Annotated in this window: 53 protein-coding genes (1 of these 53 only partly in view); 26 read left to right on the top strand and 27 right to left on the bottom strand. The window is 60.1% G+C overall.

Annotation, left to right across the window (positions count from 1 at the left end):
- The first annotated feature begins 34 nt into the window (after positions 1 to 34).
- From AO388_RS04920 to AO388_RS04900, 5 genes are all read left to right on the top strand, one after another.
- Positions 35 to 697 (top strand): DedA family protein, encoded by a 663-nt coding sequence (locus AO388_RS04920; RefSeq protein WP_003367362.1) that lies wholly within the window; start codon positions 35 to 37, stop codon positions 695 to 697.
- Between the two features lie 208 nt (positions 698 to 905).
- Complete coding sequence (gene elbB / locus AO388_RS04915; RefSeq protein ID WP_003432245.1) at positions 906 to 1,574, top strand: isoprenoid biosynthesis glyoxalase ElbB; 669 nt, start codon at positions 906 to 908, stop codon at positions 1,572 to 1,574.
- A 120-nt stretch (positions 1,575 to 1,694) separates the two neighbouring features.
- On the top strand, positions 1,695 to 2,753 hold the full coding sequence (locus AO388_RS04910; protein WP_058416128.1) for a PA0069 family radical SAM protein: 1,059 nt from the start codon (positions 1,695 to 1,697) through the stop codon (positions 2,751 to 2,753).
- Positions 2,754 to 2,960: 207 nt separating this feature from the next.
- A complete protein-coding gene (locus AO388_RS04905) occupies positions 2,961 to 3,701 on the top strand; it encodes a carbonic anhydrase (RefSeq protein ID WP_003432243.1) in 741 nt (246 codons plus the stop codon).
- A gap of 104 nt (positions 3,702 to 3,805) precedes the next feature.
- Positions 3,806 to 5,338 carry a SulP family inorganic anion transporter gene (locus AO388_RS04900; protein WP_054081230.1) on the top strand — a complete coding sequence of 511 codons (1,533 nt, stop codon included), beginning with the start codon at positions 3,806 to 3,808 and terminating at the stop codon, positions 5,336 to 5,338.
- Positions 5,339 to 5,457: 119 nt separating this feature from the next.
- Here the strand turns inward: AO388_RS04900 and AO388_RS04895 are convergent, their stop codons facing one another.
- Entirely contained in the window at positions 5,458 to 6,108 is a 651-nt protein-coding gene (locus AO388_RS04895; protein ID WP_003367366.1) for a hypothetical protein, read from the bottom strand.
- A gap of 280 nt (positions 6,109 to 6,388) precedes the next feature.
- On the opposite strand from AO388_RS04895, the gene AO388_RS04890 reads away from it, so the two are divergent.
- A complete protein-coding gene (locus AO388_RS04890) occupies positions 6,389 to 6,883 on the top strand; it encodes a cytochrome c oxidase assembly protein (protein WP_054081229.1) in 495 nt (164 codons plus the stop codon).
- Between the two features lie 69 nt (positions 6,884 to 6,952).
- Entirely contained in the window at positions 6,953 to 7,585 is a 633-nt protein-coding gene (locus AO388_RS04885; RefSeq protein ID WP_058416132.1) for an SCO family protein, read from the top strand.
- Positions 7,586 to 7,819: 234 nt separating this feature from the next.
- On the opposite strand, the gene AO388_RS04880 is transcribed toward AO388_RS04885, so the two are convergent.
- The 3 genes from AO388_RS04880 to AO388_RS04870 are packed head-to-tail and all read right to left on the bottom strand — an operon-like array spanning position 7,820 to position 10,325.
- On the bottom strand, positions 7,820 to 8,593 hold the full coding sequence (locus AO388_RS04880; protein ID WP_003432230.1) for a MetQ/NlpA family ABC transporter substrate-binding protein: 774 nt from the start codon (positions 8,591 to 8,593) through the stop codon (positions 7,820 to 7,822).
- 50 nt (positions 8,594 to 8,643) lie between these two features.
- Positions 8,644 to 9,318: a methionine ABC transporter permease gene (locus tag AO388_RS04875; RefSeq protein WP_003317371.1), complete on the bottom strand. Its 675-nt coding sequence runs from the start codon at positions 9,316 to 9,318 to the stop codon at positions 8,644 to 8,646.
- Positions 9,318 to 10,325, bottom strand: coding sequence for a methionine ABC transporter ATP-binding protein (locus AO388_RS04870; RefSeq protein WP_003317372.1), 1,008 nt, complete (start codon positions 10,323 to 10,325; stop codon positions 9,318 to 9,320). Before AO388_RS04870 ends, AO388_RS04875 begins: the two co-directional genes overlap by 1 nt.
- A 307-nt stretch (positions 10,326 to 10,632) precedes the next feature.
- Between AO388_RS04870 and katE the strand changes: the two genes are divergently transcribed.
- The gene (gene katE / locus AO388_RS04865; RefSeq protein ID WP_003367375.1) at positions 10,633 to 12,783 is read left to right on the top strand and encodes a catalase HPII; all 2,151 of its coding nucleotides are present in this window, start codon (positions 10,633 to 10,635) and stop codon (positions 12,781 to 12,783) included.
- Positions 12,784 to 12,934: 151 nt separating this feature from the next.
- On the opposite strand, the gene AO388_RS04860 is transcribed toward katE, so the two are convergent.
- The 4 genes from AO388_RS04860 to AO388_RS04845 are packed head-to-tail and all read right to left on the bottom strand — an operon-like array spanning position 12,935 to position 15,741.
- The gene (locus tag AO388_RS04860) at positions 12,935 to 13,651 is read right to left on the bottom strand and encodes a PA5502 family lipoprotein (RefSeq protein ID WP_003367377.1); all 717 of its coding nucleotides are present in this window, start codon (positions 13,649 to 13,651) and stop codon (positions 12,935 to 12,937) included.
- A gap of 38 nt (positions 13,652 to 13,689) precedes the next feature.
- Complete coding sequence (gene znuB, locus AO388_RS04855; protein WP_003432227.1) at positions 13,690 to 14,478, bottom strand: zinc ABC transporter permease subunit ZnuB; 789 nt, start codon at positions 14,476 to 14,478, stop codon at positions 13,690 to 13,692.
- Complete coding sequence (gene znuC, locus AO388_RS04850) at positions 14,471 to 15,259, bottom strand: zinc ABC transporter ATP-binding protein ZnuC (RefSeq protein WP_003367380.1); 789 nt, start codon at positions 15,257 to 15,259, stop codon at positions 14,471 to 14,473. Before znuC ends, znuB begins: the two co-directional genes overlap by 8 nt.
- Complete coding sequence (locus tag AO388_RS04845; RefSeq protein WP_003425978.1) at positions 15,259 to 15,741, bottom strand: Fur family transcriptional regulator; 483 nt, start codon at positions 15,739 to 15,741, stop codon at positions 15,259 to 15,261. Before AO388_RS04845 ends, znuC begins: the two co-directional genes overlap by 1 nt.
- Before the next feature lie 67 nt (positions 15,742 to 15,808).
- Between AO388_RS04845 and znuA the strand changes: the two genes are divergently transcribed.
- Positions 15,809 to 16,750, top strand: a complete 942-nt coding sequence (gene znuA / locus AO388_RS04840) for a zinc ABC transporter substrate-binding protein ZnuA (protein ID WP_083515768.1) — start codon at positions 15,809 to 15,811, stop codon at positions 16,748 to 16,750.
- A 249-nt stretch (positions 16,751 to 16,999) separates the two neighbouring features.
- Here znuA and AO388_RS04835 read toward each other — a convergent pair whose 3' ends face one another.
- Entirely contained in the window at positions 17,000 to 17,950 is a 951-nt protein-coding gene (locus AO388_RS04835; protein WP_058416126.1) for a homoserine kinase, read from the bottom strand.
- 36 nt (positions 17,951 to 17,986) lie between these two features.
- Positions 17,987 to 18,274, bottom strand: a complete 288-nt coding sequence (locus AO388_RS04830; RefSeq protein WP_003367388.1) for a DUF2782 domain-containing protein — start codon at positions 18,272 to 18,274, stop codon at positions 17,987 to 17,989.
- Positions 18,275 to 18,348: 74 nt separating this feature from the next.
- On the opposite strand from AO388_RS04830, the gene polA reads away from it, so the two are divergent.
- Positions 18,349 to 21,114 (top strand): DNA polymerase I, encoded by a 2,766-nt coding sequence (polA, locus tag AO388_RS04825; RefSeq protein ID WP_058416125.1) that lies wholly within the window; start codon positions 18,349 to 18,351, stop codon positions 21,112 to 21,114.
- Between the two features lie 241 nt (positions 21,115 to 21,355).
- Here the strand turns inward: polA and yihA are convergent, their stop codons facing one another.
- Complete coding sequence (gene yihA, locus AO388_RS04820) at positions 21,356 to 21,991, bottom strand: ribosome biogenesis GTP-binding protein YihA/YsxC (RefSeq protein ID WP_003341625.1); 636 nt, start codon at positions 21,989 to 21,991, stop codon at positions 21,356 to 21,358.
- A gap of 294 nt (positions 21,992 to 22,285) precedes the next feature.
- Here yihA and AO388_RS04815 point away from each other — a divergent pair, with 294 nt between their 5' ends.
- The 4 genes from AO388_RS04815 to AO388_RS04800 all read left to right on the top strand — a co-directional run bounded on the left by AO388_RS04815 (position 22,286) and on the right by AO388_RS04800 (position 26,759).
- Complete coding sequence (locus AO388_RS04815) at positions 22,286 to 22,930, top strand: thiol:disulfide interchange protein DsbA/DsbL (RefSeq protein WP_003432225.1); 645 nt, start codon at positions 22,286 to 22,288, stop codon at positions 22,928 to 22,930.
- Positions 22,931 to 22,939: 9 nt separating this feature from the next.
- On the top strand, positions 22,940 to 23,815 hold the full coding sequence (locus tag AO388_RS04810) for an endonuclease/exonuclease/phosphatase family protein (protein WP_003367393.1): 876 nt from the start codon (positions 22,940 to 22,942) through the stop codon (positions 23,813 to 23,815).
- Entirely contained in the window at positions 23,812 to 25,884 is a 2,073-nt protein-coding gene (locus AO388_RS04805; protein WP_058416124.1) for a GGDEF domain-containing protein, read from the top strand. Before AO388_RS04810 ends, AO388_RS04805 begins: the two co-directional genes overlap by 4 nt.
- Before the next feature lie 95 nt (positions 25,885 to 25,979).
- Positions 25,980 to 26,759, top strand: a complete 780-nt coding sequence (locus AO388_RS04800) for an N-acetylmuramoyl-L-alanine amidase (protein WP_003367397.1) — start codon at positions 25,980 to 25,982, stop codon at positions 26,757 to 26,759.
- Positions 26,760 to 26,812: 53 nt separating this feature from the next.
- Here AO388_RS04800 and AO388_RS04795 read toward each other — a convergent pair whose 3' ends face one another.
- Both AO388_RS04795 and algB read right to left on the bottom strand, forming a co-directional pair.
- Positions 26,813 to 28,600 carry a KinB sensor domain-containing domain gene (locus tag AO388_RS04795; RefSeq protein WP_058416123.1) on the bottom strand — a complete coding sequence of 596 codons (1,788 nt, stop codon included), beginning with the start codon at positions 28,598 to 28,600 and terminating at the stop codon, positions 26,813 to 26,815.
- Positions 28,601 to 28,610: 10 nt separating this feature from the next.
- The gene (gene algB, locus AO388_RS04790) at positions 28,611 to 29,957 is read right to left on the bottom strand and encodes a sigma-54-dependent response regulator transcription factor AlgB (protein ID WP_003367401.1); all 1,347 of its coding nucleotides are present in this window, start codon (positions 29,955 to 29,957) and stop codon (positions 28,611 to 28,613) included.
- A gap of 197 nt (positions 29,958 to 30,154) precedes the next feature.
- On the opposite strand from algB, the gene AO388_RS04785 reads away from it, so the two are divergent.
- From AO388_RS04785 to AO388_RS04775, 4 genes are all read left to right on the top strand, one after another.
- Positions 30,155 to 30,994 carry a BON domain-containing protein gene (locus tag AO388_RS04785; protein WP_003367404.1) on the top strand — a complete coding sequence of 280 codons (840 nt, stop codon included), beginning with the start codon at positions 30,155 to 30,157 and terminating at the stop codon, positions 30,992 to 30,994.
- A 228-nt stretch (positions 30,995 to 31,222) separates the two neighbouring features.
- Positions 31,223 to 31,510 carry a hypothetical protein gene (locus AO388_RS04780; protein ID WP_003432215.1) on the top strand — a complete coding sequence of 96 codons (288 nt, stop codon included), beginning with the start codon at positions 31,223 to 31,225 and terminating at the stop codon, positions 31,508 to 31,510.
- 55 nt (positions 31,511 to 31,565) lie between these two features.
- Positions 31,566 to 31,730 (top strand): DUF1328 domain-containing protein, encoded by a 165-nt coding sequence (locus AO388_RS26760; RefSeq protein WP_002555679.1) that lies wholly within the window; start codon positions 31,566 to 31,568, stop codon positions 31,728 to 31,730.
- A gap of 2 nt (positions 31,731 to 31,732) precedes the next feature.
- The gene (locus tag AO388_RS04775) at positions 31,733 to 32,200 is read left to right on the top strand and encodes an inhibitor of vertebrate lysozyme family protein (protein WP_003367410.1); all 468 of its coding nucleotides are present in this window, start codon (positions 31,733 to 31,735) and stop codon (positions 32,198 to 32,200) included.
- 238 nt (positions 32,201 to 32,438) lie between these two features.
- Here the strand turns inward: AO388_RS04775 and AO388_RS04770 are convergent, their stop codons facing one another.
- Both AO388_RS04770 and ompR read right to left on the bottom strand, forming a co-directional pair.
- A complete protein-coding gene (locus tag AO388_RS04770; protein WP_003432212.1) occupies positions 32,439 to 33,749 on the bottom strand; it encodes an ATP-binding protein in 1,311 nt (436 codons plus the stop codon).
- Between the two features lie 163 nt (positions 33,750 to 33,912).
- Entirely contained in the window at positions 33,913 to 34,653 is a 741-nt protein-coding gene (gene ompR, locus AO388_RS04765) for an osmolarity response regulator transcription factor OmpR (protein ID WP_003318889.1), read from the bottom strand.
- Positions 34,654 to 34,952: 299 nt separating this feature from the next.
- Between ompR and AO388_RS04760 the strand changes: the two genes are divergently transcribed.
- From AO388_RS04760 to gshA, 3 genes are all read left to right on the top strand, one after another.
- Positions 34,953 to 37,271, top strand: coding sequence for a Tex family protein (locus AO388_RS04760; RefSeq protein WP_058416122.1), 2,319 nt, complete (start codon positions 34,953 to 34,955; stop codon positions 37,269 to 37,271).
- On the top strand, positions 37,271 to 37,654 hold the full coding sequence (locus AO388_RS04755; protein ID WP_003367417.1) for a PaaI family thioesterase: 384 nt from the start codon (positions 37,271 to 37,273) through the stop codon (positions 37,652 to 37,654). Before AO388_RS04760 ends, AO388_RS04755 begins: the two co-directional genes overlap by 1 nt.
- A 242-nt stretch (positions 37,655 to 37,896) precedes the next feature.
- Entirely contained in the window at positions 37,897 to 39,489 is a 1,593-nt protein-coding gene (gshA, locus tag AO388_RS04750; RefSeq protein WP_003432210.1) for a glutamate--cysteine ligase, read from the top strand.
- Positions 39,490 to 39,819: 330 nt separating this feature from the next.
- Here the strand turns inward: gshA and argA are convergent, their stop codons facing one another.
- Positions 39,820 to 41,118, bottom strand: coding sequence for an amino-acid N-acetyltransferase (argA, locus tag AO388_RS04745; RefSeq protein WP_003367421.1), 1,299 nt, complete (start codon positions 41,116 to 41,118; stop codon positions 39,820 to 39,822).
- Positions 41,119 to 41,258: 140 nt separating this feature from the next.
- Positions 41,259 to 42,407 carry an acetylornithine deacetylase gene (gene argE, locus AO388_RS04740; RefSeq protein ID WP_003367423.1) on the bottom strand — a complete coding sequence of 383 codons (1,149 nt, stop codon included), beginning with the start codon at positions 42,405 to 42,407 and terminating at the stop codon, positions 41,259 to 41,261.
- Positions 42,408 to 42,570: 163 nt separating this feature from the next.
- Between argE and AO388_RS04735 the strand changes: the two genes are divergently transcribed.
- A complete protein-coding gene (locus AO388_RS04735; RefSeq protein WP_058416121.1) occupies positions 42,571 to 43,938 on the top strand; it encodes a CYTH domain-containing protein in 1,368 nt (455 codons plus the stop codon).
- A 312-nt stretch (positions 43,939 to 44,250) separates the two neighbouring features.
- Here the strand turns inward: AO388_RS04735 and AO388_RS04730 are convergent, their stop codons facing one another.
- Positions 44,251 to 44,730, bottom strand: a complete 480-nt coding sequence (locus AO388_RS04730) for an Lrp/AsnC family transcriptional regulator (protein ID WP_003432206.1) — start codon at positions 44,728 to 44,730, stop codon at positions 44,251 to 44,253.
- Positions 44,731 to 44,855: 125 nt separating this feature from the next.
- Here AO388_RS04730 and AO388_RS04725 point away from each other — a divergent pair, with 125 nt between their 5' ends.
- From AO388_RS04725 to AO388_RS04715, 3 genes are all read left to right on the top strand, one after another.
- Complete coding sequence (locus AO388_RS04725; RefSeq protein ID WP_003367427.1) at positions 44,856 to 45,203, top strand: hypothetical protein; 348 nt, start codon at positions 44,856 to 44,858, stop codon at positions 45,201 to 45,203.
- A 110-nt stretch (positions 45,204 to 45,313) separates the two neighbouring features.
- Positions 45,314 to 47,098, top strand: a complete 1,785-nt coding sequence (locus tag AO388_RS04720; protein ID WP_003432204.1) for a GspE/PulE family protein — start codon at positions 45,314 to 45,316, stop codon at positions 47,096 to 47,098.
- Positions 47,099 to 47,238: 140 nt separating this feature from the next.
- The gene (locus tag AO388_RS04715) at positions 47,239 to 47,559 is read left to right on the top strand and encodes a DUF2388 domain-containing protein (protein ID WP_002551535.1); all 321 of its coding nucleotides are present in this window, start codon (positions 47,239 to 47,241) and stop codon (positions 47,557 to 47,559) included.
- Positions 47,560 to 47,629: 70 nt separating this feature from the next.
- On the opposite strand, the gene gcvH is transcribed toward AO388_RS04715, so the two are convergent.
- From gcvH to AO388_RS04690, 5 genes are all read right to left on the bottom strand, one after another.
- Positions 47,630 to 48,016 (bottom strand): glycine cleavage system protein GcvH, encoded by a 387-nt coding sequence (gene gcvH, locus AO388_RS04710; protein WP_003367432.1) that lies wholly within the window; start codon positions 48,014 to 48,016, stop codon positions 47,630 to 47,632.
- 44 nt (positions 48,017 to 48,060) lie between these two features.
- Positions 48,061 to 49,143, bottom strand: a complete 1,083-nt coding sequence (gcvT, locus tag AO388_RS04705) for a glycine cleavage system aminomethyltransferase GcvT (RefSeq protein ID WP_003367434.1) — start codon at positions 49,141 to 49,143, stop codon at positions 48,061 to 48,063.
- Positions 49,144 to 49,297: 154 nt separating this feature from the next.
- Entirely contained in the window at positions 49,298 to 50,914 is a 1,617-nt protein-coding gene (locus AO388_RS04700; protein WP_003432199.1) for an ABC transporter permease, read from the bottom strand.
- A 261-nt stretch (positions 50,915 to 51,175) separates the two neighbouring features.
- Positions 51,176 to 52,177, bottom strand: coding sequence for an extracellular solute-binding protein (locus tag AO388_RS04695; RefSeq protein ID WP_003432198.1), 1,002 nt, complete (start codon positions 52,175 to 52,177; stop codon positions 51,176 to 51,178).
- 116 nt (positions 52,178 to 52,293) lie between these two features.
- Entirely contained in the window at positions 52,294 to 53,004 is a 711-nt protein-coding gene (locus tag AO388_RS04690; protein WP_032609276.1) for a Crp/Fnr family transcriptional regulator, read from the bottom strand.
- An 81-nt stretch (positions 53,005 to 53,085) separates the two neighbouring features.
- Between AO388_RS04690 and AO388_RS04685 the strand changes: the two genes are divergently transcribed.
- The gene (locus tag AO388_RS04685) at positions 53,086 to 53,610 is read left to right on the top strand and encodes an Mpo1 family 2-hydroxy fatty acid dioxygenase (protein WP_003432196.1); all 525 of its coding nucleotides are present in this window, start codon (positions 53,086 to 53,088) and stop codon (positions 53,608 to 53,610) included.
- A gap of 54 nt (positions 53,611 to 53,664) precedes the next feature.
- Here the strand turns inward: AO388_RS04685 and AO388_RS04680 are convergent, their stop codons facing one another.
- The 4 genes from AO388_RS04680 to alr all read right to left on the bottom strand — a co-directional run.
- Positions 53,665 to 55,596: an acetyl-CoA hydrolase/transferase C-terminal domain-containing protein gene (locus tag AO388_RS04680; protein WP_003432195.1), complete on the bottom strand. Its 1,932-nt coding sequence runs from the start codon at positions 55,594 to 55,596 to the stop codon at positions 53,665 to 53,667.
- 301 nt (positions 55,597 to 55,897) lie between these two features.
- Positions 55,898 to 56,221 (bottom strand): c-type cytochrome, encoded by a 324-nt coding sequence (locus tag AO388_RS04675; protein ID WP_003367446.1) that lies wholly within the window; start codon positions 56,219 to 56,221, stop codon positions 55,898 to 55,900.
- 24 nt (positions 56,222 to 56,245) lie between these two features.
- Positions 56,246 to 56,794, bottom strand: coding sequence for a cupin domain-containing protein (locus AO388_RS04670; RefSeq protein WP_003314015.1), 549 nt, complete (start codon positions 56,792 to 56,794; stop codon positions 56,246 to 56,248).
- Positions 56,795 to 56,919: 125 nt separating this feature from the next.
- Positions 56,920 to 56,976, bottom strand: the 3' end of a protein-coding gene (gene alr / locus AO388_RS04665) for an alanine racemase (RefSeq protein ID WP_046718808.1). 1,017 nt of this gene lie beyond the right edge of the window; only the last 57 of its 1,074 coding nucleotides appear in the window; its start codon lies beyond the right edge, outside the window — the gene reads right to left on this strand; the stop codon is at positions 56,920 to 56,922.

The raw sequence follows: 56,976 nt of genomic DNA, 5'->3' as shown, positions 1-56,976 counted from the left end.
TAGGCTGCGCGTTCATTTCGCCAGCATCCAGACAATGCTCCAGAATTTCTTGAACGAATTCGGCTACTTTGCCCTGTTCCTCGGCACCTTTTTTGAAGGCGAGACCATTCTGGTTCTTGCCGGATTCCTGGCGTTTCGCGGATACATGGACCTCAACATCGTCATCCTCGTGGCCTTTTGTGGCAGTTATGCGGGTGACCAGTTGTGGTATTTCATGGGGCGCAAGCACGGCCGCAAGCTCCTGGCGCGCAAGCCTCGCTGGCAACTCATGGGCGACAAGGCCCTGCGGCTGGTCCGCAAGCACCCGGATATCTGGGTATTGAGCTTCCGCTTCGTGTACGGGCTGCGAACGGTCATGCCCGTGGCCATCGGCCTGTCAGGTTATCCACCCGGGCGTTATCTTCTGCTGAACGGTATCGGCGCAGCTGTCTGGGCTGCGGCGCTGGGTTCGGCTGCTTACCACTTCGGCGCGGTTCTCGAAGGCTTGCTGGGCAACGTCAAGAAATATGAACTCTGGGTGCTGGGCGCGCTGGTACTGCTGGGGCTGGCCCTGTGGATACGCAGACGCATCAAGAACGCCCGCATCGCCCGTGAAGAGCGTGCAGAAAAGAGCCGCTTCTGCGCATCGGCAGCGGCCTCCGACCTGGAAACGCCGGTCACCGTGCCCGTCGATCTGACGAAAAAGTCCGACGAATAAACTCCCCCGTACCTCTCCCGAGCGCAGGCTGACAGGCCTCGCTCGGCGACAGCGCACAGACGCTGCCGACCTTGCGACCACCACCCTCCCCATGCACCTTGTGCGCAGCCAGCAATCCCTCAACTGAACACTCGGCCCGCAAAGCGATCAACTGAACAGACAAATTAAAAGAAGCCTTAGGTTGCTCAAGCACAAGGAGCCGAAATCGATGCAGAAAAAAGTGGCTGTAATCCTCTCCGGCTGTGGCGTCTACGACGGTGCCGAGATTCACGAAAGCGTTCTCACCCTGTTGCGCCTGGATCAGCGCGGTGCGCAGGTTCAGTGCTTCGCGCCTGACATCACTCAGCATCACGTCATCAATCACCTGAGCGGTGAGGAAATGCCCGAGTCGCGCAATGTACTGGTCGAGTCTGCGCGCATTGCACGGGGCGAAGTGAAGGACATCCGCGAGGCGAATGCCGAAGACTTTGACGCCCTGATCATCCCGGGCGGTTTCGGCTCGGCAAAGAATCTTTCCGACCTTGCCCTGCAAGGCCATGCCTGCCAGGTCGAAGCCGGGTTGCTGGAGCTCGCCGAGGCGTTTGCCGAAGCCGGCAAACCGGTCGGGCTGATCTGCATCACCCCGGCACTCGCGGCCAAGATCTATGGTCCCGGCGTGACCTGCACCATCGGTAACGACCCTGAAACCGCCGCGGCCATCACCAAAATGGGTGGCAGTCATTCAGAATGCGCCGTCGATGACATCGTCGAGGACGAAGCGCGAAAACTGGTCAGCACGCCTGCCTATATGGTCGCCAAAAGCATCAGCGAGGCGGCCTCGGGCATCAATAAGCTGGTTGACCGTGTGCTGGAGCTGACTCACGAGGGCGATGCCTGACCGTCGCCCTGCCTGCAAAACACCGCCCGTCAGGCGAGCGGTGTTTTGCAGGCCGACCTTAGTGATCCATCCGGGCTTTATGCTGTACTGTACGCATGAACAGTATACGAGTAATGCCAGATGTCCAGCCTCTATCCGGTTCGTGGCCGAGGTACTGCCAGCAATCCGCATAACCGTTTCGCACCCAGTCAATCAGTGGCTGAAGACGATGGCTGGTATCAGGAAGTGCCACTCACGAAAGGCACCCAGGTTACCAGCGAAACAGCCAAAAGCATCATCACCCGCAACAGCTCGCCGGATATCCCCTTTGACAGGTCGATCAACCCTTACCGGGGCTGCGAGCACGGCTGCATCTATTGTTTCGCCAGACCCAGCCACGCCTATTGGGACATGTCTCCCGGCCTGGACTTCGAGACCAAGCTGATCGCCAAGACCAACGCGGCGGCGTTGCTCGAGCAACAGCTCTCCAAACCCGGCTACCGCTGCGCGCCCATCACCCTCGGGGCCAACACCGACCCCTACCAGCCGATCGAACGGGAGTACCGCATCACTCGGGCGACGCTTGAGGTGTTGCTGCGCTATCGGCATCCGGTCAGCATCATTACCAAAGGCTCGCTGATCCTGCGCGACCTGGATCTGCTGGCAGAAATGGCCAGGCTGCGGCTGGTGTCGGTCTTCATCAGCCTGACGACGCTGGATGACGAGCTCAAATGCATCCTCGAACCCAGGGCAGCGGCGCCCAAGGCTCGCCTGCGGGCCATTCGGGTATTGCGCCAGGCAGGTGTCCCGGTCGGCGTGCTGTGTGCGCCGATGATCCCGATGATCAACGACAGCGAGCTGGAGGCACTGCTGAGCGAAGCGAAGGCTGCGGGCGCCCTGAGCGCCAGCTACGTCATGCTGCGCCTGCCGCTGGAAGTCGCGCCGCTGTTCGACGAGTGGCTGAAGACACATTACCCGCAACGCGCCGATCATGTGATGAGTCTGATTCGTCAAAGTCGCGGCGGAGCCGTGTACGACAGCACATTTGGGTCTCGAATGCGTGGCGAAGGACCGTTTGCCGACCTGCTGGCTCAACGCTATGCCTTGGCAATCAAACGACTCGGATTGAACAAACGTGGTGAATTTGCACTCGATTGCGATGCGTTTTGTCCGCCGGGAGGACAAATGTCGCTGCTGTGATGAACTTGGTACTATCGTGCAAACCCGCGTCCCAGAGCCATCGCATTCAGTTTCGTTTAAGCTTCGGCGATTAGTCTGTTACTCGGAGTGTCATCAGCGATAGCGCTCAAGGGATTTGTTCGTGATGCCCTTCAGAGAGGGATCACATCCGGCTCTGGTCAAACAGGCATGAAGAATCCACATCAATTCGTCAGAGAGGATGAAGACATGACAGACATCGGTAAACAGCATTCGGCTACGTCGTCCAGCACATCAAGCCATTCAGACAGCGCCGACGTAGCGTTGAAACATATCGTCGATGGCTTTGTACATTTCCGTAACGAGGTCTTCCCCCAGCAGGAAGAGCTGTTCAAGAAGCTGGCGACTGCCCAATCGCCACGGGCCATGTTCATCACCTGCGCCGACTCGCGCATCGTGCCCGAATTGATCACCCAAAGTTCGCCTGGCGACCTGTTCGTCACGCGTAACGTCGGCAACGTCGTCCCGCCGTATGGCCAGATGAACGGCGGCGTGTCCACCGCTCTGGAATACGCAGTAGTTGCACTGGGCGTGCAGCACATCATCGTTTGCGGACACTCTGACTGCGGCGCCATGCGCGCAGTGCTCAACCCTGACAGCCTGGACAAGATGCCTACGGTAAAAGCCTGGTTGCGTCATGCCGAGGTTGCCCGCACGGTAGTCGAGCAGAACTGCAGCTGCAGCGGCGAACTGGAAACCATGCAGGTCCTGACTCAGGAAAACGTGATTTCCCAGTTGCAACACCTGCGCACCCACCCTTCGGTCGCAGCAAAAATGGCCAGCGGCCAATTGTTCATTCACGGCTGGGTCTACAGCATCGAAACCAGCGAAATCCTGGCTTATGACGCCGAGCTCGATCGTTTCATACCGCTCGACGGTTCGGGACCGACGCCGATGGCTTCACCGAAAGCACGCTTTTCAGCCGACTGATCACCAGTCCGACTGACGGCAAGCCCTTCTTTATCAGCTGATGGCGGCTGCGCAGGATGCGCGTCGCCCGTCTTGCCTCGTCTGAAGAATTCCGGAGAAGCGTCATGGGTATTACAGCATTGAAAACCGCTTTACCACGTGAGCTGCTCGCTTCCGTGGTCGTGTTCCTGGTCGCCCTGCCGCTGTGCATGGGGATCGCCATCGCATCCGGCATGCCTCCGGCCAAAGGTCTGATCACCGGCATCGTAGGCGGGCTTATAGTCGGCTGGATAGCCGGTTCTCCGTTGCAGGTCAGCGGACCCGCAGCCGGTCTGGCAGTACTGGTTTTTGAAGTGGTACGCGAGCACGGCATGGCCATGCTGGGTCCTATTCTGGTACTCGCCGGGTTACTTCAGCTGCTGGCAGGTCGATTCAAGCTTGGCTGCTGGTTCCGGGTCACGGCGCCTGCGGTGGTCTATGGCATGCTCGCCGGTATCGGCGTGTTGATCGTACTGTCACAGGCACACGTGATGTTCGACAGCGGTCCCAAACCTTCCGGGCTGGACAATCTGATCGCCTTCCCTTCCACACTGATCCAGGCCTTCGGACCAGGCACCGGCATGCAGGCCGGTATGCTCGGTCTGGGCACCATGCTGATCATGTGGGGCTGGGAAAAACTTCGTCCGCAGTCTTTGCGCTTCGTACCCGGCGCGCTGCTGGGCGTGGGTATCGCAACCGGCATCAGCCTGTTCATGGCCTTGCAGGTCAAGCGTGTCGAAGTGCCTGACAACCTGGCCGACGCCATCGACTGGCTTCGCCCGGCCGACCTGATGAACCTGGCCGACCCGGCCATTCTGGTTGCCGCTATCGTTGTGGCGTTCATTGCCAGTGCCGAAACGCTGCTCTCTGCCTCGGCGGTTGACCGCATGCACAGTGGCCAGCGTTCGGACTTCGACAAGGAACTCAGCGCTCAAGGCGTGGGCAACATGCTCTGCGGCGTGCTCGGTGCGTTGCCGATGACCGGCGTTATCGTGCGCAGCTCGGCCAATGTCCAGGCCGGTGCCACCACGCGCTTCTCGACGATCTTCCACGGCCTGTGGCTGCTGGCGTTCGTGTTGCTGCTGTCGAGCGTACTGCAGAGTATTCCGGTCGCGAGTCTGGCTGGCGTGCTGGTTTATACCGGTCTGAAGCTGGTCGATCTGAAGGCGTTTCGTGGTCTGGGTCGCTATGGCCGGATGCCGATGTTCACCTATGCGGCGACTGCCGTGGCGATCATCTTCACCGACCTGCTGACCGGCGTACTGGTCGGTTTCGGTCTGACCCTGGTGAAGCTGGCGTTCAAGGCTTCGCGTCTGAAGATCAGTGTGGTCGAGCTGGCGGGCGAGAAGGAATTCGAGCTGCGCCTGGTCGGTGCCGCAACGTTCCTCAAGGTGCCAGCGCTGACTCAGGCACTGGGCACTATTCCGCAGGGCAGCACGGTGCATGTGCCATTGGGCAATTTGTCCTACATCGACCACTCGTGTCTGGAACTGCTGGAAGAATGGGGTCGTTCGAATGCCGCTCATGGCACCCGGTTGCTTATCGAATCGCGTGGCTTGAAGCGTCGTCTTGAAGGGCGGATCTACACGACAACGGGGATCGGCTCGGGCGCCGCCTGACAGTCGCTACCCTGTTATCACAGCTCTGGGACATGTGAGCCGGATGGGTCTTCGCGTAGCAGCGGAGCGATATCCGGCTCCTTCCATTGCGGGCGAAGACAGTGATTCGGGCCTCTGAATCAGACCGCGGAGCGCTCCAGCTCCAGGCCGACGCCCAATTGCCGTGACAGGCTTGGCCAGCGCTGCCAGGCCGCACCCGTTTCAGGGCTGATCAGCTTCTCGCGGTAGGCCTCGACCGAGTCCAGCGCGAAACTCTCCTCATCAAGCAGCTCATCGACAGCATGGTGAACCGCTTCGTCCAGCTGGTTGGCAAATTGCTCGCCGATCAACTGGTGGGCAATTACGCTGGCAACCGTGGTATTTGACGGTATCAGCGGCTGACCGAAATGCTTGATGTACAGGTCATTCACTTCCTCGACCAGCCGGTGGGCCAGATAGGCCTCGTCCAACAGGCTTTCCAGGCCTTCATGCCCATCCATGATGGAAGGCGGGGCCGCGAAAAAATGCTCGGCGATTTTCAACACCGGCTTTATCTGCCCTTCGATCCCGGCGTGCAGCGCGACCTCATGGGCAGCGTCCAGCAGATCGGGGACCAGATCGATGTAGGCCGTGACGAAACGCGTCAGTACGTCTTTCGCGTCGACTTCCGGCAGGTGGATGGCGGGATGAAGATGTGGGAGCTTTTGTTCCAACTGTTGCAGCAAGTGGCCGGTCCGGGCCTCATGTTGATGGGCTAGTTGTATCTGCTCGCGCAATGCGGCGGTGTTCATGGCTGCTGGGACTCCTTGAGGCGTCAGACCCCATGGTTCGTTGATGGAGAGTCATACGTTAGCTTGCTTAACTAAATGCCTAAGACGGTTTTGCTATATGCAACTCACATTTAGATACATTTGCGCTATCAAGGTATATTTTGCTCAATTTTTGACCGAAAACGACTGCCTTCCCCCGGCGATGCGGGTGCGCTGCAGTTCGCGTTTTGAATAAGCAGGCTACTCTGAAGTCGCCCGCAGCTCTTTCGACACGCTGTCAGACATAAAAAGTGAGCCACGCATGAGCCAGCCTCTTTTGTCCAAACAGCTCGTTCTGCGTTTGACGTGTTTAATAGTGATCATATTGATGTGCGGATTGGCATTGCCGTCGCTTTACGGCGTGCTGACCGGACACAACGACAATGGCGTAGCGGGTCAGGACGCTTCACGCCAGATCGATGTGCTGTTCACTGCCGGCAATGCAGCCGGGATGACCTGGGCGTTCTACCCGCAGTCGCGCCAGATGCAGGTCCATCCCGGAGCGCTCAACGAGATGATCTTCATCGCGCAGAACCCGACCGACAGACCGATGAAAGCCCAGGCCGTACCGGGTATTTCGCCCGGAAAGGCCGCAGCGTGGTTTCACAAGACCGAATGCTTCTGCTTCACCCAACAGACATTACAGCCGGGCGAGCGCATCGAGATGCCGGTACGCTTCATCGTCGACCGTGACATACCCGAGGATGTAAAACGTCTGACGCTGGCCTATACGCTGTTCGATGTCACCACGCCCTAGATCTAGGCTCGGTGCGCAATATAGGCCATCATCCCCGGCCGCATGCCGATCACTACCCGCGCCGACACCATGACCCGTACTCAGAAAACCGTTTTCATTGTTGCTGCCATCGTCGCCCTGCTTCTGGGCGTGATCCTCAGCCAGGTGCTGACTGGCCGCAACTCACAGGACCAGGCGGCGCTCAACGACGCCGGTATTGTGCTGCTCCCCAAAAGCCGCCAGTTACCGGCCCTGAGCATGACCGACCAGAACGGCGCGGCTGTAGCGCTTGATGGCTTGAAAGACCAATGGACGTTGATGTTCTTCGGCTACACCTTCTGCCCGGACATCTGCCCCACGACCCTGGCGCAGATCAAGCAGATCAGGACCGAGCTGCCCGAAGAGACAGTCAAGCGCATGCGGGTGGTACTGGTCAGCGTCGACCCGAACCGCGATACGCCGCAGCAGCTCAAGCAATACCTGGGCTACTTCGACCCGCAGTACATCGGCCTGACGGCGCCTGTCGCTGATATCCAGACACTGGCCAATGCCATGAGCATTCCGTTCATTCCCGCAGACACCAGCAAAGCGAACTACTTCGTCGATCACAGCGGTAATCTGGCTTTGATCGGCCCGGATGGTACGCAACGAGGCTTTATCCGCGCACCGCTGAACAATCAGAAGCTGGTGAAGCAATTGCCGGGGCTGCTGGAAAGGGATTAGGGCATGTGAGATTCCTGCGGGAGTGACCGGGGCGGCGATCCGCATTGCTCACGAAGACTTGGTCCAAACGCTCTATTTTCTGGAGGCTTTACCGGCCTCTTCGCGAGCAAGCTCGCTCCCACGACGCGCCTGTATAACTATGAGCGCAGAGCGTGGGAGCGATAAGGTGTTCCCGACGCTCTGCGTCACAAGGGACGCAGAGCACTGGCGCGAGAACCGCAAGGTACAATCGGATCAGAACGCCGGAACCACAGCGCCTTTGTACTTCTCGGTCAGGAATGTTTTCACTTCCGGGCTCTGCAAGGCGGCCACCAGCTTCTTCATCGCGTCCGAGTCCTTGTTGTCCGGGCGGGCCACCAGAATGTTCGCGTAGGGCGAATCGGCACCTTCGATGATCAGCGCGTCCTTGGTCGGGTCGAGCTTGGCACTCAGGGCGTAGTTGGTGTTGATCAGCGCCAGATCGACCTGAGTCAGGACGCGGGGCAGCGTGGCCGCTTCCAGTTCACGGAATTTCAGGTCTTTCGGGTTATTCACGACATCCGAAGGCTTGGACAGGATGTTGCCCGGCTCTTTCAGGGTGATCAGACCTGCCTTGGCCAGCAGCAGCAAGGCGCGGCCTTCGTTGGTGGCGTCATTGGGCAGGGCGACATTGGCGCCGTTGGGAAGCTCCGCCAGCGTCTTGAACTTGTCGGAGTAAGCGCCGAAAGGCTCGATGTGCACCTTGGCCACGGCCACCAGATCAGTGCCTTTGCCCTTGTTGAACTCATCCAGATACGGCTGGTGCTGGAAGAAATTCGCGTCCATACGGTTCTGCGACACCTGCACGTTAGGCTGAATGTAGTCATTGAACACCTTGATGTTCAAATCCACGCCTTCTTTGGCCAGGGTCGGTTTGACGAACTCGAGGATCTCGGCGTGCGGCACGGCAGAGGCCGCGACGGTCAGGGTTTCGTTGGCTTGCGCGGACAAGGCGGTGACAGCGGCGAATATGGCCAATAGTTTCTTCATGCAACAACTCCTTCGGGCCCGCACAGGCGGGCCAATACCAACGGATTCGATCAACGATGTGTGAAATGCGCGACCAGTCTGTCGCCGATGGTCTGCAGAATCTGCACCAGCACCAGCAACAATACGACCGTCACGAACATCACATCGTTCTGGAAGCGTTGATAACCATAACGAATCGCCAGGTCGCCCAGCCCGCCAGCGCCCACCGCACCGGCCATGGCCGTGAACGACACCAGCGCAATGGCGGTCACCGTGATCGCCGCCAGAATGCCGGGGCGCGCCTCAGGCAGCAGCGCCTTGACGATGATCTGCCGGGTCGTCGCGCCCATGGCCTGCGTGGCTTCGATGATGCCGCGATCCACTTCGCGCAAGGCGGTCTCTACCAGGCGCGCAAAGAACGGCGTGGCACCGGCGATCAGCGGCGGCAACGTGCCGAGGATGCCCAGTGACGTACCGGTAATGATCTCGGTCAACGGCATCATCACGATCAGCAGGATGATGAACGGCAGCGCGCGCAGCATGTTGACGATCACCCCGACCGTCGCATACAGCTGCTTGTGCTCCAGCAACTGACGCGGCGAGGTGAGAAACATCAGCACGCCCAGCGGCAGGCCGAGCAGGATGGTGAAACCGAGCGATACACCGAGCATGATCAGCGTGTCGCCAGTGGCCACCCAGATCTCGTACCAGTCGACATTGGAAAACAGGTTCAGAAAAGCGTCCATCAGCGCAGCACCTCCATATGAACATCAGCGGCGGTGAAGCGCGCGAAGGCGGCGTCCATGTCGCCGCCGGTGATGGCCAGCGTCAACTGCCCGTAAGGGGTGTCCTTGATGCGGTCGATACGACCGGCGAGGATGCTGTAATCGACGCCGGTTTCCCGCGCCACCGTGCCGAGCAACGGCGCGTAGGTGGCCTCGCCCTGAAACGTCAGACGCACGATACGGCCCTGAACGTGAGCGAAATCATCGCGCTGTTCGTTTTCGTCGACCTGCTCGTCTTCCTGCACAAAGCGCCTGGTGGTCGGGTGTTGTGGATGCAGAAACACATCAGCGACCCTGCCGTGCTCGACAATCACCCCGGCGTCCATCACGGCCACCTGATCGCAGACGCGACGAATCACGTCCATTTCATGGGTGATGAGCACGATGGTCAGCTTCAGCTCACGATTGATCTCGGCCAGCAGTTGCAAGACCGACGCAGTGGTCTGCGGGTCCAGTGCGCTGGTGGCTTCATCGCACAGCAGGATTTTGGGTTTGGTAGCCAGTGCGCGGGCGATGCCGACACGCTGCTTCTGGCCGCCCGACAGTTGTGCCGGGTACTTTTTGGCGTGATCGGACAATCCGACCCGCTCCAGCAACTCGGCCACACGCTGGTCGATCTGCTTGCGCGGCATATCGCCTGCCAGGGTCAGCGGCATGGCGACGTTGTCGGCCACGGTTTTGGACGCCAGCAGATTGAAGTGCTGGAAAATCATCCCGACCTGTTGGCGGAAACGGCGCAGGCCATTGGCGTCGAGCGCAGTGACGTCTTCGCCATCGACCACGATCTGTCCACCACTCGGGGTTTCCAGGCGGTTGATCAGACGCAGCAAGGTACTTTTGCCCGCGCCGGAGTGGCCGATGATGCCGAACACCTGGCCACTGTCGACGCGCAGGCTGGTGGGGTGCAGGGCCGGTATTTCCTTGCCTGCCACCCGATAGGTTTTGTGGACGTTATGAAACTCGATCACGGAGCGAACCTTGTGGGGGCGCGTTAAAAAATCAGCGCAGTGGATCAATTCCACTTGCTTCGTTACCTCGGCCAGATTGAGCCGGGCGCGCATTTTAGCCTGTCCTGCCCGCTGTGCTTAGCATTTATTTGCAGGCTGTCCTGCGCAATGGACATAACACGACCGTTGGTGATCGCAGGTCGAAAATAAAAGGAACGGCTGTTTTTTGCTCCGGTCACTTCTTGGATACCGTGATTTCCCGCTTACGCCAGGGAAGTCGTATTCAGCGAACCCAACTCAATGATTGGGGCGAGATAAGGAGTCTCTGATGGCTAGCAAGAACGCACCACCTGTAACCCAAACGCCCAAGAGCGAATTGGCAGGTACCGACACCCTGGACCGTGGCAATACCAACGAGAAGCTGGAAAGCCTTGAGCAGTTCCGCTCGGACGCGACCCAGCAGGCCCTGCGCACCAATCACGGTGTCAAGATTTCCGATAACCAGAACACACTGAAAGTCGGCAGCCGCGGCCCATCGCTGCTTGAAGACTTCATCATGCGTGAAAAGATCACGCACTTTGACCATGAGCGTATTCCGGAGCGTATCGTCCACGCCCGCGGTACTGCAGCACATGGCTATTTCCAGACTTACGAAGACCACGGCGCCCTGAGTAAAGCAGGCTTCCTGCGCGATCCGGGCAAGAAGACCCCGGTGTTCGTGCGTTTCTCCACCGTTCAGGGCCCACGCGGCTCGGGCGACACCGTGCGTGACGTGCGTGGCTTTGCCGTCAAGCTCTACACCGACGAAGGCAACTTCGACCTGGTGGGCAACAACATGCCGGTGTTCTTCATTCAGGACGCCATCAAGTTTCCTGACTTCGTGCACGCGGTGAAACCCGAGCCGCATAACGAAATCCCTACGGGCGGCTCGGCTCACGACACCTTCTGGGACTTCGTCTCGCTGGTGCCGGAATCCGCGCACATGGTGCTGTGGACCATGTCCGACCGTGCGATCCCGAAAAGCCTGCGCACCATGCAGGGCTTTGGTATCCACACCTTCCGCTTCATCAACACCGAAGGTAAGTCGAGCTTCGTGAAGTTCCACTGGAAGCCCAAGTTCGGCGTGTGCTCGCTGGTCTGGGACGAAGCACAGAAGCTCGCCGGCAAGGACACCGATTTCCACCGCCGCGACCTGTGGGAGTCCATCGAGATGGGCGACTATCCGGAATGGGAACTGGGTGTACAGATCGTTGCCGAGGAGGACGAGCACAAGTTCGACTTCGACCTGCTCGATCCGACCAAGATCATCCCGGAAGAGCTGGTGCCGGTCACCCCGCTGGGCAAGATGGTCTTGAACCGTAACCCGGACAACTATTTCGCCGAAACCGAGCAGGTTGCCTTCTGCCCCGGCCATATCGTGCCGGGTATCGATTTCTCCAACGACCCGCTGCTGCAAGGTCGCCTGTTCTCCTACACCGACACGCAGATCAGCCGTCTGGGTGGGCCGAACTTCCACGAAATCCCGATCAACCGTCCGATTGCGCCGAACCACAACGGTCAGCGTGACGCACAGCATCGCACCACTATCGACAAGGGCCGCGCCTCCTACGAGCCGAACTCGATCGATGGCGGCTGGCCGAAAGAAACCCCTGCCGGCCCGGTAGATGGCGGCTTCGAGACCTACCCTGAGCGCGTTGAAGCGCACAAGGTGCGTGAGCGCAGCGAATCGTTCGGCGATCACTTCTCGCAGGCCACCCTGTTCTTCCAGAGCATGAGCCATCACGAGAAAGAGCACATCATCGCGGCCTACAGCTTCGAGTTGGGCAAGGTCGAGCGCGAGTACATCCGTGCCCGTCAGGTCAACGAGATTCTGGCCAACATCGATCTGGAGCTGGCCAAACGTGTAGCTGCCAACCTGGGCTTGCCAGCACCGACAGCCGGTACCGTACCTGCGCGTCAGACATCGGTAAAAGAGTCGCCGGCGCTGAGCCAGGTCAACCTGCTGTCTGGCGATATCGTTTCGCGCAAGGTTGCCATTCTTGTGGCTGACGGCGTCGACGGCAAAGCGGTCGAAGCCATGAAGGCTGCACTGACTGCCGAAGGCGCACACGCCAAGGTATTGGGCCCGACCTCCGCACCGGTCAAGACAGCTGACGGCAAGAGCCTGCCAGTGGACGCATCGGCTGAAGGCCTGCCTTCGGTAGCGTTCGACGCAGTGTTCGTGCCGGGTGGCAAGGCTTCGATCGAAGCCCTGAAAGGCGACGGCGTGGCATTGCACTTCATCCTGGAAGCCTACAAGCACCTCAAGGCCATCTCCTTTGCCGGGGAAGCCAAAGAGCTGTTGAGCCTGCTACGCCTGGAAGAAGATGCCGGGCTGCTGGAAGTGTCCGATAGCAAATCGTTCAAAGCGTTCTTCAACGCGATTGCTCAGCACCGTGTGTGGGATCGTGAAGTGAAAGCCAAGGCTGTTCCGGCTTGATCTGACGCTGCTACATCGCTCCCACGCTCCGGCGTGGGAGCGCCTTTCTGAACGTTCTCGCCCCCACATAGACTCCCCAACACTTCTCGTTCCTCACGCTCCGCGTGGGAATGCAGTTCTGGACGCTCTGCGTCCGCTTTGGAGGATCGACTCAGGGCTTCGCTGGCGTCAGGATGATCTGCGCTTTTTCATTGCGCTCGATCTGGCGACGCAATTGCAGCTCGAAATCCGGATTGGCCTTGACCACCCGCTTGGTCAGCAACGTGGCCAGCCACGGATAGTCTTCGGTGCGCGGCACCACCATCAGCACTTCACAGTTGAACGCTACGGTATCCGCCGCGATATCGTCCAGTTGACGACGCAATGCACGCATATCGCCGATCTTGAGTTCAATTGTCGTGCTTTCTGCCGACGGATCGATGAGCTTGGCAACCCTTCTGGCTTCGGCCGCCTTCAAATCCTCTTCGGCTTTTTCCAGCTCGGCCTTGCGCGCATGGGCAATGGCGCCGTTGACGCCGCTGGTCAGCGCCGGTGCCTTGGGCATCAGGGCGCGTGCGCGGCTCAGCGCAGAGGCCGCCGCGTTCATGTCACCCTTCTGCAGGCTGATCTGGCTGCGGCTCAGATAGGCTTCGGCCAAACGACGCTGAAAAGGCTCAAGACGGATGTCGGCAGGATTGGCAGCCTGCAACGCCGCCAATTGGTCCTCAGCCGTTGCCAGCTCATTACCGGCGATGTTCTGCTCAAGCTGAGCGAACGCGTCAGGCTGGGCCTCGGAGGCAGGCGTCTTGACAGTGGGCGCACTCTGGCAGGCACCCAGCAGGATGGAAAATGCGACAAGCAGCAGATAGCGTGGGGCGAACGGCTTCATTCCTGCGATTCTCTAGTTTGCGCAAAAAACGAGCAAGTCTACACCGCTCGCCTGGGTAGAACAAAGCTGAGCAAGAACAACGCTGCAGCGCAAACCACTATAGACGGTCCGGCAGGGGTGTCCTTGAACCACGACAATGATAGCCCGGCACACACGGCTATCACGCCCAACAGACTTGCGCCCAGCGCCATTTGCTCCGGCGAACGGGCGTGACGCTGTGCCGCAGCCGCCGGGATGATCAACAGCGAGGTAATCAGCAGAACACCGACGATTTTCATCGCCACCGCGATCACCACGGCGATCAGCAGCATCAAGGTCATGCGCAGTGTAGCAACCGGCAGGCCCTCGACCCGCGCCAGTTCTTCGTGCACGGTCATTGCCAGCAGCGGGCGCCACAGCGCGACGATCAGCACCAAAACCAACGTGCTGCCGCCCAGAATCCAGCCCAGATCAGCCGGGCTGATAGCCAGCAGATCGCCGAACAGGTAGGCCATCAGGTCGATGCGCACTTCGTGCATGAAACTGAGCACCACCAGCCCCAGCGACAAGGTGCTTGGTGCCAGAATCCCCAACAGCGTGTCCGAGGCCAGCGGTTGGCGCTGTTGCAACGTGACCAGCAACACCGCCAGCAGCAGGCAGCCGAACGTCACCGCGATGGTCGGGCTGATATCCAGCAGGAAGCCCAACGCGACGCCGAGCAGCGCGGCGTGGGACAGTGTGTCGCCGAAATAAGCCATGCGCCGCCAGACCACGAATGATCCCAGCGGGCCAGCAACCACGGCCAGCGCAACGCCTGCGAGCAAGGCATACAGTAGAAAATCAGCCATGCTTGCAGCTGTCTCCGTGAACATGAGTATGAGGGAGGGACGCAGCGTCATTCACCACCGCGCCATGCAGATCATGGGCGTGGTCGTGATGGTGGTGATAAATCGCCAGGCTCTGCGCATTGTTGCCGAACAGCTCGACAAAGGCGGGGTCATGGCTGACCTGCTCGGGATGCCCGGAGCAGCAGACGTGACGGTTCAGACACACCACCTGATCGGTGGTGCTCATGACCAGATGCAGATCATGGGAAACCATCAACACGCCGCACTGGTGGCGGTCGCGCAGCCGGGTAATAAGGCTGTACAGCTCGGCCTGTCCGGCCACGTCGACACCCTGCACCGGTTCGTCGAGGACCAGCAACTCAGGCTTGCGCAACAACGCGCGCGCCAGCAGAACACGCTGCATCTCGCCACCGGAAATGCCTTGAATCGGGCTGTCGATGACTTTCCCGGCGCCGACTTCTTCCAGCGCCGACGCTGCGGCCGTGCGATCCACACCGGGCACCAGACGCAGGAAACGCAGCACCGACAGCGGCAGCGTCTGGTCCACATGCAGCTTTTGCGGCATGTAGCCGACACGCAGCCTCGGCTTGCGCCAGACGCTACCGGCGTCGGGCTTGAGCAGTCCGAGCACCGCACGCACCAGCGTGGTCTTGCCTGCACCGTTGGGGCCGATCAAAGTGACGATCTCGCCGGGTTTGACGCTCAACTGGATGTCATCCAGCACGTTTTGCCCGGAAAGCGTAACGGCGACCTTGTCCAGACGTATCAATGCATCCGACATCAAGCGGCCTTGCAGCCAGCGCACACGCCGACGATCTCGACCGTCTGGCCTTCGACCGCGAAGCCGACGCCTGCGGCGGCATCGACCACGGCATTGCTGATGGCCGGGTGCTGCAGCTCGATCGCCGCATGACACAGGCGGCAAATCAGGAACTGGCCCTGATGCGCGTGGGTGGGGTGGTTGCAGCCCGTGAAGGCATTGAGCGAGGCAATACGGTGCACCAGCCCGTTTTCCAGGAGGAAATCCAGCGCACGGTAAACGGTTGGCGGGGCCGCACGGCGACCGTCTTCATCACTCAGCACTGCAAGGATGTCGTAGGCACCCAGCGGCTTGTGGCTTTGCCAGACCAGTTCCAGCACGCGACGGCGCAAGGTGGTCAGGCGCAGACCCTGTTTGGCGCACAGCGCATCGGCTTCGGCGAGGGCCGAATGCACGCAGTGAGAGTGGTCATGGGGGCGACTGGCCAGGGGAGTATTGGGCATGAGCAGCGACGATATTGGCTAGAGACGTTATTATGTTACCCGTTCCTGGCTGATATGAGTGATTCGAGTGCGCCGTCTTTTAAATCTTGCTGCTGTTTTCTGGGTCAGCCTGCTGATCATCGCCCCTGCTCAGGCCGAAGTCCGAGTGCTGACCAGCATCAAGCCTCTGCAACTGATTGCAGCGGCTGTGCAGGATGGCGTCGGAACACCGGAAGTGCTTCTGCCACCGGGTGCATCACCGCATAACTATGCGCTGCGCCCATCCGACGTACGGCGTGTACAGGAAGTCGAGTTGCTCTACTGGATCGGCCCGGACATGGAAACCTTCCTGCCGCGCGTCCTTCAGGGCCGCAAACTGCCTGCAGTTGCCGTGCAGACGCTGCCGGGCATGCACTTGCGTCACTTTGGCGAAGACAATGCCTCGCATGATGACCACGAGCATGATCACGACAACGACGCAGACGAACATGACCACGACCACCGGCCCGGCAGTCTCGATTCGCACCTGTGGCTGTCGACCGTCAACGCGCGGGGGATCGCCGCAAAAATGGCCACTGACCTGAGCGCTGCCGACCCTGCCAATGCAGCACGCTACGCCAGCAACGCCGAGGCCTTCAGCAAACGCCTCGATACGCTGGACGGCCGTATCAAGCAGCGTGTCAGCGCAGTGGCAGCCAAGCCCTACTTCGTGTTCCACGAGGCCTTCGATTATTTCGAAGAGGCTTATGGGCTCAAGCATGCCGGAGTATTCGCCATCGCCGCCGAGATCCAGCCCGGCGCCCAGCACGTCGCCGCCATGCGCGAACGCCTGAAAGCTGCCGGCAAGACCTGCGTATTCAGCGAACCACCCCTGCGCCCGCGCCTGGCCGAAACCCTGAGCGCCGGCCTGCCGGTCAAACTGGCCGAACTGGATGGACTGGGCGGCTACACCCCGGCCACCGCGCAGGGTTACGAGCAAGTCCTGCAAAAGCTGGCGGATGATTTGGCGGGCTGCCTGAGCAGCCTCTGACTGCCACCGCCCACATCGCAGCACTGCTGTGTGACGCAGAGCGTCACGCACTGCATTCCCACGCTGGAGCGTGAGGAACGATAGTCGTCAGGGATAACACTATCGTGCCCATGCTCCGCGTGGGCATGCCGGTCTGGACGCTTCGCGTCCTCTTGCGACGCAGAGCGTCACGCACTGCATTCCCACGCGGAGCATGGGAACGAGAGTCAACCGTCCGACTGGTTCAGACGCGCGGAGACAGGTCTGGTCTCAGAGCGCAAACGGCAACGCAATGTGCGCTTCCTGGCGCTCGGCCAGGCGGCGCTCGAACTCCGCCGGATCATGAATCAGCACGTCCTGACCGGCGAAGGTTTCGGCGGCGATCAAACGTGACAGCCAGAAACGCACGCAAGCGATACGCAACATGGTCGCCCAGAGCTTCGATTCCGCCGCCGTGAACGGTCGCAAGCCCGCATAGGCACCCAGCAAGGCACGGGCGCGGACAGCATCGAGCTGACCGTTTTCGCGGGAACACCAATCGTTGAGAGCAATCGCCAGGTCATACAGCATCGGCCCCGAACAGGCATTGTAGAAATCGATCAACCCGGTCAGGTGCGTCCCTTCGAACAGTACGTTGTCACGAAACAGGTCGGCATGCAGGTTGGCACGCGGCAGCGCCATGATCTGTGGTTTGAACGCCTCGATCTCCTGAAGGCTGTTTTCAAGCAGCGCTCGCTGGGTCTCGCCCAGGTGCGACAGAAAATTGCGCCCCTCGCTCAACATCCAGTCCAGGCCGCGATCAGTCTTGCGCTCGACGATCTGCCCACGGGTCGCCAGATGCAGGTTGGCCAGCAACTCGCCAATCTGCACGCAATGCTGGGTGTTCGGCTCGCTGATGTGCTTGCCCGGCAGACGCGGCTGCAAAAGCGCCGGTTTGTCTGCCAGCTCGCGCAGCGCCTGACCCTCAGTAGTGCGCAGCGCATAAGGCACAGGCAGATCGGCTTCATGCAGCACGTCGAGCAGTTCGATGAAGAACGGCATCTCCTGAACCGGGCCGCGCTCGACCAGCGTCAGCACGAACTCGCCCTGCTCCAGGCTGATGAAGTAATTGGTGTTTTCACTACCGGCAGCGATGCCCTGATAGTCAAGCAGACGGCCGAGCCCGTAAGGGGCGAGAAATGTTTCCAGCTCGGGCCGAGCCAGGGGGGTAAAAACGGACATATCAGGACTGCCAACGATTGAAGTGAATGTAAGGTGCTACCAGCTGAATATTTCCCACTGCGGGATCAGCATGTCCGGTTGGTCCGAACGAATGAAATTGGGGCTTGTACCATCGGCGCGCACCAGAAAATAGGGTTTGCCGTGTTTCGGGGTGATTTTAACCGCATACAGAAAGCCGTTCTGGCGATATTCCTGAATGGTTCTGTCACCGTCGGTGCGAATAGTAACGTCCGGCGCAGCTGAAGGTGGATCTTCTGCTGCAATAGCGAACAAAGGGCAAAAGGCCAACAGTCCGGTCAATATCAGTCGATTTACCTTGCACATGATAACCTTGTCCCTTTGTCGTCAATGGTTCGCGCATTCTAGCGCCGACCCCGCCGAAAAGGTTGATTCTGCTCATGACCCAAGCGCCACTCGTCCTGGTAGACGGTTCCTCTTACCTCTACCGCGCCTTCCACGCACTGCCACCACTGGCCACCTCCAAAGGATTGCCGACCGGTGCCGTCAAGGGCGTGCTCAACATGCTCAAAAGCCTGCGGCGCCAGTATCCGGAAAGCCCGCTCGCGGTGGTGTTCGACGCCAAGGGCGGGACGTTCCGTGATGCGCTGTACAACGACTACAAAGCCAACCGGCCGAGCATGCCGGACGATCTGCGTGTGCAGGTCGACCTGCTGCATGCCTGCGTCAAAGGCATGGGCTACCCGTTTCTGTGCGTCGAAGGCGTCGAAGCCGATGACGTGATCGGCACGCTGGCACGCAGCAGCGCGGCGGCCGATCGTCCAGTGGTGATTTCCACCGGCGACAAGGACATGGCGCAACTGGTCGACGGCCATATCACTCTGGTCAACACCATGACCGGCAGCGTGCTGGATGTGGCGGGCGTGAAAGAGAAATTCGGCGTCGGTCCGGAGCACATCATCGATTACCTGGCCCTGATGGGCGACAAGGTCGACAACATTCCCGGCGTGCCCGGCGTTGGCGAGAAGACCGCGGTCGGTTTGCTGGTCGGCATTGGCGGTGGCATCAAGGAGCTTTACGAGAACCTCGACAAGGTCGCCTCCCTGCCGATCCGTGGCGCCAAGACCCTGGCCGCCAAACTCGAAGAACATCGTGAGATGGCCTTTCTGTCTTACGAACTGGCGACCATCAAGATCGACGTCCCGCTGGACATCGAACTGGATCAATTGCATTGCGGCGAGCCCGACCGCGACACGTTGATGGAGCTGTACGCCGAGCTGGAATTCAAGAGCTGGATCGAAGACCTGCAACGCGACGCCAAACGTGCCGGCCAGGAGCTGACCGTCGAAGAGCCGACCGTTGAGGCCAGAGAAGCGGCTTATGAAGTCATTCTTGAACAGAGCCAATTCGATGCCTGGCTGAAGAAGCTGCAGGCCGCGCCACTGTTTGCCTTCGTCACCCAGAGCAACGGCACCGATGCCCAGCGTGCGCAACTGGTCGGCCTGTCCTTCGCCATTCAGACCCACGAAGCCGCTTACATTCCGCTGACCCATTCATACATGGGCGTGCCGCAGCAGTTGGACCGCGACACCGTGCTCAAGGCGCTCAAGCCGTTGCTGGAAGACCCGGAAAAAATCAAGGTCGGCCAGCACGCCAAGTTCGCCATCAACCTGCTTGCCAATTGCGCGATCGACGGCGATCAGGCTCAAGGCATCGACCTGCAGGGCGTGCGCTTCGACACCATTCTGGAATCCTATGTACTGGACTCCACCGCCACCCGCCACGACCGCGACAGCCTGGTGGCCAAGTACCTGACGCACACGCCGATCAATTTCCAGGAGATTGCCGGCAAAGGCGCCAAACAACTGAGCTTTGACCAGATTGCCCTGGAGCAGGCGGGCAATTACGCCGCCGAAGAAGCGGACCTGACCCTGCGCCTGCATGAAGTCTTCGACGCACGGCTGGCCGCGATTCCGACCCTGCAGCCGGTATTGAACGATATCGAGATGCCGCTGGTGCCTGTGCTGGCACGTATCGAGCGCCAGGGCGCGCTGGTCGATGCCAACCTGCTGGGCATCCAGAGCGTCGAACTGGGCGACAAGATGACCGCGCTGGAACGCGAGGCCTTCGCCATTGCCGGCGAAGAATTCAACCTCGGCTCGCCCAAGCAACTGGGCGTGATTCTCTACGAAAAACTTGGTATGCCGGTTCTCAGCAAGACCGCCACCGGTCAGGCATCGACTGCCGAGGCCGTGCTTGCCGAACTCGCGGAGCAGGATTTCCCGCTGCCCAAGGTGCTGATGCAATACCGCTCGATGAGCAAGCTCAAGAGCACCTACACCGACCGCCTGCCGGAGCAGATCAACCCGCGTACCGGGCGTATTCACACCTCCTATCATCAGGCTGTGGCGGTCACCGGGCGTTTGTCCTCCAGCGATCCGAACCTGCAGAACATCCCGATTCGTACTGCTGAAGGCCGGCGCATCCGTCAGGCGTTCGTGGCTCCGAAGGGCTACAAGCTGCTGGCCGCCGACTATTCGCAGATCGAACTGCGGATCATGGCGCATCTGGCCCAGGACGAAGGCTTGCTGCACGCATTCCGCAATGACCTGGACGTTCACCGCGCGACGGCTGCGGAGGTGTTTGGTGTCGAGTTGGAAAACGTCACCACTGACATGCGTCGCAGCGCCAAGGCGATCAACTTCGGCCTGATCTATGGCATGAGCGCGTTCGGCCTGGCCAAGCAGATTGGCGTCGATCGCAAGCAGTCACAGGCGTATGTCGACCGCTACTTCGCCCGCTACCCTGGCGTGCTGAACTACATGGAGCGCACCCGCGCCCAGGCTGCCGAGCAAGGTTTTGTCGAAACCATCTTCGGCCGCCGCCTGTACCTGCCGGACATCAACGCCAAGAACCAGTCCCTGCGCAAAGGCGCGGAACGCATGGCGATCAACGCGCCGATGCAGGGCACCGCTGCGGACATCATCAAGAAAGCCATGGTGGCGGTGAATGGCTGGCTGGACGAGTCCGGTCTGGATGCTCGGGTCATCCTGCAGGTTCACGACGAACTGGTGCTTGAAGTGCGCGAGGACCTGGTCGATCAGATCAGTGAACAGATCCGTCCACACATGAGCGGCGCAGCGGAACTGGCCGTGCCGTTGCTGGTGGAAGTAGGGGTTGGCAACAATTGGGACGAGGCTCACTGAGCCTGAAGAGGCGAACCTGTGCGCAGGTTCGTCAAATATTGTAGGAAATGTGAACTTTTCTTCACTGCTGGAACTTAACCGTTTGGACAGGAGTCAGACGTGTCGATTGGTTGAAAAATCGATCGTGCTCCTAGTTGTGTTAAGTGTTGGCAGTTATCCAGATCCCACCCTAAGGTCTGGACCTTAAGCCCCGGAACTTCCCCCTCCCCATGCGAAGTCCGGGGTCTTTTTTGCCTGCGATTTACTCCGCAGGCGCCTTGTCTTCCAGTTCCATCCAGTCGGCCAGCACGGTGTAAGCCTCTTCCAGTCCCATGCGCTTGGGGGCCGAGAACAACTGGATGCTCACTGCATCGCCCCAGCCTTTGCGAATCTCGGCCTGAACCTTGAGCAGCGTGTTCTTGGCCGCGCCGTAGGTCAGCTTGTCGGCCTTGGTCAACAGAATGTGCATCGGCATGTTGCTGGCGATGGCCCAGTCCAGCATCAGCACGTCGAAGTCGGTCATTGGATGACGGATATCCATCATCAGGATCAGACCCTTCAGGCTTTCGCGGCTGCCCAGGTAGGCTTCCAGGTGACGCTGCCAGTGCAGTTTGAGCGGGATGGGCACTTTGGCGTAGCCGTAACCAGGCAGGTCGACCAGACGGCGATCTTCGTCCAGGCCGAAAAAGTTCAGCAACTGGGTACGCCCCGGGGTCTTGGATGTGCGCGCCAGGCTGGCGTGGGTCAGGGTGTTCAGCGCGCTCGATTTGCCCGCGTTGGAGCGACCGGCAAATGCGACCTCAAAACCTTCGTCGTCGGGGCATTGGTCGACCTTGGCGGCGCTGAGCATGAACGTGGCCTGTTGGCACAGACCGAGAATGGGGTTTTTGAGTTGCATGTGATTTCCGGTGAAGACCTGCCTGCAAGGGGTGCGGCAAGAGGTGTCGGTTTCGTTTGGATGCGTGCGCATATAATGACACACCTGTCCCCCGGCCCACACTCACACCGTATCGCGCCGCTCTGACCGGTGTGCTGGAACATTCAGACATGACCTGCTTCACTCCTTATGCAAAAAGGCCGTCCGCGGTCGCCCATTTTTACAACCTCAGCGTTACACTAACGAACTCAGGCTTTCGCGTCCGGTCGAAACCACCGTCGCTTGAAGGCGATTCAATCTGCTCAGGAGTAAAGCATGCGTAATCTGATCATCAGCGCCGCTCTGGTTGCCGCCAGTCTGTTCGGTATGTCCGCCCAGGCCGCCACGCCCATCGAGGCAGGCAAGCAATACGTCGAGCTGGCGAGCGCTGTGCCTGTTGCCGAGCCAGGCAAGATCGAAGTCGTCGAGCTGTTCTGGTATGGCTGCCCGCACTGCTACGCGTTCGAGCCAACGATCAATCCGTGGATTGAAAAACTGCCGTCCGACGTCAAGTTCGTACGCATCCCTGCCATGTTCGGCGGCCCGTGGGATGCACACGGCCAGCTGTTCATCACCCTCGACACCATGGGCGTCGAGCACAAGGTTCACGCGGCCGTATTCGAAGCCATCCAGAAAGGCGGCAAGCGTCTGACCGACAAGAATGACATGGCTGACTTCGTCGCCACACAGGGCGTGAACAAGGAAGACTTCCTGAAAACGTTCGACTCTTTCGCAGTCAAGGGCAAGATCGCCCAGTACAAGGAACTGGCCAAGAAGTACGAAGTGACTGGCGTTCCGACCATGATCGTCAATGGCAAGTACCGCTTTGACCTGGGTTCTGCCGGTGGTCCGGAAAAGACCCTGGAAGTTGCCGATCAACTGATTGCCAAAGAGCGAGCGGCTAGCACAGCCGCCAAGTAAGCGCACATCATGCGCCGCTGGGGCAAAGGCAGTACCCGTATCGTTGGCCTGCATGATCCGCAGGTCAACGAACATCATCTGCTGCAAAACGGCTTGCCGGAAGACGGCAGGCTGCGTTTGCTCAGTTTCAATATCCAGGTGGGTATCAGTACCCAGCGCTACCATCATTACCTGACGCGCAGCTGGCAGCATTTGCTGCCGCATGGCGGTCGAGCTGGCAACCTGCAGAAGATCGGCGATCTGATCAATGAATTCGATCTGGTGGCACTGCAGGAAGTCGACGGCGGCAGCATGCGCTCCGGCTTCATCAACCAGGTCGAGCACCTTGCCCAGCTGGGTGGTTTTCCGTACTGGTATCAACAACTCAATCGCAACCTCGGGCGCCTGGCGCAGCACAGCAATGGTGTGTTGAGCCGTCTGCGCCCGACCAAGATCGAGGATCATCCGCTGCCGGGTCCTGCCGGGCGCGGCGCAATTCTCGTGCGTTTCGGCGAGGGCGAAGATGCCCTTGTCGTGGTCATGATGCACCTGGCGCTGGGGACCCGAACCCGAACCCGGCAGCTCGCCTACATTCGCGAACTGATCGGCGGTTACCGCCATCAAGTGCTGATGGGCGACATGAACACCCATGCCAACGACCTGCTGGAACACTCGCCGCTACGGGACCTGGGGCTTTTGGCTCCGCAGATAGAAGCAACCTTCCCCAGTTGGCGACCACAACGTTGCCTCGATCACATTTTGCTCAGCCCGACCCTGACGCTCGAACGTGTGCAGGTGCTGGCACAGCCCATTTCCGATCATCTGCCTGTCGCTGTCGAGATTCGCCTGCCTGACTCACTGCGTGGGGACTCACTGCCTGTGCCCTCTGGTGGAAGCCTTGCATGAGCGACGACGCGGAGCGTTGGAAAGAGAAATACCTTAAAGGGATCGAGCAACAGGACAAGCTCGAAAAGCGCTGGGATGCGCGGCTCGATTTGTTGCGACGCGGTCTGGTACGCAGCAGTCTGGCGGCAGAGGGCTCTGACCGCGCCGTCGACGAATGCATGAAGGAGATGCGCGAAATTGTCCGCAAGGATGATATGGACGCGGGCCTGGCAGCCCTGATCCCGCGCCTCGAAAAGGCCGTACTGGACTCTGAACAACGCCGCGAAGTACGGGCCGCGCAAATCAGCTCGGCACTGACCGCACTGGTTGCGCAACTGCAGTCATTGCCGCTGCCACGCGACGTACGCAAGCCACTCAAGCGCTTTGCCAAGGAGCTTGAAGAGCGTGCCTCACAAGCCCGTGAGCTGCCCCTGCTGCTCGGCGAGTTGAGCAATTTGCAGGGCCAGGCCCTGACCCAGGTTGAAAAACCCGAGGAAGGTCCGCGCCAGGGATTGCTGCAACGCCTGTTCGGTTCGCGCGAAGGCCAAGGCAACGATACTCATCCCGAGGCTGCTCACCCCGAAGACCCCACCTCGGCACCGGACACGCATGAGCCCGATGCAGAGCCGCAGGCAGCAAGCACTCACGCCCCGGCAGACATCGCTCATGGCGAAGCCGAGGCCGATGACTCACCTGCCACCGTAGCCACCTCGGCCACAGACAGCACACCGCCCACGCCTGCCCCGGAAACCGATACGCCTGCCGTCGTGACACCCGCCGCTGCAACGCCTGAAGAACCTGCACCATCGGTCACGGCTGCGGATGTTGCTCCAGCACCGGCAGAGTCCTTCGCCGAACCTGCACCTGTCACTGTCGAACCCATCGATTTCGCGGATCTCCTGGCGCCTGTTCCGTCAGTGCCCTATCAACAACGGCCCGCGCCAATCGACGCGACAGTTGAAGAACCCGACGCAGAGGCCGAGCAGCAGCCCGAGACGGCAGAAGGCGAAGAAGGCTACGCGCTACCCTCATCACCCGAGCCCAGCTACAGCTCGGTGGCTGCGCATATTGAACAAACCCTGCTGGGCCTGCTGGACGACCTGACCCTCTCCGAGCACTTTCGCCCGCAGGTCGAGGATATGCAGTTACGCTTGAAACATGGGCTTAACTGGTACGAATTGCTGCCGATCCTCGACGATATGGCGGTGCTGATGCTGGCGATCAACAACGGCGGTCAACAGGAGTTCGGCACCTACCTCAAGCAGCTCAATGAACGGCTCGAATCGTTTCAGAGCCACTTGCAGGCGGCCAGTGAAGATCACGCCGAGGATCAGTCCACCGCGCGTGACCTCAACGACCAGTTGCGCGAACAAGTGGGCGGCCTGCAAAGCAGTGTTCAGGACGCCTCCGATCTGCCCAGCCTCAAGCGGGTGCTCGACAATCGGCTTGAAGCCCTGCTCGGCACCATGGATCACTACCAGCTCAAGCGCGATGCCCGCGAGCGCGAAGTGGCCTCGCGACTGCAAGGTCTGGCAGCCCGCGTCGCGAGTATGGAACAGGAAGCCCTGGGTTTCAGGACTCACCTGGAAGAACAGCGTCAAAAGGCCCTGATCGACCCGCTCACCGGACTGCCCAATCGAGCAGCCTGGGGCGAGCGCCTCGAACAAGAGATGGCCCGGTGGCAGGAAGAAAAAAACAGTCTGTTGGTCTGCATTCTGGACCTGGACCATTTCAAACGCATCAACGATGGTTACGGGCATCTGGCTGGCGACAAGGTATTGAAGATTGTCGCCAATGTGTTCAGCAAACGCCTGCGCGCCAACGACTTCCTCGCACGCTTTGGCGGCGAAGAATTTGTCATGCTGCTGCCTGCAACACCTCCTGCAACGGGGCTGACGCTGCTCGACGAACTGCGCGCCGCCGTAGAGTCATGCCCCTTCCACTTCAAGGGTGAGCGAGTCACCATCACCGTGTCCATTGGCCTGACGGCTTTTCGCCCCGGAGAACGGAGCGACACCGCTATCAAACGTGCCGACCAGGCGCTTTACAAGGCCAAGGAGAACGGCCGGAACCGCATCGAACAAGGCTGACTGAAACATTTTGACCTGAACAAATAGCCGGCGGCCCATGCTATTTGTACACATTTTGTTATGATGTTTCATTTCCTGCCGACGCTGCCGACCTCATGAAGCTGTATTTCTCCGCCTTTATCATGCTCATCCTCACTGCCTGCGCAAGCGGCCCCAGGCTGGACACCAGCCACCCCTCGGTAAATTTCGATGGCCGTGCCCAGTATGTGGTGATGCACTACACCTCGGCGTCGCTGGAACGCTCGCTGCAATTACTGACCCATGGCGAGGTCAGCGCCCACTACCTGATCGGTGACGACAGCAAGGCCACCATCTACAAGCTGGTCGATGAAAACGCACGTGCCTGGCATGCCGGCGAAAGCGAGTGGGAAGGCCGCACCTGGCTCAACTCCAGTTCGATCGGCATCGAGATCGTCAACCCGGGCTTCAAGGAAACGCCGACAGGTCGCCTGTGGTATCCGTACACCGAAGCGCAGACCCAGTCGATCATTGTCCTGCTCAAGGACATCGTCAAACGTAACAAAATCGACCCCAAACACATCATCGGTCACAGCGACATCGCCCCGTTGCGCAAGCAGGACCCGGGGCCGTTGTTCCCGTGGAAACGCCTCGCTGCCGAAGGTCTGGGGAACTGGCCGGACGAACGCCAGGTTGCCCAGCGTCAGGCATTGCTGGCAGCCAACCTGCCGAGCATCACCTGGTTCCAGCAGCAATTGGCACGCCTGGGCTACAGCACTCCGCAAACCGGTGAGCTGGACGTCGCTACGCGCCAGGTACTGGCCGCGTTCCAGATGCACTATCGCCCGGCACGCTTCGACGGAGAGCCCGACGCACAGAGCGCGGCCATCCTGCAGGTGCTCAATCACTCGAATTGAAGCGCATGGGGGCTGGCGCTCAGTCAGCCGATGAGGGCCTGGCGATCAAGCCCTCAGAGCGGTAAAGCCATATAGAACTGCGTGCCCTGCCCTGGCCTTGAGTACACGCCCATTCGTCCGCCGTGCAGTTGGACGATCTCCTTGCACAGCGCCAGCCCGAGCCCGGCGCCGCCTTTCTTGCGACCCACCTGGACGAAGGGTTCGAAGATCCGCCCCTGCTGTCCGTAGGCAATGCCTTCACCGTTGTCCTCGACACTGATGATCGCCCGCTCGCCGTGACGCCTGGCCTGCAGGCGGATCAGGCCGTTCGGCGGCGTGTGACGCAATGCATTGTCCAGCAGATTATCCAGCACCCGCTCCAGTTGAGATTGATCGGCATGCAGACGCGGCATGGGCTCCTGCATATCCAGCATCAGCACAATATCCTGCTCCTGGGCCTGATCCTCGAAGCGCGCCTTGGCTTCCTGCAGCAAGGTCTCGACGGAGCAAGGTGCAAGTTTCAGCTTCTGCAGACCGTTCTGGTAACGCGAGAAATTCAGCAGGTCGTTGATGAGCTGCATGAGGCGCTGCATCTCTTCGGTGACTGTATTGAGCAGATCGGCCTCACGGGACTCGGGAGCGAAATGCAGACGCTCCTGAAGAAGGCCGAACGCCATGTGCATGCCCGTGACCGGCGTGCGCAACTCATGCGAGGCGCGCAGGACGAACTCGCTGCGTACCCGCTCGAAAGCACGCTGTTCGGTCACGTCGTGCAGCACCATCACAGCACCCAGGATGTGGCCCTTGGTGTGACTGACCGGTGTCATGCTGTAGGTCAGCAATCGAGACTCGCCGTCGATTTCGATGGCCAGATCTTCCGGCGCGCGCTCCAGCGTTCCGCCCCGCAGCACCAGATGCAGTTGCTCATCCAGTTCTGGACGGCTCAATGCCTCGCCGAGACTTTGCCCAAGGCGACTCTCGTCCCATCCGAGCTGGCGCTGCGCAACAGGATTCAGGTGCTCCAGGTGCCCTTGGCGATCGATCATCAACAGGCCGTCGTCGATACTGTCGAGGACCGCTTGCAGGCGCTGCTGGCCCGCCAGAAGCTCATCGACGTTGGTCGCCTGATGCTGACGCAGGGCTTCGGCCATGATGCCGAAGCGCCGGGTCAGCAGGTTCATTTCTGCGGCCGAGGAAATGGGCAGCGTGACCTCGTAATCACCTTCCCCAATGCGATCGGCAGCCTTGGCCAGCGCCTCGATCGGTGCACCGAAACGGCGGGCGATGCCGTGCGCGGTCACAAAGCCGATGCACAGCACCGCCAGCCCGACCAGCCCCAACAAGCCGGCGATCCACAATGCACGGTCCCTGGAATTGATCTCGGCGGTGCTGATGTTCTCCAGTGCATTGCGATGCACACTCAGCAGACCGTTGCGCAGAGCGTCGAAACTCTCGCTCAGTTGCGGGTTGCCCCGTATGCCTCGCGGATCATCGCCATATTGCTTCCAGGTGGCAATGAATCGCTGATAATCACCCCGGGTCTTCTCAAAACCGTTACGCACATTTTGCTGGGTGTCCTGCGCCGACCCTTCCTCCAGCAGTTCTTCGAACTGCTGCTGGATTCTGTCCAGCTCAGCCTCATTGCGATTGGCACCGGTCATCAACACCAGTTGATCACCCAGGTTCTGGCGCAACTTCAAACCCAGATCGAGGATGGCGAAGTTATGCTGAATCAGTGATTCCTGAGTACGGGCCATCTGCATGACACTGACGAGCCCCAGCAGCAGCCCGAGCAACGCGACCGTGATAAGCGCCGAGATGCTCAGGAAGAGGCGAGTGCGCAACTTCATGGCCAGCTTCATTTGAGGTATTTCATAGGTTGTACTGTTTTCGTTTGCGGTAAAGCGTCGAAGCATCGATACCCAGCGTCTTGGCGGCCTGATCAAGGGTTTCACTGGTTGCCAGTACGGCCCCGATGTGTGCCTTTTCAAGCTCGTCCAGACTCAAGGCCGCGCCCACACGTGGTGCATTGTTGGTCGGTTGCTCAGCCATGCCCAGATGACTGACCTCTACGCGATCCTGTGGACAGATGATGCTGGCACGCTCGATCACGTTGCGCAGCTCACGAATGTTGCCTGGCCAGCGGTAATTGAGCAGCGCGGCACGGGCTTCTTCGCTGAAGCCTCGGGCCGGACGCGCGTATTCCTTGACGAAACGCGCCAGAAAGCGGTCCGCGAGGGTCAGAATGTCTTCGCTGCGCTCACGCAGGGCCGGCAGATTCAGGGTGATCACGTTCAGGCGGTACAGCAGATCCTCACGGAAACGCCCGCTGCGCACCATGTCTTCAAGGTTGAGGTTGGTGGCCGCCAGGATGCGCACGTCGGCACGGCGGGTCACCGGGTCACCGACGCGCTCGTATTCCTTGTCCTGAATGAAGCGCAGCAATTTGGGCTGCAGCGTCAGCGGGAAGTCACCGATTTCGTCGAGGAACAGGGTGCCGCCATCGGCCTGATTGACGCGGCCCAGCGTGCTTTCGCTGGCACCGGTAAAGGCGCCACGACTGTGGCCGAACAGTTCGCTTTCCATCAGTTCTGCGGTCAGCGACGGGCAGTTGATGGTGACGCAGGACTTCTTGGCCCGCTTGCTCCAGCCATGAATCGCCCTGGCCAGCTCACCCTTACCGGTACCCGATTCGCCCAGAATCAGGATGTTGGCATCGGTCACGGCAACCTGACGGGCCGTTTCCAGTATCGCCATCATCGAAGGGCTGTGGGAATCCAGACCATCCTTGGGCTTGCGAACCTCGCCTTCCAGTGCTTCGAGACGGGCAGACAGTTGCCTGACTTCAAGCTGCTTGGCCGTTGCAAGACGCAACTGGTCAGGACTGCACGGCTTGACCAGGTAATCGGCTGCGCCCGCCTGAATGGCATCGACAGCGGTATCCACCGCCGAATGGGCAGTCACGATCACCACACGCATCCACGGCGCCTGAATCCGCATCTGCGCCAGCACGTCCAGGCCGTTGTCTTCGCCCAGACGCAAATCGAGAAAGCACAGATCGAATACTTGACGCTGCATGAGCGTGTCGGCCTGAGCAGCGCTGTTGGCAGTGGCGACACTGTAGCCTTCGTCTTCCAGACAGTACCGGAAAGTGCGGAGGATGGCGGACTCATCGTCCACAAGCAGAATACGGCCCTGATTCTCAGTGGCTGCTTCCATTTTTCCTACGCTCCTTAATGAATTGTCTCAGTTAGTCTCGGAATCATCGGGCAAGTTGCATGGTCAATTCTGATTGATTCTTCGGCATGCATGGTAGCTTTCTGATCAGCTAATGGCGAACAGCCTGATTAATCCGCGTTTATGCCGTTAAAACCGTCCATTCGGAGACGAGATCTCACCGCAAAAGGAACGCTCCTATGTTTTCACTGAAAAAGATTGCTCTGATCACGGCCGCCGCTGCGCTGCTGGGCAGCGGCCCGGTGCTCGCCCAGCCAGACCTGCCCACTCAACTCGCCGAGGCGCGTCAGGAAGGTTCGATCTGGACAGCTTTCGCGCTGAACAAGCATCTGAGCCCGTTCAAGATCGATGTGGGTGTCGAACAAGGCACCGCGACGCTCAAGGGCAAGGTTGAAAACGAAGTGGACCGCGAGTTGGCCGAACGCATCGCGCTGGATACCAAAGGCATTGAAAAGGTCGACAATCAGCTGGAGGTAGATCCTTCTGTTGCCAGCGAGCCCGGCACACGGACCAACATGGCTCAGCGCTTCGAGGATGCGACGCTGGTCGCGACGGTGAAATCCAAACTGCTGTGGAGCAGCGTGACTGAAGCGCTGACCATCGATGTCGACAGCAAGGACGGCGTGATCACCCTCAAGGGCCGCGCGCAAAGCCCTGAAGCGAAGGAACTGGCGGGTAGCCTGGCGAGTAACACCGATGGCGTGGTCAGCGTCAACAACCTGATCAGCCTCAGCGCGGCCGACTCGATTGCGGCCAAGACCCAGCCACAGTCGCTGACCCCGACCGAGGAAATGAGTGACGCCTGGATCACCAGCAAGGTCAAGGCGAGCCTGATCTACAGCCGGACGCTGGATGGGCTGAATATCAAAGTAGACACCAAGGCAGGTGTGGTCAGCCTGAATGGCGTGGTTGCCAACTTCGCCGAGAAGGAACTGGCCGTGGAAATCGCGCGAAATATTCGTGGCGTAAAAGGCGTCAACGGCGACGCACTGAAGGTCATGGCGCGCAGCGCAGGCTGACAGTTCAGGGCCGGAGTGTCGAACGCCTCGTGCAGAACGCACGATTACAAAGGGGTAATCGTGCAGCTTGCTGGTAGGACGCTCTCGTCAAACTTAATAAGCTATTGATTTTAAAGGATTTTAATCCACTTAAAAAACTGGCATGCAGTCTGCAATAACCTATTCAACAAGGTCGATACACAACGACCCATCAGATTGAATGCCCACTCAGGCCAGGGGAGTTTGCAGATGAACAGCCAGCGTATTTCACAATTGCGTATCTCTCCCCTGCACATCCAGCAAGGTCTTTTTCTGCTCCTTGCCCTGCTCGTCACTCTGATCGCCATTCAGCAGTTCCAGCGTTGGAATCAAGCCAACGAGGCAACTCAACCAAAACAGCAATTCATCCAGACCAGCAGCATCTCCTATCGCGGCGTCAGCGCTCCAGCGGTCAAGGACATGTCCTCAAGCCTGCGCAACGTTGACGGCCTGGTTTCTGTAGATGAAGTCGCTCCACAGCAAAAATGGGTTTTCTGACCCGACCTTAAAAGCAGCACCCCTTATTAAAACGGCATCAAAAAGGAGTATCACCATGTTGAGTTGGGCAATCACGTTTCTGATCATCGCTATCGTTGCTGCAGTACTGGGCTTCGGTGGTATCGCGGGCACGGCTACTGGTATCGCCAAGATCCTGTTCGTCGTCTTCCTGGTGATGTTCGTTGTGTCGTTCTTCTTCGGTCGTCGCGGTCGAGGCTGATAATGCACACGTCATTTCGCACACTGGCCGCCGCCCTGTTGATGGGTGGCAGTGTCATGGCCATGGCAGCCAATGATGGACAGTCTCGGGTCAATGAGCTTCTGAGCTCCGCCCCCGAGTACCGCACCACCTGGGCGAAAGTCGTCAAGAAGGAAGAGCGTTTGCCGGATTGGGTGATCAACCTGTCCGGTGCTTCCGAGCAGCAGATGACGGCGGCCACTGAAGATGGCGACAACTATCTGGTTGGGCCGCTTTGCGAAACGGCCGATACGTGCAAAAGCAAGCGCCTGATCGTGGCTTTCAGCCTCGACAAGGAAGATGCTTACGCTATGTTGGTTGAAGTGCCTGCCGGTCTTCCCGCAGACAAATCACCAACACGTCACGCGACTTACCGTTATCTGGGTAAGCCTGACGAGGGTATGCAAAAGCTCTTGAATGAAGAGCTGCGCAAAGACCCTAACTGGTATTGATTCAGAAGAAAGGTGTCGACTCCAGGAGTCGACNGGCCTGAGGAAGGTACGCGCATGACCAGGGGGCCGGGACGCGTTGATCAAGTGGATCGGCGTGACCTAGGGGTACAGGGAGTACCTCCGCCAAGGGCCGGGTCAGGCAAGCCGCCGTGCAAGTCCACGAGAATGCGTCGACCTTTCGAACGCCTCCAGTGACCTTGCACGGCGCTTTATATTTCCTTCCTGCTTCGATCCCGTCTTAAATTGCATCCCTCGGCAACATCAGCCCCAATGGCAACCTGACGCGTGCTTCAAGACCACCTCCCGAACGATTCCTCAACTCGACGTTACCCCCGTGCATGGCAGCAATACGCTTGACGATGGCCAGGCCGAGGCCGGTGCCCTTGCCACTGCGTGCGCGATCACCGCGAATGAACGGGTTGAAAATGGTGTCCAGTTCGGACGGATCGATGCCCGCCCCCCTGTCCAGCACACTCAACACTACGTAGGGCGCGTTTCGGTCACCGGATACATAGGCAGCGACTTCGATACCGTTGCCGGCATGGTGCTTGGCATTGCCAATCAGGTTGGTCAGCAGGCGCTTCATCGACACCCGACGCAGCGGGAAGGGCGGAATAGGCTCCAGACACAGACGGATGCTGTCTTCATCGTCATTGAAGGGTGCAACCACATCGCGCACAAGATGCCCCAGATCGACCTCTTCGATCTCCTCGTCACGGCCATCGCGGATGAACGCCAGGAACTGATCGAGAATGGCGTCCATGTCCTCGATATCGCGCACCATGCCTTCGGAGAACTCATTGTCGTTCATCAGCTCCAGAGACAGGCGCAGGCGCGTCAGCGGTGTGCGCAGGTCGTGGGAAACCCCGGCCAGCATCAGCTCGCGTTCCTGCCCGGCCTGCTCGACGTCTTCGGCCATCTGATTGAAGGCCCGATAGACTTCGGTCATCTCGCTCGGCGTGTCACTCACCGGCAGCCGCACGCTGCGCCCCTGCCCCAACTGGCGCGCCGCAAATACCAGACGCTTGAGCGGCTGACTCAGTTGACGCACGAAAATCCAGGCTGATGCCGTGGAGAGCAACCCGATGGCCAGGAACCAGCCCAGCACGTTCCAGATTTTCTGACCGCGCAACGGGTGCGGATAAAGCGGCACTTTCAGCCAGCCGTCACCCAGGCTCGGCGCTCGTACCCACAGCGCGGGTGGCGCGTGTACCCGCAGACGCACTTCCGTGTCGGCACCCAGCTCCGCCTGCATCTGCCGCTGATAGATCTCACTGTAAGGCCAGTGCTGCTCACCTTCCGGCACGCCACCGCCCACCACCCGAATCAGACCTGCCGCCTCGGCAATCGCATCGCGGTCGCTTTCACCGGCAGCCCAATAAGCACGCAGTGTCAGAGCAACGCCGTGGCTGTATTGCCTGTCGACCAGCACATCTTCGTTCATCAGCAGATAAACCAGCGTCAGGGCCTTGGAAAACAGCACGACGATGAGCACCAGCCAGAGCGTGCGGGAGAAAAAGCTTTGCGGGAACCAGAGCGGAGTCTTCATAACTGCAGCCATACACTTTGCAGGGCGAGCGAGGCTCGCAGGTTTGCCGAACGCGGGCCGGACCCGATGGACGAACGCAAAAAACCAGTACGTCGATAAGCTTGTGAAAGATTATCGACGTAACTGGCAGCAATGACGGATGTCTGTGCCGACAACCGGGTTATCAGCGACTTCCGGCACCGTCCGGAACGAATACATAACCTACGCCCCAGACCGTCTGGATATAACGGGGCTTGGACGGGTCAGGCTCGATCAGGCGACGCAGACGGGAAATCTGTACGTCGATGGATCGCTCCAGCGCATCCCACTCCCGGCCACGCGCCAGGTTCATCAGTTTGTCGCGGGTCAGCGGCTCGCGAGCGTGCATGACCAGCGCTTTCAGTACCGCGAATTCACCGGTGGTGAGCATGTGCACTTCTTCACCGCGCTTGAGCTCGCGGGTTGCCAGAGACAGCACGTAGTCACCGAAACTGACCGACTCGTCTTCGCTGCCAGGGGCGCCGGGCACCGGTGCCGCCTGACGACGCAACACCGCCTTGACCCGCGCCATCAGCTCGTCCGGGTTGAACGGCTTGGCCAGATAATCGTCAGCACCCAGTTCGAGCCCCTTGATGCGGCTCAGCTCATCGCCCTTGGCGGTGAGCATGATAATCGGCACCTGATTGTTCGCGGCACGCAGACGACGACAGGCCGAAAGGCCGTCTTCGCCGGGCAGCATCAGGTCCAGCACCACAAGGTTGAAAACCTCACGGGCCAGCAGTCGGTCCATTTGTTCCACATTTGCCACGGCGCGGGCACGGTAGCCCTTGCTGGTGAAAAAACGTTCCAGGAGACTGCTCAGCCCCGGATCGTCATCGACAATAAGGATTTTTTCGCCTTCGGCATTTTGTGCGGTGCTGCTCATCGGATGCTCCTCTGATCTCGGGGCGCATTATGGCGTAGCTGCGGTGATGCGCACCTTGTGCATTGTTAGCAGATTTTACTGGAGGCGACACTTGTGCCTGCGTTTTCGCCGAAAAAACACCCCATTTGTCGGCCGATCCCCTAATCCGGCTTCGCTGGGTATAATGCGCCGCCCTCGAAGTCAGGCAACGCCGGACTCATGGCGGTTCGCCAGCCCTGAAAATAAATGCTGGCGCACGATACCCAGGCAAGGCAATTCGTACATAGCCCAGTTTTTTGCTCACAACTCCAGGTGGTTTTATGGACAGCATCAACAGCCGCATCGCCGAAGAACTCGGCGTACGCCCACAACAGGTCGCAGCGGCCGTAGCACTACTGGATGAAGGCTCGACTGTGCCCTTCATTTCCCGCTACCGCAAGGAAGTGACCGGCAGTCTTGATGACACGCAACTGCGCCATCTGGAAGAGCGCCTGCGTTATCTGCGTGAACTGGACGAACGGCGCGTCAGCATTCTTGCCAGCATCGAAGAGCAAGGCAAGCTGACCCCGGAGCTGGCGCGCGACATCAAGCTGGCCGATACCAAGACCCGCCTCGAAGACTTGTACCTGCCTTATAAGCAGAAACGCCGCACCAAGGGCCAGATCGCCCTTGAAGCCGGGTTGGGCGAACTGGCCGATGGCCTGTTCAACGACCCGAGCCTGGCCCCTGAAGCAGAAGCAGCCCGCTTCGTCGACGCGGAAAAAGGCGTAGCCGATGTAAAGGCCGCGCTGGAAGGCGCCAAGTACATTCTGATGGAGCGCTTTGCCGAGGATGCCTCGCTGCTGGACAAGCTGCGCAGCTTCCTCAAGCAGGAAGCGGTGATCAGCGCACGCGTGGTACCGGGCAAGGAAGAGGAAGGCGCCAAGTTCCGCGACTACTTCGAACACGACGAACCGCTCAAGAGCATGCCGTCGCACCGTGCGCTGGCGATTTTTCGTGGTCGCAATGAAGGCTTTTTGAGCTCCGCACTGAAAGTCGGTGAAGAATTGCCGGGCGCCATGCACCCGTGCGAGCTGATGATCGGTGAGCGCTTCGACATCCAGAACCAGAACCGCCCGGCAGACAAATGGCTGGCCGAAGTGGTGCGCTGGACCTGGAAGGTCAAGCTGTACAGCCACCTTGAAACCGATCTGCTGGGTGAGCTGCGTGACGGCGCGGAAACCGAAGCGATCAATGTGTTCGCCCACAATCTGCACGACCTGTTGCTGGCCGCGCCGGCCGGTCAGCGTGCCACGCTGGGCCTCGACCCAGGTCTGCGCACCGGCTGCAAGGTCGCCGTGGTCGACGCCACCGGCAAACTGCTCGACTACGCCACCGTCTATCCGCACGTACCGAAAAACCAGTGGGACCAGACCATCGCCGTACTGGCCGCACTGTGCGCCAAGCATTCGGTCGACCTGATCGCCATCGGCAACGGCACCGCCAGCCGCGAAACCGACAAGCTGGCTGCCGACCTGATCAAAAAATACCCGGGTCTGAAGATGACCAAGGTCATGGTCTCCGAAGCAGGCGCTTCGGTGTACTCGGCATCGGAACTGGCCGCCAAGGAGTTCCCGGACCTCGACGTGTCGATCCGTGGCGCGGTATCCATTGCCCGTCGCTTGCAGGACCCGCTCGCCGAACTGGTGAAAATCGACCCGAAATCCATCGGGGTCGGCCAGTACCAGCACGACGTGTCGCAGCTCAAGCTGGCGCGCGGCCTGGATGCGGTGGTGGAAGACTGCGTGAACGCCGTGGGCGTGGACGTGAACACGGCCTCCGTGGCGCTGCTGGCACGCATTTCCGGCCTCAACACCACGCTGGCGCAGAACATCGTTGCGCATCGTGATGAAAACGGCGCGTTCAAGACCCGCGCGGCGCTGAAGAAAGTCAGCCGCCTGGGCGAAAAAACCTTTGAACAGGCCGCCGGTTTCCTGCGCGTCATGACCGGTGACAACCCGCTGGACGCCTCCGCCGTTCACCCGGAAGCCTACCCGCTGGTGCAGCGCATTGCGGCTGAAACCGACCGGGACATTCGCTCGCTGATCGGCGACGCCAGCTTTCTCAAGCGCCTGGACCCGAAGAAATTCACCGACGAGACCTTTGGTCTGCCGACCGTGACCGATATCCTTCAGGAGCTCGAAAAACCGGGCCGTGATCCGCGTCCGGAGTTCAAGACTGCCGAGTTCCAGGACGGGGTCGAAGACCTCAAGGACCTGCAACTGGGGATGATCCTCGAAGGCGTGGTCACCAACGTCACCAACTTCGGTGCGTTCGTCGATATCGGCGTGCATCAGGACGGTCTGGTACACATCTCGGCGTTGTCCGAGAAGTTCATCAAGGACCCGCGTGAAGCGGTCAAGGCCGGTGATGTGGTGAAAGTGAAGGTCATGGAAGTCGATATCCCGCGCAAACGCGTCGGCCTGTCGATGCGCATGAGCGACACGCCCGGCGAGAAAATCGATGGCGCACGCGGTGCCCGTCCAGGTTCTTCGCCTCGTCAGAACAACGCTCCGCGCAAGGAAACCACTGCGCCAGCGCCCGCCAACAATGCGATGGCGTCGCTGTTCGCCAATGCCAAGCAACTGAAGAAGCGTTGATGGATATTCCTGAAGATCTGACCCACAGCGCCTATTTCAAGATGCTCGGCTGCGAGCTGCGGCGTCTGGACGAGGGCGTTGCCGAAGTTGCGTTGCCGCTGGAGGCGCACCTGCGCAATCGCGGCAACGTGATGCACGGCGGTGCAATCTTCAGCCTGGTCGATATCGCCATGGGCCTGGCCTGTTCCAGCGCTCACGGTTTCGACCAGCGCAGCGTGACCATCGAGTGCAAGATCAACTACGTGCGTGGCGTCTCCGAGGGCGAAGTCCTGTGCATCGCCAAGGTGCTGCACGCGGGTCGCCGCACGCTGGTGGTCGAGGCTGAAGTCGTTCAGGGCGACAAGCTCGTCGCCAAGGCCCAGGGCACATTTGCGGTGATCTAGACTTGATCAAGGGCTGATGAAAAGCATCCCTGCGAACTGAACCTAGCCGTACCGACATCATTTGGGTTAATTTCGGCACCATTAGCGTGGTGCCGAGTCCATTTGGGTAGTACGACAAAGAGCAGTGATTGTGAACAGGCGCTACCGACCCACCAGGCGACTACGCCAGTTCCTTTCTTCACCCTTGTAGACCGTCAAGTCCACCCCCATATCGGGGCGACCGATGCGTGAAGGATTACACCTTGAGCGAACTTTTAAACCGTCGTCTTGCATTGCTCGGCGAGCGTAACAACCTCTCTCTGCTGGAGCAGTGCCTGCACGGTATCGAGCGTGAGTGCCTGCGCGTTACCGCAACGGCAGAACTGGCCCGGACGCCCCACCCGCAAGCTCTGGGTGCCGCCCTGACCAATGGTCAGGTGACGACCGATTATTCCGAATCGCTGCTGGAGTTCATCACGCCAGCCTTGAAGAACCCGGCCGAGACCATCGACAACCTGGACCGGATCCATCGCTTCGTTTACAGCAAGCTGGACAACGAACTGCTGTGGAGTCCGTCGATGCCTTGCCCGTTGCCGGACGAAGAGCACATACCGATTGCCTATTACGGCACGTCGAACATCGGCAAGCTCAAGTACGTGTACCGCAAGGGCCTGGCGCTGCGTTACGGCAAGACCATGCAGTGCATTGCCGGCATTCACTACAACTTCTCGTTGCCGGAAGACGCGTGGGCGCTGCTCAAGCAGACCGAAGACTTTGCCGGCGATGCCCGCGACTACCAGTCGCATTCCTACATCGCGCTGATTCGTAACTTCCGCCGCTACAGCTGGCTGTTGATGTACCTGTTCGGTGCTTCACCGGCACTCGACGCGGGGTTCCTGCGCGGCCGCAAGCATCAGCTGGAGCAACACTTCGACGCCGACACCCTGTACCTGCCGTACGCCACCAGTCTGCGCATGAGCGACCTGGGTTATCAGAGTGACGCCCAGGCCGACCTGACCCCTTGCTACAACGATCTGGTCAGCTACACCGATAGCCTGCGCAAGGCTGTGGCCACGCCTTACAAGCCTTACGTCGAGGTCGGCACTCATGACCAGAACGGCGAGTGGGTACAGCTCAATACCAATGTGTTGCAGATCGAGAACGAGTACTACTCCAACATTCGTCCCAAGCGTGTGACTTATAGCGGCGAACGCCCTATTCAGGCGCTGGTGGCCCGTGGTGTGCAGTACGTCGAAGTTCGCTGCCTGGACATCAACCCGTTCCTGCCGACCGGCATCAGCCTGGAGCAGTCGCGCTTCATCGATGCCTTCGTGCTGTATTGCGCCCTCGAGGAAAGCCAGCAACTGGCCAGCCACGAATGCTCCAACGCAAGCTCGAACTTCCTGTCAGTGGTCAAGGAAGGGCGTCGCCCGGGCCTGAGCCTGATGCGTGACAACCGCCCTGTCGATCTCAAGACCTGGGCAACCGAGTTGGTGGAGAAGATAACGCCGATTGCCCGCCTGCTCGATCAGGCTCAGGGCACCGATGAGCACCTCAAATCGATTGCCGTGCAACAGGCCAAGATCGACGATACCGCGCTCACACCGTCTGCTCAGGTGCTGGCCAGCATGGAAGCGCATAACGAGGGCTTTACCGCGTTCTCCCTGCGCCAGAGTCAGGTCCATGCAGAATACTTCCGCACTCACCCGCTGAGCGCTCAGGAACAGGCAGACTTCGAAGCCCAGGCCAAAACCTCGATCGAAGAACAGGCCGAACTGGAAGCGACCGAGGAAGTGGTGGATTTCGACACGTTCGTGGGGTCGTATCAGGCGAGCATTCTGTCGATCAGCAACTGATCGTGCAATTAATGTGGGGAGCTTGCTCTCGAAGGTGCCGGTGCAGGCGCGACTATCGTGCGGCGCTCTGCGTCGCATGCCTTTCTGGACGCTCCGCGTCCTCTTGACGACGCAGAGCGTCGAGAACTGCATTCCCACGCTGGAGCGTGAGGAACGATCATCTCAACTATCGTGCCCAATGCTCTGCGCTTCTGCCCGAAGGGCGTGGGTGAGCCTGCTCACGAAAGGGACGGTTCAAACGTCCCTTTCCGGCGGCTTGTACCAGCCTCTTCGTGAGCAAGCTCACTCCCACAAAATATAGCCAAGAGTGCTCTGCGTCCGCCCCCAGGCTTATATCGCCTTTTCGAAGATCTTCGAATTACGCTGGTAGTTGTACAGCGAGGCGCGGGCGCTTGGCAGACGGTCGACGCTGCTGGGTTCGAAACCGCGTTCGCGGAACCAGTGTGCGGTGCGGGTGGTGAGGACGAACAGGGTCTTGATACCCAGGGCCCGGGCGCGGTTTTCAATACGCTCCAGAAGCTCGTCACCACGGCCGCCGTGCCGGTATTCCGGATTGACCGCCAGACACGCCAGCTCGCCCGACTCCGAATCGGCAATCGGATACAGCGCAGCACAGGCGATGATCAGCCCTTCGCGCTCAACCACGCTGAACTGCGTGATCTCGCGTTCCAGCACTTCGCGGGAGCGACGCACCAGAATGCCCTGCTCTTCCAGCGGCGTGATCAGGTCCATCAGACCGCCGACGTCCTCGATGGCCGCTTCGCGCACCAGTTCGAACTGCTCCTGCGCGACCAGCGTGCCGCCGCCATCGCGGGTAAACAGTTCGGTGAGCAGCGCGCCGTTCTCGGCATAACTGACGATATGGCTGCGCGCGACACCGCCACGGCAGGCCTCGGCCGCGGCGTCCAGCAGTTCCGCCTGATAGTTGGCACCCAGGCGCTGCAGGTGCGCGGGCACCTGTTGCGGACGCAGTTCGCGCACCAACCGGCCCTGCTCGTCCAGCAAGCCGGTTTCGGCGCCGAACAGCAGCAGTTTGTCGGCGGCCAGATCGATGGCCGCGCGGGTGGCGACGTCTTCACAGGCCAGGTTGAAAATCTCGCCGGTCGGTGAATAACCCAGTGGCGACAACAGCACGATATGACGCTCGTCCAGCAGGCGATTGATGCCCTTGCGGTCGACCCGGCGCACTTCGCCGGTGTGCTGATAATCGACACCCTCAAGCACACCGATAGGCCGTGCGGTGACGACGTTGCCGCTGGTCACTCGCAACCGCGAGCCCTGCATGGGCGAGGCGGCCATGTCCATCGACAGACGCGCCTCGATCGAAATGCGCAACTGACCCACGGCATCGATCACGCACTCCAGCGTTTCGGTATCGGTGATACGCATGTCGCGGTGGAAGCGCGGGGTGATACCGCGCTGAGCCAGACGGCTTTCAATCTGCGGGCGGGAACCGTGAACCAGCACCAGACGCACGCCCAGGCTGTGCAGCAGCACCAGGTCGTGGACGATGTTGCCGAAATTGGGGTGCGCAACGCCGTCGCCGGGCAGCATGACGACGAAGGTGCAATCGCGGTGAGCATTGATGTACGGAGACGCGTGGCGAAGCCAGTTGACGTATTCGGGCATGACAACAAGAGCCTGTAGAAAAAATGGACGAAAAAAAGAAGCACGCACAACGGTGTGGTGGTTATCGTCGGAACAGGCTTGGCAGCACGCGCAGTCTCCTTTTACTCAAGATGCTTTCATTAACACAGGTTATGCCTGACTCACTGGGGCGTCAGGCAGTAATGTTCGATCAATTGACGTAACAGACGCACTGTAGGGTCAAGACGTGACATTTCGAGGTATTCCCCCGGCTGATGCGCACAGGCGATGTCGCCCGGGCCGAGCACCAGTGTCTCGCAGCCGAGGCGCTGAAGATAAGGCGCTTCGGTGCCGAATGCTACTGCTGCGGCCGTATGACCGGTCAGACGTTCAGCGACACGCACGAGCTCAGCGTCAGCGACCTGCTCGAACGGCGCGCATTCGGGGAACAATGGCGCATAGTCGATCTGTACCTGATGCAGCTCGGCCAGCGGCTGCAGCTTCTGCCGAATGGCAGAGCGCAGCACTTCCGGGTCCATGCCCGGCAGCGGACGCAGGTCGAATTCCAGCGAGCACTGGCCACAAATCCGGTTCGGGTTGTCGCCGCCATGAATACAGCCCAGGTTCAGCGTCGGCTGCGGCACCGTGAATTGCGGGTTGCGGTACTTCGCTTGCCACTGCGTGCGCAGGCCCTTGAGTTCGCTGATTGCATCGTGCATGGCTTCGAGTGCGCTGTGCCCAAGGCTCGGATCGGAGGAATGGCCGCTGCGCCCGAGAATATCGATGCGCTCCATCATCACGCCCTTGTGCAGGCGGATCGGCTTGAGCCCGGTCGGCTCGCCAATCACCGCCGCACGACCCAGCGGGCGGCCGGCCTCGGCCAGCGCACGGGCACCGGCCATTGAGCTTTCCTCGTCGCAAGTGGCGAGGATCAGCAGCGGCTGCTTGAACGGCTGGTCAAGAAGGCCACGCACCGCTTCGATGACCAGCGCAAAAAAGCCCTTCATGTCGCAACTGCCCAGCCCGACCCAGCGGCCATCCACCTCGGTCAGCTTCAAGGGGTCGGTCTTCCACAGCGCCTCGTCGAACGGCACGGTATCGCTGTGCCCCGCCAGTACCAGACCGCCTGGGCCTGTTCCATAGGTCGCCAGCAGATTGAACTTGCCGGGGGACACTTGCTGGATGTCGCAGGCAAACCCAAGATCGCCGAGCCATCCGGCCAGCAGATCGATGACGGGGCGGTTGCTCTGGTCCAGAGAAGGCTGAGTGCAGCTCACCGAGGGTACGGCGATCAGGGCGGCGAACTGGTCTTTCATGGACGGCAACGGCATGGACGCTTCCTGTAATCGGGACGGAACACGGCCCATCATAGGGCCATAGCAACCCAGGAATAAACCGTTTCGGGCCATGTCCTGTACACTGACGGCCTCAGCAGCCGTTCAATCATGGGCTGCGCTCCCGTTTATCCGTATCAGCGTTTGGATTCCCCCGGCCATGCAAAAAGAAACAGAAATCAAACTCCGCGTCAGCCGCGAGACCCTCGCTGCACTGCGTGAACACCCGTTGCTCAAGAAGCGCAACAAGAGTGGCTGGGAGCGCCTTGAACTGTCGAACCAGTATTTCGATACCCCGCAAGGTGAGCTGGCGCAGGCCAAAGTCGCCCTGCGCATCCGCCGCGACGGCGATCAGATCATCCAGACCATGAAGACTCGCGGGCAAAGCGTGGCTGGCCTGTCCGAGCGCAATGAATATAACTGGGACCTGAGCAAGGCCAAGCTGGACCTGAAGAAGCTCGAAGGCGATTGCTGGCCCGAGCAACTGGCCGATCTGGACAAGAAAACCATCAAGCCTCTGTTCACCACCGATTTCGTGCGTGAGAAAGCAGAGATCGCCTGGGGCCGTGGCAAGGCCAAAGTGGTGATCGAAGCCGCACTGGACCTGGGCCAGGTGGTAGCGGGCAAGCAGAAGGAAGAAATCTGCGAGCTGGAACTCGAGCTGCGTGAAGGCGAACCTCCCGCGCTGCTGGAGCTGGCCGCCGAATTGGCTGCAACGCTGCCGCTGATGCCGTGCGATATCAGCAAGGCCGAACGCGGCTATCGTCTGCTCGATGCCAGCAGCTACTCGCTGAGCCTGCACGCTCCCGCTCTGCACGCAGAAACGCCGCTGGACGACGCTTATTCCGCGCTGGCCTGGCATCTGCTGGGCAGCAGCCAGCGTCTGGCCGAGCAATACCGTTTCAACGGCCACTGGCGTCTGCTGCAGGACTGGGTCGAGATGCTCACCGAACTGCGCGCCCTGACCAGCAGCCTCGGCCAGGCCGCGCCACGCACCTCGACCGCACAACTGCGTACTGCGCTGGACGCCTTGCTGGAAGACTGGCGACCGCTGGTTCAGGCCGGGCAGGACGATGCCGATGTACGCGGTGCCGCCCACGAGCAATTCCTGGAAGAATTGCAGGACACGCGCTGGGGCGAGTTCTCGCTGAATACCTCACGCTGGTTGCTGGCCCGCAGCTGGACCACCGAACGCAACACCCGCGGCAATCGTCAGGGCGCCGCACTGTTGAGCAGTTGGCTGCCACGCCTGCTGGGCGAAGAAGCCACGTCCCTGCAATTAAGTCGTTATCAGCAGCAGCCGGAAGACCTGGCAGAGCAACTGCCCCGCATCGAGCGCATCCAGTCATGGCTGCACTGGGCACGCGGCGCGCTGGACCTGCCGGAACTGGATCGCCTGTATGGCGAACTGCGCAAGCTGGAAGAACTGGCGCATCTGGACATCAGCGACGAAGTCCTCGATGCCCGCGTGCAACAGGCAATCACCGTATTCCAGAGCCGCGCGTGGAAAACCCTGCTGCGCTTGTAAGGGCTGGATTCGTGGCATTGATTATCGTCCCCACGCTCCGCGTCCGATCTTGAACATGTGGTGCGGCGCAAATTTGTGACGCAGAGCGTCACGAACTGCATGCCAACGCGGAGCATTGGCACGATAGTCATCTTGATGCGTAGGTTAACTATCGTCCCCACGCTCCGCGTGGGGACGCCGTTCTGGACGCTCTGCGTCCGATCTTGAGTGTGCGGCGCGGCGCAGACTTGTGACGCAGAGCGTCACGAACTGCATGCCAACGCGGAGCATTGGCACGATAGTCAAAAGCGCACCTCGGCATCCGGTATGAGTTCAGCCTCCCTGGCGCAGCAGCGGCAGGCTGGTGGTGGATTTGATCTCTGACAGCGCTACTGTCGAGTTCACTTCCTGGATGCCGGGCACCAGCGACAGCTTTTCGAAGAAGAACCGCTCGTATGCCTCGATATCCGGGGTCACGATGCGCAGCAGAAAATCCACCGACCCCATCAGCACATAGCACTCCAGCACCTCCGGAAAACCACGAATCGCGTCGGTGAACTCGGTGAAGTTGGAGCGCCCGTGGGCATTGAGTTTTACCTCGGCGAATATCTGTGTGTTCAGACCGATTTTCTTGCGGTCCAGCAACGCCACCTGACGGCGAATCACGCCTTCATCCTTGAGCCGTTGGATGCGGCGCCAGCAGGGTGATTGCGACAGTCCGACCTGCTCGGCGATCTGCGCACTGGAAAGCGAAGCATCTTCCTGCAGCAGCGCCAGAATCCTGCGATCGTAACTGTCCAGCTCGATTTGCATAATTAATTTTCTCAAACAGTCTGTGGCGCATTAACAAGTCTTATAAAGACTAATCCACCCAATGATGGACCAGAAATTTCTTTTCATGCATGCAAAGATTTCCAGCATCCTTCTGGAGTACCAGCATGCCCAATCTCGAAGCCGTCACCCCCCCTTCGCAGCGTCCAGATAGCTGGTCGTCGAGCAATGCGCAGTGCTGCGCACGCTACCGTGTCTGCGCCGAAGCCGAGCCTGCCTTGCTCTGTCAGGTGTTGAACCTGTTTGCCATGCAGTACCTGATTCCCGACCAATTGAGTGCCGTGCAGCAAGAGAACCTGCTGCTCATCGATCTTCAGGTCTCCAGATTGAGCTGGCATCGGGCACAAGTGATTGGTGAAAAAATGCGCAACCTGATCGACGTCTGCTCAGTGGAGGTCGAGCAAGTCGACGCCCGCAATACCGCGCAATCCCGTGTCGCCCTGGCGACGGGCTGAATCAATTCGCCTGCTCCGGCAATTCCCGGTCGCATAGAACGAACAACGCTGTCACGCTTGGCGTCTACTCTTGTTCATCGTCCAATGACGAATTGCCTCAAGGAGCGCACATGGCAGCCCTGGCCCCCTCTTCACAGGATCGCTGGCTCGATCTGAATGATGTGTTGCGTGATCTGGTTGCCGAAGGCTATCTCGGCCAGGACGACGCGGAAACGGCACTCACCCAACGTCGCAGCGCGGTGAACATCCAGTTGCATCCCCTCGAGTTTCTCGCTTCGCTGCAGTTTGACGACCTCAAGCGGCCGGGCAAGAAGCTGGACGTGGAAACCCTGACCGCCTGGCTGGCCAAAACCTGTGGCCAGCCTTACATGCGTATCGATCCGCTGAAGATCAACGTCGCGGCGGTCACACCACTGATGTCCTACGCCTTTGCCCAGCGCCACAAGATTCTGGCCGTGGCGGTCGATCGCGAATCGGTGACCATCGCCAGCGCGCAGCCTTATGTGCGCTCATGGGAAGCCGACCTGGCGCATGTGCTCAAGCTGCAGATCAAACGTGTGGTCGCCAACCCGTCAGACATCCAGCGCATGGCGATGGAGTTTTTCAGGCTGGCCAAGTCGGTCAGCGGTGCCAGCGCCTCTGAGCAAAAAATGAGCAACATGGGTAACTTCGAACAGTTGCTCAAGCTCGGCGCCAGCGATCAGGAGCCTGACGCCAACGACGCGCACATCGTCAATATCGTCGACTGGCTGTTTCAGTACGCCTTCCAGCAACGCGCCAGCGATATTCACATCGAGCCGCGCCGCGAACAGGGCACCGTACGCTTTCGAATCGACGGGGTGCTGCATAACGTTTACCAGTTTCCGGCGCAGGTGATCATGGCGATTGTCAGCCGCCTGAAAAGCCTGGGGCGGATGAACGTCGCCGAAAAACGCAAACCACAGGACGGGCGGGTCAAGACCACCACGCCTGAAAATCGTGAAGTGGAGTTGCGCCTGTCGACCCTGCCGACCGCGTTCGGCGAAAAAATGGTCATGCGGATCTTCGACCCCGAGGTGTTGCTCAAGGACTTCGACCAACTGGGCTTCTCCAGTGACGACCTGCGGCGCTGGCAGGAAATGACCCGCCAGCCCAACGGCATCATTCTGGTCACCGGCCCGACCGGTTCGGGCAAGACCACCACGCTGTACACCACCCTCAAGAAACTGGCGACCTCCGAGGTCAACCTGTGCACCATCGAAGACCCCATCGAGATGGTCGAGCCGGCCTTCAACCAGATGCAGGTGCAGCACAACATCGAACTGAGCTTTGCCGCCGGCGTGCGCGCGCTGATGCGACAGGACCCGGATATCATCATGATCGGCGAGATTCGCGACCTGGAGACCGCTGAAATGGCAATTCAGGCGGCGCTTACCGGTCACCTGGTGCTGTCGACGCTGCACACCAACGACGCACCCAGCGCCATCAGCCGGATGCTCGAACTGGGTGTGCCGCACTACCTGCTCAAGGCGACCATCCTCGGCGTCATGGCCCAGCGTCTGGTGCGTACCCTTTGCCCGCACTGCAAGGCCCCGATCAACCTGAACGAAACCGACTGGCAAACCCTGACGCGCCCCTGGCAGGCACCGGTGCCACCCGGCGCGCATCAGGCAGTCGGTTGTGTGGAATGCCGAGATACCGGCTATCGGGGCCGGGCGGGTGTCTACGAGATCATGGTCATGTCCGACAACATCAAGGCATTGATCTCGGCGGACCTCGACCTGACCGCCATGCGTCGTCAGGCCTTCAAGGAAGGTACGCGCAGCCTGCGTCTGTCCGGCGCGCAGAAAGTCTCGGCAGGCCTGACTACACTCGAGGAAGTGTTGAGGGTGACACCGCAGAGCGAACAACGTTGATCAGGGTGAAAGCGTTGTTCCAGAAGGCCGCGCGGCATGGCGAGCCAGCTAAAGTGAACTACGCGGTACACCTTGATTGAACTAGTTCGTAGCTTTGGCTATCCAACCCCTCAGAACAACCACAGCTGGAGTAATTCATCATGCGTCTCAAGTTCGCTGTCGCCACCGTAGCCTTGCTTTCCATCCCAATGGGTTCAGCGATGGCTGACACCTTCTGGCGTAATGTGCTGTCTTCCGGTGCAACCACCGGCTCGACTTACCTGACCTTCAAGGATCACAAGCTGATCGTTGCCGCCCAGGACGACGCAGGCAGCTTCGTCGCCAGCGACGGTGGCATCCGCGGTCCGTTCCTGGAAGCGGCCATCGAGCAGGTGCGCAAAGACAATCCAGGCCTGAAAGCCACCGACATGGAACTGGCCAACGCGATCCTGGATAAGAATCTGGTCGCTGAAAACCAGTAAGTCTTGCCGATTAGCTTCGCGCATAAAAAATGCCGCTCCATGGAGCGGCATTTTTGTGAGCGGCAATCGGTTATTCGCCGATAGCGCTCTTGTACCCGGCTGCATCCAGCAGCTTGGCCAGATCGCCGCTGGCGTCGCTTGGCTTGAGCTTGAAGATCCAGGCGTCGTACGGATCACTGTTGAGCGACTCGGGCGAATCGCCCAGCGCTGCGTTGACTTCGATCACCTCGCCCGCAACCGGCGAGTAGATATCCGAAGCAGCCTTGACCGACTCCACAACACCGGCGGTGTCAGCGGCAGCGAACACTTTGCCGATTTCCGGCAGTTCGACGAAGACCACATCGCCCAGTGCTTCCTGTGCATGGTCCGAGATGCCAACGGTCACGGTGCCGTCTGACTCCAGACGTGCCCACTCATGACTTTCGGCGAAACGCAGCTCGGCGGGAATATTGCTCATTTAGTCATCCTCAACATCGGGTCAGCGGAAAACCCGCCATTAGGTTAGATCAAGGTTTTGCCGTGGCGCACGAACGCAGGCTGCACCACGCGCACCGGGTACCATTTGCCGCGGATTTCCACCTCGGCCCGGTCAGCGGTCGCCATCGGAACGCGAGCCAGTGCAATGGATTTGCTCAACGTAGGAGAGAAACTACCACTGGTGATCTCTCCTTCGCCAATTTCTGCGACACGTACCACCTGATGCGCCCGTAAAACGCCGCGCTCTTCGAGCACCAATCCCACGAGTTTGAAGGCGGTTCCTTCAGCGCGTTCGCTCTCAAGTGCCTTGCGACCGATAAAATCACGGTCGGCAGGCTCCCAGGCGATGCTCCAGGCCATATTCGAGGCCAAGGGCGAAACATGTTCACCGATGTCCTGGCCATACAGGTTCATGCCCGCCTCAAGACGCAGCGTGTCGCGAGCGCCCAGGCCGATCGGCGAAATACCCGCGCCAACCAATTCATTGAAAAAGCTTTGAGCCTCTTCGGCAGGCAGCATGATCTCCAGGCCGTCCTCGCCGGTGTAGCCGGTGCGCGCGATAAACCAGTCACCGTCATCAAGCCCTTCGAACGGCTTGAGCTGGTGGATCAGTTCGGCGCGGGCGCTTGAAACCAGCTCGGCGATACGGGTTCTGGCCTTGGGGCCTTGAATGGCGAGCATTGCCATTTCACTGCGCTCGACCAGTTGCACGTCGAAGTCGCCCAGTTGCGCCTGCATCCAGGCAAGATCCTTGACGCCGGTCGCCGCGTTGACGACCAGCCGATAACCTTCAGGCGTGAGGTAGACGATCATGTCATCGATCACCCCGCCGCTCTCGTCCAGCATGGCGCTGTACAAGGCACGACCGGGGGTTTTGAGCTTGTCTACATCATTGGCCAGCAGACGACGCAGCCAGACCCGGGCCTGACGGCCGAGCACATCGATCACGTTCATGTGAGAGACATCGAAGACCCCACAGTCGCGACGCACCTGATGGTGTTCCTCGACCTGCGATCCGTAATGCAACGGCATGTCCCAGCCACCAAAATCGACCATTTTTGCGCCAAGGGCGAGGTGCAGGTCGAACAGGGGGGTACGCTGTCCCATGGGTTTCTCCTTCCGGGCGTGGCGAAGGTGCGGGCAGACGAGATCGGCAAGCCCCCCAATAAACCGGAGTTTGCAGCACGTAACAGCTGACCGAATTGTCTGACAGACCGCACCAATTGCGGCGCATTGTAGCCGCAAGGTGAGAACCCCGCACCTAGCCAGTCTGACGGGCAGAGCGGCGAATCAGCCCAATGACGGGTAATAGTCCTACAAGCACCAGCGACAAAGCTGGCAACGCAGCCCGTGCCCACTCGCCCTCGCTGGTCATTTCGAAGATGCGTACCGCCAGCGTATCCCAGCCAAACGGGCGCATCAGCAGGGTTGCCGGCATTTCCTTGAGCACATCGACGAACACCAGCAGCGCCGCGCTCAGCGCCCCTGGCACCAGCAACGGCAGATACACGTTGAGAAACAACTTTGGTCCGCTGACCCCCAGACTGCGCGCCGCTTCAGGCAATGACGGGCGGATACGCGACAGGCTGTGCTCCAACGGACCGAAGGCGACGGCGATGAAACGCACCAGATAAGCCAGCAGCAAGGCCGAGAGGCTGCCCAGCAGCAAAGGCTTGCCTGCGCCGCCCAGCCAGCCGGACAGCGGAATGACCAGTTCGCGGTCCAGGTAACTGAACGCCAGCATGATTGAAACCGCCAGCACCGAGCCGGGCAATGCGTAGCCCAAATTGGCGAGGCTGACGCCGGAGCGGATCGCAGGCGTGGGCGCCATACGTCGGGCAAACGCCAGAATCAGCGCCACACTGACGGTGATCAACGCCGCCATGCCACCCAGATAGAGCGTGTGCAGAATCAGCCCTGTGTAGCGCTCATCCAGATCGAAGCGGCCACGCTGCCAGACCCAGACGATCAGTTGCAGCATCGGCACCACGAAAGCACAGAGAAACACCAGCCCACACCAGAAGCTCGCGGCCAATGCCTTGACGCCGCGCAACCGGTAAAGCGCAGCGCCACGCGGACGCTCGTTGGCCGGTCGGCTTGCACCCCGGGCGCGGCGTTCGCCGTACAGCAGCACCAGCACGGCCAACAGCAGCAGGCTGGCCAGTTGCGCGGCGCTGGACAGGCTGAAGAAGCCGTACCAGGTCTTGTAGATGGCAGTGGTGAACGTGTCGAAGTTGAACACCGACACCGCACCAAAATCGGCCAGGGTTTCCATCAGGGCCAGCGCCACCCCCGCGCCGATGGCCGGACGCGCCATTGGCAGCGCCACACGCCAGAATGCCTGCAGGGGTGTGTTGCCCAGCACTCGCGCAGCTTCCATCAAGCCCTTGCCCTGCGCCAGAAACGCCGTGCGCGCCAACAGGTAGACATAAGGATAGAAAACCAGCACCAGGACGATGATCACCCCACCGGTGGAGCGCACCCGAGGCAGGCGCAGACCGGAGCCGAACCATTCGCGCAACAGGGTCTGCACCGGACCGGAAAAATCCAGCAGCCCGACGAATACGAACGCCAGCACATAGGCGGGGATCGCGAAAGGCAGCATCAGCGCCCAGTCCAGCCAGCGGCGACCGGGGAATTCACACAGGCTGGTGAGCCACGCCAGGCTCACCCCCAGCAACGTCACGCCCACGCCGACACCCAGCACCAGGATCAGCGTATTGCCCAGCAGACGCGCCATCTGGGTTTCAAGCAGGTGCGACCATATCTGCTGGTCAACCGTCTCCCACGACAGCAGCAAAACGCTCAGCGGCAGCACGACCAGCGCTGCGATGGCGAAAACCAGGGGGTACCAGCGGCGTTGGGCAGGATGGGCCACGGTGTTCTCGAAATCGGGATGGATGAGTGAGTGACAAGTCTCTGCGTCATTCGTCTAGGGCGCTGGAGCGCCCACCGTTACACACCCGGAAAATGGGGGGAATGAACCGTAGTATCAGGCCGGACATACACCTTTGTGGGAGTGAGCTTGCTCACGAAAGCAACAGTCCAAACACCTCATTTACGGAGCTGTGCCGACCTCTTCGCGAGCAAGCTCGCTCCCACGAGTCTTATGTATAACGATAAGGCACTGGGTATTAAATCAATTCCAGCCCGCGCGATCCATCATGCGTATCGCTTCTGCCTGGCGCTTGCCTGCCACTTCGACCGGGAGGGTGTCGGCCTTGAACTGCCCCCAGCTCGCCACTTCTTCTGAAGGCGCCACGTTCGGGTTGGCCGGGAACTCCTGATTGACGCTGGAGAAAATCTTCTGCGCCTCAGGGCCGGTCATCCACTCGACCAGTGCCTTGGCCGCTTCAGGGTGCGGAGCGTATTGGGTCAGACCGATACCCGACAGATTGACGTGCACACCGCGATCCGCCTGGTTCGGCCAGAACAGCTTCACCGCCAGGTCCGGTTTTTCCTTGTGCAGGCGGCCGTAGTAATAGGAATTGACGATGCCCACGTCGCATTGCCCGGCATTGATCGCCTCAAGCACTGCGATGTCATCGGAGAACACGTCGGTGGACAGGTTGTTGACCCAGCCCTTGAGGATTTTCTCCGACGCTTCGGCACCGTGGGTTTCGATCAGCGTAGCGGTCAGCGACTGGTTATAGACCTTCTTCGCGGTACGCAGGCACAGGCGGCCTTCCCAGTTCTTGTCGGCCAGCGCCTCGTAGGTACTCAGCTCGGCAGGCTTCACGCGGTCGGTGGAATAGGCGATGGTGCGCGCGCGAAGACTCAGACCGGTCCAGCCGTGCGTCGATGAGCGATACTGCGGCGGAATGTTGGCTTCGATCACCGGGGAGGTGAACGGCTGCAGGATACCCATCTGCTCGGCCTGCCAGAGGTTGCCCGCATCGACCGTCAGCAACAGGTCGGCGGTCGCATTCTGGCCCTCGGCCTTGATGCGCTGCATCAGCGGCGCTTCCTTGTCGGTGATGAATTTGATCTTCACCCCGGTACTGGCTGTGTACGCATCGAATACCGGCTTGATCAGCTCGTCGATCCGGGATGAATACACCACCACTTCATCGGCAGCCTGAGCGGTGCTGCCCAGTAAAGTCAGTGTCAGAGCAGCCAGAAGACGCTTGCTTGCCTGCATCGGGGTATCTCGCGTTCGCAAAGGAGGCAAAATGGTAGTGAATCCCATTTGCTATCTCAATCGAAGCGGCAGCGGAGCCGTTACCGGATGTGTCCAGGCTCGATCATGACCGGTGATCAGCACACAGCCCTGGCCCTGGAAAAGTTCGCGACCCGGCGCAGCTTGTCCACATCGAACACCTCCAGGTGCCCTTCTCCCAGGCGCACGATCCTGCGCTCATGCAGGTCCTGGAGCACTTCCAGCAAGGCCGGCGAGGCAAGCGCGAGACGCTCCGACGCCTGAATGTCGTCCAGCGCAATCAGGCGTCTTGCCTGGCTCAACGGGCCATACCCCTCGCTGAGCATCAACAGGCGCCAGGCAACCCGCGCCCGCGGCGGCAGGCGACGCATTTTCTCGGGGCTCTGCAGTGGCAAGCCGACCTTCTGGCTGAACAGTGAGGCAAACCAGCGCCAGTACTCGGGGTGCCTGTCGAGCAGCCGGGCCAGGAATGGCTGCGGGATGTGCAGGAAGATGCTCTGTTCCAGCGAGCAGACTTCGAAACGGCGCGGCAGCCCGTCAAACAGCGAGACTTCGCCAAACCAGCACGGCGCGCTTGCAGGTTCCACGTGCCTCAGCAGCCGCTGCTCGTGGGCACCGCCGATCCGCACGCGGCCCTCCAGCAGCACATAAACACCGCAGGACAGATCGCCCTTGTCGAACAGCCGCTGGCCGGGCGTCTTGCGGCGCTGGCGGGCAGCCTCCAGCAGGCTATCCTGCAGATCGGCAGGCAGATGGGAAAACCAGTAATCGGATAGCAATCGTGACCGCCACGACACTCCATTTGTCATTTTTGCTCCCTTCTCTTTCAGCCATGCATGTTGTACAAGAAATCAGGCTCACGCCGGCCATCGTCTCAGGCAGGAATAATAATGAAAAACCTTGTCGATCATCTCAGCCAATACGCGGCTTATCACCGTGATTCGCGCAATATCGTGACGCACTTCGTGGGTATCCCACTGATCGTGCTGGCCGTGGCGGTGCTTCTCTCACGACCGGGATGGAATATAAGCGGGCTGTGGCTTTCACCGGCGGCGCTTCTGGCCCTGGGCTCGACGGTCTTTTACCTGCGACTTGACCGCGCTCTGGGCATCGTCATGGCGATATTACTGGCGCTGTGCATCTGGGCCGGGGCCGACCTTGCGCAGCAGCCAACCATGGTCTGGCTGAGTGCGGGCGTCGGGCTCTTTGTGATTGGCTGGATCATCCAGTTCGTCGGCCATTACTACGAGGGGCGCAAACCGGCCTTCATCGATGACCTGACCGGGCTGATCATCGGCCCGCTGTTTGTGGTCGCGGAGCTGGCGTTCCTGATGGGCCAGCGCAAACCGCTGCAGCACGCCATCGAAGAGCGCGTCGGCCCGGTCGGGCGTGCGACCCGCAAGGCGACGACCTAGGCGCCAAGCGCCGGGCACCGATCGTCACCAGCAACAACGATCAGTGCCCGCCTCTTAGCCGGCAAGCCCGGTGCTGTTCTGCAACCCGGCCAGCAACAGCCGCTGATACAACTCTTCGCGCAAGCCCTGCGGTTGGTCGAGCTGCATGCGTTGCAAGTGCGCAAGGAAGGCTTCGGGGTCCGGAGCATCGAGGGTCGCCTTGCCCAGCTCGAGGATTTCAGTGAGCTTGAGCTTGCTCTTCAGCCAGTTCAGGGCTCTCAGCAGATCGCGCTCCTCGGCGGTAAAGTCGCACCCCAGCGGGTACTCGGTAAACAGCGACGGATAGCGTGATGCGGTGTCCTTGAGGCGCTCGGGGGTGTTGTCAGTGAAGCGCGGATCGAGACGGAAGTCCTTGGGCAGCTTGCCAGCCTTTTGCGCCTGTTCGATCAGGCCCGATTGAAACCGTGAGTCGGTGATGTTCAGAATCCGCTCGATCACCGTCGCATCGGTCTGCCCACGCAGATCGGCGATGCCGTATTCGGTCACGACAATGTCGCGCAAGTGTCGGGGAATGGTGGTGTGGCCGTACTGCCAAACGATGTTGGAGCTGACCTCGCCGCCCGACTCACGCCAGCTGCGCAGCATCAGAATCGAACGGGCGCCTTCCAGTGCATGGGCCTGCGCCACGAAGTTGTACTGACCGCCCACGCCACTGAGCACCCGGCCGTCTTCCAGCTGATCAGCCACTGCCGCACCCATCAGGGTGACGGTAAACGCGCTGTTGATGAAGCGCGCATCGCGGCGTTGCAGGCGCTTGAGTTCTTCCTGGCCGTAAAGCTCGTTGATGTAGCTGATGGCGGTCATGTTGAACTGCGCCAGCCGCTCGGCGGGCAGCTCGCGCAGCCGCGCGTAAAAACTGCGCGGGCCGAGGAAAAAGCCGCCATGCACGACTACGCCACCAGGATGGGCATCCTCATCCAGCGTGCCCATGTTGGCCAGCCGTTGCAGCTCTGCATCGGCATACACCTTGCGCCGCACGATGCCGGCATCGGCGAGTACCAGCAGGCCGTTGACGAACATTTCGCTGCAACCGTAAAGGCCGCTGGCGAACGGCTGAACGCCGCCCTCCCGATCTATCAGGGTCTGCCAGTTACTCATGTTCAACTCGGCCAGCAGGCCGCGCCAGGTTTCGTTATCGGCCTGACGGGCCAGCAGCGCGCCGGTCAGTGCATCGCCCATCGAGCCGATGCCGATCTGTAACGTGCCGCCGTCACGCACCAGCGTGCTGGCGTGCAGGCCGATCAGGTGGTCCTGATAGCCGACTGGCATATTGGGGGTGGAAAACAGCGTACTGCGCTCGTCTTCGTCGATCAGCACATCGAAGGCGTCGACATCCAGTTCCGAGTCGCCCGGCATGTACGGCAGGTCGGCGTGCACCTGGCCGAGCATCAGAATGGTCTCCCCGGCGGCCCGGCGCTTGGCGATCATGGGCAACAGGTCGAGGGTCACGTCCGGGTTGCAGCTCAGGCTCAACGTGCCTGGACGCTGCTCGTCACGGGCCACCAGTTGCGCGACCAGATTCAGGCCGTTGGCGTTGATGTCGCGGGCGGCGTGGCTGTAATTGCTGCTGACGTAGTCTTGCTGGGCTGACTGGCTGTTGAGCAAACTGCCTGGCTGCATGAAGAATTGCTGCACATGGATATTGGCAGGGAGTTTGTCGCGGCGCAGTGCAGCGAGGAAATCGAGCTCCGGATAGTCAGCGAAGACACGCTCCAGAAACGGTTCGAGAAACCGCGCCTGCAAACCCTCCCCCGGCGTCGGCCGCCCGAGTGTCAGCGCGGTGTAGATCGTCAGCCGTCGTTCGGGCAACTCGCTGATGCGCTGGTATAACGCGTTGACGAAGCGGTTGGGCTTTCCCAGCCCCAGCGGCATGCCGAGGTGGATATGCTCGGGTAGCTGCGCAAGAACGTGATCGACGGCATGCTCAATGGAACAGGAATACGGCATCCCAGCTCTCCTGAATTGTTATTGGGTGCAGGTTGGACCGACGACAACGTCAAAGTGCTGCATGCTCTGCCGCGCAGAACATCATCGTTATACACAAGTCCTGGAACGCCCGGAACAAAAGGCTTCCAGGCTTCTGCCTGAAGGGCGTAGGAGCGAACTTGTTCGCGAAAGGGCGTGGACTATCGCCAAAAAAGCATCGATCTAAACATCATCTTCGCGAGCGAGCGAAGCGTCGCCCGGCTCGCTCCCACAAAACGCATGTACAGCGCCAGGCGCTCCAGCGTATGAACGAGAGCTCATCTCACTTCAGCCCGGACATGCTCTGGATGGCGCTCTTCAGTTCGTCGTTTGTGCAATCGCCGCAGGTGCCTTTCGCGGGCATGATGCCGATGCCTTTGATGGTGCTGGCCAGCAGTCCATCAAGGCCGCCTTTTTGCTGGGCCCGCTGTTCCCAGGCCGCTGTGTCACCGATCTTCGGCGCGTTGAGCAGGCCGACGCTGTGACAGGCGACGCAATGGGCCGCGATGATGTCGTCAGGCGCTCGGGCGGTATCGGCGGCTTGCGCATTGAACGCCCACAACGCCAGAACGCCTGCGCTGCTCAGAATCTTCCGGGTCAGTTTCACGCATCACTCATCGCAAGGGGCGGGTCAGAAATTGGCCGGGGTGGCCGCACTGATCAATCGTGCCGGCACGTCGAACGGGTTACGAAAGCGATGCGGCCGGGTGCTTTCGAAATAGTAGCTGTCACCCGCTTCGAGCACATAGGTATCCAGCCCGACCACCAGTTCCAGCCGCCCCTCGACGAGGATGCCGGTCTCTTCGCCTTCGTGAACGAGCATCTCTTCGCCGGTGTCGGCACCCGGTGGGTAGGTCTCGGTGAGAAAGGCGATGGCGCGGCCCTGATGCGATTTGCCGACCAGCTTCATGGTCACTGCACCGTCCGAGATATCAATCAGCTCGCTGGCCTTGTACACCACTTGAGCTGCGTTCTCGGGCACGGATTCTTCCGAGAAAAATTCGACCATGGACATGGGGATGCCGCCGAGCACCTTGCGCAGCGAACTGATCGAAGGGCTGACGCTGTTTTTTTCGATCATGGAGATGGTGCTGTTGGTCACACCTGCGCGCTTGGCGAGTTCACGCTGGGACAGGCCCTTGAGCTTGCGAATCGATTGCAGTCGTTCACCCACGTCCAATGCGATATTCCCCCAGGTTTTGTCAGGTCTAGTCGGTATGAACGCCATCATGGCAACAGCGTTCGATATTTACAACACTTCGACAGACACCTGACCCACTGCGGCCTGGGGCACAGAGAGATGAATCAGTCTTCGGAATAGATGCGCGGAACGCGACGCAGGTTGCAGAAGATTTCATAGGG

It is taken from the genome of Pseudomonas sp. ICMP 10191 (genome assembly GCF_001467335.1).
GTDB classification, from domain to species: domain Bacteria; phylum Pseudomonadota; class Gammaproteobacteria; order Pseudomonadales; family Pseudomonadaceae; genus Aquipseudomonas; species Aquipseudomonas cerasi.
The sequence above is the reverse complement of the archived record's forward strand: the minus strand, read 5'-3'. Positions and strand labels throughout refer to the sequence as shown.

Excerpts from the sequence above, each read along its gene's own strand:
- AO388_RS04920 (WP_003367362.1), top strand. The coding sequence starts at position 35 with ATGCTCCAGAATTTCTTGAACGAATTCGGCTACTTTGCCCTGTTCCTC.
- elbB (WP_003432245.1), top strand. The coding sequence starts at position 906 with ATGCAGAAAAAAGTGGCTGTAATCCTCTCCGGCTGTGGCGTCTACGAC.
- AO388_RS04910 (WP_058416128.1), top strand. The coding sequence starts at position 1,695 with ATGTCCAGCCTCTATCCGGTTCGTGGCCGAGGTACTGCCAGCAATCCG.
- AO388_RS04905 (WP_003432243.1), top strand. The coding sequence starts at position 2,961 with ATGACAGACATCGGTAAACAGCATTCGGCTACGTCGTCCAGCACATCA.
- AO388_RS04900 (WP_054081230.1), top strand. The coding sequence starts at position 3,806 with ATGGGTATTACAGCATTGAAAACCGCTTTACCACGTGAGCTGCTCGCT.
- AO388_RS04895 (WP_003367366.1), bottom strand. The coding sequence starts at position 6,108 with ATGAACACCGCCGCATTGCGCGAGCAGATACAACTAGCCCATCAACAT.
- AO388_RS04890 (WP_054081229.1), top strand. The coding sequence starts at position 6,389 with ATGAGCCAGCCTCTTTTGTCCAAACAGCTCGTTCTGCGTTTGACGTGT.
- AO388_RS04885 (WP_058416132.1), top strand. The coding sequence starts at position 6,953 with ATGACCCGTACTCAGAAAACCGTTTTCATTGTTGCTGCCATCGTCGCC.
- AO388_RS04880 (WP_003432230.1), bottom strand. The coding sequence starts at position 8,593 with ATGAAGAAACTATTGGCCATATTCGCCGCTGTCACCGCCTTGTCCGCG.
- AO388_RS04875 (WP_003317371.1), bottom strand. The coding sequence starts at position 9,318 with ATGGACGCTTTTCTGAACCTGTTTTCCAATGTCGACTGGTACGAGATC.
- katE (WP_003367375.1), top strand. The coding sequence starts at position 10,633 with ATGGCTAGCAAGAACGCACCACCTGTAACCCAAACGCCCAAGAGCGAA.
- AO388_RS04860 (WP_003367377.1), bottom strand. The coding sequence starts at position 13,651 with ATGAAGCCGTTCGCCCCACGCTATCTGCTGCTTGTCGCATTTTCCATC.
- znuB (WP_003432227.1), bottom strand. The coding sequence starts at position 14,478 with ATGGCTGATTTTCTACTGTATGCCTTGCTCGCAGGCGTTGCGCTGGCC.
- znuC (WP_003367380.1), bottom strand. The coding sequence starts at position 15,259 with ATGTCGGATGCATTGATACGTCTGGACAAGGTCGCCGTTACGCTTTCC.
- AO388_RS04845 (WP_003425978.1), bottom strand. The coding sequence starts at position 15,741 with ATGCCCAATACTCCCCTGGCCAGTCGCCCCCATGACCACTCTCACTGC.
- AO388_RS04835 (WP_058416126.1), bottom strand. The coding sequence starts at position 17,950 with ATGTCCGTTTTTACCCCCCTGGCTCGGCCCGAGCTGGAAACATTTCTC.
- AO388_RS04830 (WP_003367388.1), bottom strand. The coding sequence starts at position 18,274 with ATGTGCAAGGTAAATCGACTGATATTGACCGGACTGTTGGCCTTTTGC.
- polA (WP_058416125.1), top strand. The coding sequence starts at position 18,349 with ATGACCCAAGCGCCACTCGTCCTGGTAGACGGTTCCTCTTACCTCTAC.
- yihA (WP_003341625.1), bottom strand. The coding sequence starts at position 21,991 with ATGCAACTCAAAAACCCCATTCTCGGTCTGTGCCAACAGGCCACGTTC.
- AO388_RS04815 (WP_003432225.1), top strand. The coding sequence starts at position 22,286 with ATGCGTAATCTGATCATCAGCGCCGCTCTGGTTGCCGCCAGTCTGTTC.
- AO388_RS04810 (WP_003367393.1), top strand. The coding sequence starts at position 22,940 with ATGCGCCGCTGGGGCAAAGGCAGTACCCGTATCGTTGGCCTGCATGAT.
- AO388_RS04805 (WP_058416124.1), top strand. The coding sequence starts at position 23,812 with ATGAGCGACGACGCGGAGCGTTGGAAAGAGAAATACCTTAAAGGGATC.
- AO388_RS04800 (WP_003367397.1), top strand. The coding sequence starts at position 25,980 with ATGAAGCTGTATTTCTCCGCCTTTATCATGCTCATCCTCACTGCCTGC.
- AO388_RS04795 (WP_058416123.1), bottom strand. The coding sequence starts at position 28,600 with ATGAAGCTGGCCATGAAGTTGCGCACTCGCCTCTTCCTGAGCATCTCG.
- algB (WP_003367401.1), bottom strand. The coding sequence starts at position 29,957 with ATGGAAGCAGCCACTGAGAATCAGGGCCGTATTCTGCTTGTGGACGAT.
- AO388_RS04785 (WP_003367404.1), top strand. The coding sequence starts at position 30,155 with ATGTTTTCACTGAAAAAGATTGCTCTGATCACGGCCGCCGCTGCGCTG.
- AO388_RS04780 (WP_003432215.1), top strand. The coding sequence starts at position 31,223 with ATGAACAGCCAGCGTATTTCACAATTGCGTATCTCTCCCCTGCACATC.
- AO388_RS26760 (WP_002555679.1), top strand. The coding sequence starts at position 31,566 with ATGTTGAGTTGGGCAATCACGTTTCTGATCATCGCTATCGTTGCTGCA.
- AO388_RS04775 (WP_003367410.1), top strand. The coding sequence starts at position 31,733 with ATGCACACGTCATTTCGCACACTGGCCGCCGCCCTGTTGATGGGTGGC.
- AO388_RS04770 (WP_003432212.1), bottom strand. The coding sequence starts at position 33,749 with ATGAAGACTCCGCTCTGGTTCCCGCAAAGCTTTTTCTCCCGCACGCTC.
- ompR (WP_003318889.1), bottom strand. The coding sequence starts at position 34,653 with ATGAGCAGCACCGCACAAAATGCCGAAGGCGAAAAAATCCTTATTGTC.
- AO388_RS04760 (WP_058416122.1), top strand. The coding sequence starts at position 34,953 with ATGGACAGCATCAACAGCCGCATCGCCGAAGAACTCGGCGTACGCCCA.
- AO388_RS04755 (WP_003367417.1), top strand. The coding sequence starts at position 37,271 with ATGGATATTCCTGAAGATCTGACCCACAGCGCCTATTTCAAGATGCTC.
- argA (WP_003367421.1), bottom strand. The coding sequence starts at position 41,118 with ATGCCCGAATACGTCAACTGGCTTCGCCACGCGTCTCCGTACATCAAT.
- argE (WP_003367423.1), bottom strand. The coding sequence starts at position 42,407 with ATGCCGTTGCCGTCCATGAAAGACCAGTTCGCCGCCCTGATCGCCGTA.
- AO388_RS04735 (WP_058416121.1), top strand. The coding sequence starts at position 42,571 with ATGCAAAAAGAAACAGAAATCAAACTCCGCGTCAGCCGCGAGACCCTC.
- AO388_RS04730 (WP_003432206.1), bottom strand. The coding sequence starts at position 44,730 with ATGCAAATCGAGCTGGACAGTTACGATCGCAGGATTCTGGCGCTGCTG.
- AO388_RS04725 (WP_003367427.1), top strand. The coding sequence starts at position 44,856 with ATGCCCAATCTCGAAGCCGTCACCCCCCCTTCGCAGCGTCCAGATAGC.
- AO388_RS04720 (WP_003432204.1), top strand. The coding sequence starts at position 45,314 with ATGGCAGCCCTGGCCCCCTCTTCACAGGATCGCTGGCTCGATCTGAAT.
- AO388_RS04715 (WP_002551535.1), top strand. The coding sequence starts at position 47,239 with ATGCGTCTCAAGTTCGCTGTCGCCACCGTAGCCTTGCTTTCCATCCCA.
- gcvH (WP_003367432.1), bottom strand. The coding sequence starts at position 48,016 with ATGAGCAATATTCCCGCCGAGCTGCGTTTCGCCGAAAGTCATGAGTGG.
- gcvT (WP_003367434.1), bottom strand. The coding sequence starts at position 49,143 with ATGGGACAGCGTACCCCCCTGTTCGACCTGCACCTCGCCCTTGGCGCA.
- AO388_RS04695 (WP_003432198.1), bottom strand. The coding sequence starts at position 52,177 with ATGCAGGCAAGCAAGCGTCTTCTGGCTGCTCTGACACTGACTTTACTG.
- AO388_RS04690 (WP_032609276.1), bottom strand. The coding sequence starts at position 53,004 with ATGACAAATGGAGTGTCGTGGCGGTCACGATTGCTATCCGATTACTGG.
- AO388_RS04685 (WP_003432196.1), top strand. The coding sequence starts at position 53,086 with ATGAAAAACCTTGTCGATCATCTCAGCCAATACGCGGCTTATCACCGT.
- AO388_RS04680 (WP_003432195.1), bottom strand. The coding sequence starts at position 55,596 with ATGCCGTATTCCTGTTCCATTGAGCATGCCGTCGATCACGTTCTTGCG.